The sequence below is a fragment of the Longimicrobium sp. genome (assembly GCF_036399255.1).
Lineage (GTDB): Bacteria > Gemmatimonadota > Gemmatimonadetes > Longimicrobiales > Longimicrobiaceae > Longimicrobium.
Map to the genome: position 1 here is coordinate 56929 of NZ_DASWNM010000161.1, position 55733 is coordinate 112661.

At 70.6% G+C, this 55733-nt stretch carries 58 protein-coding genes and 1 pseudogene (2 of these 59 only partly in view); 15 read left to right on the top strand and 44 right to left on the bottom strand.

The genetic code is table 11. The features are described from left to right. A protein-coding gene (gene dprA, locus VGC13_RS30375; RefSeq protein ID WP_331129100.1) for a DNA-processing protein DprA crosses the window boundary here: on the bottom strand, window positions 1-7 show its beginning. It extends 1139 nt beyond the left edge of the window; 7 of the gene's 1146 nt are visible here — the first part of the coding sequence; it begins with the start codon at window positions 5-7; the stop codon falls past the left edge of the window. Between the two features lie 307 nt (window positions 8-314). Here dprA and VGC13_RS30380 point away from each other — a divergent pair, with 307 nt between their 5' ends. Together VGC13_RS30380 and VGC13_RS30385 are read left to right on the top strand one after the other, a co-directional pair. Further along, window positions 315-764, top strand: coding sequence for a PIN domain-containing protein (locus VGC13_RS30380; RefSeq protein WP_331129101.1), 450 nt, complete (start codon window positions 315-317; stop codon window positions 762-764). Then, complete coding sequence (locus tag VGC13_RS30385; protein ID WP_331129102.1) at window positions 761-994, top strand: hypothetical protein; 234 nt, start codon at window positions 761-763, stop codon at window positions 992-994. Before VGC13_RS30380 ends, VGC13_RS30385 begins: the two co-directional genes overlap by 4 nt. A 61-nt stretch (window positions 995-1055) precedes the next feature. On the opposite strand, the gene obgE is transcribed toward VGC13_RS30385, so the two are convergent. The 10 genes from obgE to alr form a co-directional block, all read right to left on the bottom strand. After that, window positions 1056-2087, bottom strand: coding sequence for a GTPase ObgE (obgE, locus tag VGC13_RS30390; protein WP_331129103.1), 1032 nt, complete (start codon window positions 2085-2087; stop codon window positions 1056-1058). A gap of 260 nt (window positions 2088-2347) precedes the next feature. Then, window positions 2348-2959 (bottom strand): carboxymuconolactone decarboxylase family protein, encoded by a 612-nt coding sequence (locus tag VGC13_RS30395; RefSeq protein ID WP_331129104.1) that lies wholly within the window; start codon window positions 2957-2959, stop codon window positions 2348-2350. Window positions 2960-3024: 65 nt separating this feature from the next. Continuing rightward, window positions 3025-4044, bottom strand: coding sequence for an asparaginase (locus VGC13_RS30400; RefSeq protein WP_331129105.1), 1020 nt, complete (start codon window positions 4042-4044; stop codon window positions 3025-3027). Between the two features lie 517 nt (window positions 4045-4561). Continuing rightward, window positions 4562-5398, bottom strand: coding sequence for a sulfite exporter TauE/SafE family protein (locus VGC13_RS30405; RefSeq protein WP_331129106.1), 837 nt, complete (start codon window positions 5396-5398; stop codon window positions 4562-4564). After that, window positions 5398-7047: a S41 family peptidase gene (locus VGC13_RS30410; protein ID WP_331129107.1), complete on the bottom strand. Its 1650-nt coding sequence runs from the start codon at window positions 7045-7047 to the stop codon at window positions 5398-5400. The genes VGC13_RS30405 and VGC13_RS30410 overlap by 1 nt, the downstream gene beginning before the upstream one ends. 61 nt (window positions 7048-7108) lie before the next feature. Then, entirely contained in the window at window positions 7109-7789 is a 681-nt protein-coding gene (gene tmk, locus VGC13_RS30415) for a dTMP kinase (RefSeq protein ID WP_331129108.1), read from the bottom strand. Between the two features lie 691 nt (window positions 7790-8480). Continuing rightward, on the bottom strand, window positions 8481-9614 hold the full coding sequence (locus tag VGC13_RS30420; protein ID WP_331129109.1) for a hybrid sensor histidine kinase/response regulator: 1134 nt from the start codon (window positions 9612-9614) through the stop codon (window positions 8481-8483). Further along, window positions 9611-10771: a hypothetical protein gene (locus VGC13_RS30425; RefSeq protein ID WP_331129110.1), complete on the bottom strand. Its 1161-nt coding sequence runs from the start codon at window positions 10769-10771 to the stop codon at window positions 9611-9613. The genes VGC13_RS30420 and VGC13_RS30425 overlap by 4 nt, the downstream gene beginning before the upstream one ends. Next, complete coding sequence (locus tag VGC13_RS30430) at window positions 10768-12027, bottom strand: hypothetical protein (protein WP_331129111.1); 1260 nt, start codon at window positions 12025-12027, stop codon at window positions 10768-10770. Before VGC13_RS30430 ends, VGC13_RS30425 begins: the two co-directional genes overlap by 4 nt. A 107-nt stretch (window positions 12028-12134) precedes the next feature. Next, on the bottom strand, window positions 12135-13307 hold the full coding sequence (gene alr / locus VGC13_RS30435) for an alanine racemase (RefSeq protein WP_331129112.1): 1173 nt from the start codon (window positions 13305-13307) through the stop codon (window positions 12135-12137). Between the two features lie 23 nt (window positions 13308-13330). Here alr and mazG point away from each other — a divergent pair, with 23 nt between their 5' ends. The 3 genes from mazG (at window position 13331) to VGC13_RS30450 (ending at window position 16334) form a co-directional block, all read left to right on the top strand. Next, entirely contained in the window at window positions 13331-14149 is an 819-nt protein-coding gene (gene mazG / locus VGC13_RS30440; RefSeq protein ID WP_331129113.1) for a nucleoside triphosphate pyrophosphohydrolase, read from the top strand. A gap of 70 nt (window positions 14150-14219) precedes the next feature. Further along, entirely contained in the window at window positions 14220-15722 is a 1503-nt protein-coding gene (locus VGC13_RS30445) for a HAMP domain-containing sensor histidine kinase (protein ID WP_331129114.1), read from the top strand. A gap of 21 nt (window positions 15723-15743) precedes the next feature. Next, entirely contained in the window at window positions 15744-16334 is a 591-nt protein-coding gene (locus VGC13_RS30450; RefSeq protein WP_331129115.1) for a hypothetical protein, read from the top strand. A 463-nt stretch (window positions 16335-16797) separates the two neighbouring features. Here the strand turns inward: VGC13_RS30450 and recG are convergent, their stop codons facing one another. Then, window positions 16798-18870, bottom strand: a complete 2073-nt coding sequence (recG, locus tag VGC13_RS30455) for an ATP-dependent DNA helicase RecG (protein ID WP_331129116.1) — start codon at window positions 18868-18870, stop codon at window positions 16798-16800. A 151-nt stretch (window positions 18871-19021) separates the two neighbouring features. Then, window positions 19022-19276 carry a hypothetical protein gene (locus VGC13_RS30460; protein ID WP_331129117.1) on the bottom strand — a complete coding sequence of 85 codons (255 nt, stop codon included), beginning with the start codon at window positions 19274-19276 and terminating at the stop codon, window positions 19022-19024. 367 nt (window positions 19277-19643) lie between these two features. On the opposite strand from VGC13_RS30460, the gene VGC13_RS30465 reads away from it, so the two are divergent. Next, entirely contained in the window at window positions 19644-19952 is a 309-nt protein-coding gene (locus tag VGC13_RS30465) for a pinensin family lanthipeptide (RefSeq protein ID WP_331129118.1), read from the top strand. Between the two features lie 133 nt (window positions 19953-20085). Here the strand turns inward: VGC13_RS30465 and ftsY are convergent, their stop codons facing one another. From ftsY to VGC13_RS30490, 5 genes are all read right to left on the bottom strand, one after another. Further along, window positions 20086-21015, bottom strand: coding sequence for a signal recognition particle-docking protein FtsY (ftsY, locus tag VGC13_RS30470; protein WP_331129119.1), 930 nt, complete (start codon window positions 21013-21015; stop codon window positions 20086-20088). 269 nt (window positions 21016-21284) lie between these two features. Then, on the bottom strand, window positions 21285-21485 hold the full coding sequence (locus VGC13_RS30475) for a hypothetical protein (RefSeq protein WP_331129120.1): 201 nt from the start codon (window positions 21483-21485) through the stop codon (window positions 21285-21287). A 123-nt stretch (window positions 21486-21608) separates the two neighbouring features. Then, entirely contained in the window at window positions 21609-21818 is a 210-nt protein-coding gene (locus tag VGC13_RS30480) for a hypothetical protein (protein WP_331129121.1), read from the bottom strand. A gap of 569 nt (window positions 21819-22387) precedes the next feature. Beyond that, window positions 22388-23152 (bottom strand): hypothetical protein, encoded by a 765-nt coding sequence (locus tag VGC13_RS30485; RefSeq protein ID WP_331129122.1) that lies wholly within the window; start codon window positions 23150-23152, stop codon window positions 22388-22390. A gap of 53 nt (window positions 23153-23205) precedes the next feature. Beyond that, a complete protein-coding gene (locus VGC13_RS30490; protein WP_331129123.1) occupies window positions 23206-24579 on the bottom strand; it encodes a S41 family peptidase in 1374 nt (457 codons plus the stop codon). Window positions 24580-24964: 385 nt separating this feature from the next. On the opposite strand from VGC13_RS30490, the gene VGC13_RS30495 reads away from it, so the two are divergent. Together VGC13_RS30495 and VGC13_RS30500 are read left to right on the top strand one after the other, a co-directional pair. After that, window positions 24965-25147 (top strand): hypothetical protein, encoded by a 183-nt coding sequence (locus tag VGC13_RS30495; RefSeq protein ID WP_331129124.1) that lies wholly within the window; start codon window positions 24965-24967, stop codon window positions 25145-25147. Between the two features lie 324 nt (window positions 25148-25471). Further along, complete coding sequence (locus VGC13_RS30500) at window positions 25472-26788, top strand: cation:proton antiporter (protein WP_331129125.1); 1317 nt, start codon at window positions 25472-25474, stop codon at window positions 26786-26788. 843 nt (window positions 26789-27631) lie between these two features. Here the strand turns inward: VGC13_RS30500 and VGC13_RS30505 are convergent. Further along, entirely contained in the window at window positions 27632-30406 is a 2775-nt protein-coding gene (locus VGC13_RS30505) for a phosphoenolpyruvate carboxylase (protein WP_331129126.1), read from the bottom strand. Between the two features lie 543 nt (window positions 30407-30949). After that, the gene (locus VGC13_RS30510; RefSeq protein WP_331129127.1) at window positions 30950-31555 is read right to left on the bottom strand and encodes a hypothetical protein; all 606 of its coding nucleotides are present in this window, start codon (window positions 31553-31555) and stop codon (window positions 30950-30952) included. 398 nt (window positions 31556-31953) lie between these two features. Between VGC13_RS30510 and VGC13_RS30515 the strand changes: the two genes are divergently transcribed. Then, window positions 31954-32217 (top strand): hypothetical protein, encoded by a 264-nt coding sequence (locus VGC13_RS30515; protein ID WP_331129128.1) that lies wholly within the window; start codon window positions 31954-31956, stop codon window positions 32215-32217. Between the two features lie 93 nt (window positions 32218-32310). Here VGC13_RS30515 and VGC13_RS30520 read toward each other — a convergent pair whose 3' ends face one another. Continuing rightward, window positions 32311-32670: a sulfite exporter TauE/SafE family protein gene (locus VGC13_RS30520; RefSeq protein ID WP_414683024.1), complete on the bottom strand. Its 360-nt coding sequence runs from the start codon at window positions 32668-32670 to the stop codon at window positions 32311-32313. 418 nt (window positions 32671-33088) lie between these two features. On the opposite strand from VGC13_RS30520, the gene VGC13_RS30525 reads away from it, so the two are divergent. Together VGC13_RS30525 and VGC13_RS30530 are read left to right on the top strand one after the other, a co-directional pair. Next, window positions 33089-34027, top strand: coding sequence for a hypothetical protein (locus VGC13_RS30525; RefSeq protein WP_331129130.1), 939 nt, complete (start codon window positions 33089-33091; stop codon window positions 34025-34027). Between the two features lie 7 nt (window positions 34028-34034). Further along, a complete protein-coding gene (locus tag VGC13_RS30530) occupies window positions 34035-34577 on the top strand; it encodes an N-acetyltransferase family protein (protein ID WP_331129131.1) in 543 nt (180 codons plus the stop codon). A gap of 108 nt (window positions 34578-34685) precedes the next feature. Here the strand turns inward: VGC13_RS30530 and VGC13_RS30535 are convergent. Beyond that, a pseudogene (locus tag VGC13_RS30535) lies at window positions 34686-34943 on the bottom strand (NAD(P)(+) transhydrogenase (Re/Si-specific) subunit beta); the annotation flags it as partial. Between the two features lie 161 nt (window positions 34944-35104). Between VGC13_RS30535 and VGC13_RS30540 the strand changes: the two are divergent. Next, window positions 35105-35332 carry a hypothetical protein gene (locus VGC13_RS30540; RefSeq protein ID WP_331129132.1) on the top strand — a complete coding sequence of 76 codons (228 nt, stop codon included), beginning with the start codon at window positions 35105-35107 and terminating at the stop codon, window positions 35330-35332. Then, a complete protein-coding gene (gene yidD / locus VGC13_RS33755) occupies window positions 35329-35610 on the top strand; it encodes a membrane protein insertion efficiency factor YidD (protein WP_414683025.1) in 282 nt (93 codons plus the stop codon). The genes VGC13_RS30540 and yidD overlap by 4 nt, the downstream gene beginning before the upstream one ends. Before the next feature lie 61 nt (window positions 35611-35671). Here yidD and VGC13_RS30545 read toward each other — a convergent pair whose 3' ends face one another. From VGC13_RS30545 to VGC13_RS30580, 8 genes are all read right to left on the bottom strand, one after another. Next, on the bottom strand, window positions 35672-37114 hold the full coding sequence (locus tag VGC13_RS30545; protein WP_331129133.1) for an NAD(P)(+) transhydrogenase (Re/Si-specific) subunit beta: 1443 nt from the start codon (window positions 37112-37114) through the stop codon (window positions 35672-35674). After that, window positions 37111-37431: an NAD(P) transhydrogenase subunit alpha gene (locus VGC13_RS30550; protein ID WP_331129134.1), complete on the bottom strand. Its 321-nt coding sequence runs from the start codon at window positions 37429-37431 to the stop codon at window positions 37111-37113. The genes VGC13_RS30545 and VGC13_RS30550 overlap by 4 nt, the downstream gene beginning before the upstream one ends. Before the next feature lie 52 nt (window positions 37432-37483). After that, a complete protein-coding gene (locus VGC13_RS30555) occupies window positions 37484-38626 on the bottom strand; it encodes a Re/Si-specific NAD(P)(+) transhydrogenase subunit alpha (protein ID WP_331129135.1) in 1143 nt (380 codons plus the stop codon). Window positions 38627-38979: 353 nt separating this feature from the next. After that, on the bottom strand, window positions 38980-39318 hold the full coding sequence (locus VGC13_RS30560) for a hypothetical protein (protein WP_331129136.1): 339 nt from the start codon (window positions 39316-39318) through the stop codon (window positions 38980-38982). Between the two features lie 33 nt (window positions 39319-39351). Then, window positions 39352-40641, bottom strand: coding sequence for a hypothetical protein (locus tag VGC13_RS30565; protein ID WP_331129137.1), 1290 nt, complete (start codon window positions 40639-40641; stop codon window positions 39352-39354). A gap of 349 nt (window positions 40642-40990) precedes the next feature. Continuing rightward, window positions 40991-41614, bottom strand: a complete 624-nt coding sequence (locus tag VGC13_RS30570; protein WP_331129138.1) for a superoxide dismutase — start codon at window positions 41612-41614, stop codon at window positions 40991-40993. Window positions 41615-41709: 95 nt separating this feature from the next. Then, on the bottom strand, window positions 41710-42078 hold the full coding sequence (locus tag VGC13_RS30575) for a hypothetical protein (protein WP_331129139.1): 369 nt from the start codon (window positions 42076-42078) through the stop codon (window positions 41710-41712). Continuing rightward, entirely contained in the window at window positions 42062-42286 is a 225-nt protein-coding gene (locus VGC13_RS30580; RefSeq protein WP_331129140.1) for a DUF433 domain-containing protein, read from the bottom strand. The genes VGC13_RS30575 and VGC13_RS30580 overlap by 17 nt, the downstream gene beginning before the upstream one ends. Window positions 42287-42522: 236 nt before the next feature. On the opposite strand from VGC13_RS30580, the gene VGC13_RS30585 reads away from it, so the two are divergent. Beyond that, window positions 42523-43311, top strand: coding sequence for a carboxypeptidase-like regulatory domain-containing protein (locus VGC13_RS30585; protein ID WP_331129141.1), 789 nt, complete (start codon window positions 42523-42525; stop codon window positions 43309-43311). A 134-nt stretch (window positions 43312-43445) separates the two neighbouring features. On the opposite strand, the gene VGC13_RS30590 is transcribed toward VGC13_RS30585, so the two are convergent. From VGC13_RS30590 to VGC13_RS30620, 7 genes are all read right to left on the bottom strand, one after another. Next, window positions 43446-43856: a helix-turn-helix domain-containing protein gene (locus tag VGC13_RS30590; RefSeq protein ID WP_331129142.1), complete on the bottom strand. Its 411-nt coding sequence runs from the start codon at window positions 43854-43856 to the stop codon at window positions 43446-43448. A 12-nt stretch (window positions 43857-43868) separates the two neighbouring features. Then, a complete protein-coding gene (locus VGC13_RS30595) occupies window positions 43869-44270 on the bottom strand; it encodes a type II toxin-antitoxin system RelE/ParE family toxin (RefSeq protein ID WP_331129143.1) in 402 nt (133 codons plus the stop codon). A 230-nt stretch (window positions 44271-44500) separates the two neighbouring features. Continuing rightward, window positions 44501-45028: a metal-dependent hydrolase gene (locus VGC13_RS30600; RefSeq protein ID WP_331129144.1), complete on the bottom strand. Its 528-nt coding sequence runs from the start codon at window positions 45026-45028 to the stop codon at window positions 44501-44503. 25 nt (window positions 45029-45053) lie between these two features. Further along, entirely contained in the window at window positions 45054-45539 is a 486-nt protein-coding gene (locus VGC13_RS30605) for a DUF2243 domain-containing protein (protein WP_331129145.1), read from the bottom strand. Between the two features lie 83 nt (window positions 45540-45622). Next, the gene (locus tag VGC13_RS30610) at window positions 45623-47854 is read right to left on the bottom strand and encodes a S41 family peptidase (protein ID WP_331129146.1); all 2232 of its coding nucleotides are present in this window, start codon (window positions 47852-47854) and stop codon (window positions 45623-45625) included. 188 nt (window positions 47855-48042) lie between these two features. Then, a complete protein-coding gene (locus VGC13_RS30615; protein ID WP_331129147.1) occupies window positions 48043-48417 on the bottom strand; it encodes a hypothetical protein in 375 nt (124 codons plus the stop codon). A 282-nt stretch (window positions 48418-48699) separates the two neighbouring features. Beyond that, entirely contained in the window at window positions 48700-49269 is a 570-nt protein-coding gene (locus VGC13_RS30620; protein ID WP_331129148.1) for a hypothetical protein, read from the bottom strand. Between the two features lie 356 nt (window positions 49270-49625). Here VGC13_RS30620 and VGC13_RS30625 point away from each other — a divergent pair, with 356 nt between their 5' ends. Then, window positions 49626-49835 (top strand): cold shock domain-containing protein, encoded by a 210-nt coding sequence (locus VGC13_RS30625; RefSeq protein WP_331129149.1) that lies wholly within the window; start codon window positions 49626-49628, stop codon window positions 49833-49835. A gap of 513 nt (window positions 49836-50348) precedes the next feature. On the opposite strand, the gene VGC13_RS30630 is transcribed toward VGC13_RS30625, so the two are convergent. The 7 genes from VGC13_RS30630 to VGC13_RS30660 all read right to left on the bottom strand — a co-directional run. Then, on the bottom strand, window positions 50349-50654 hold the full coding sequence (locus VGC13_RS30630; protein WP_331129150.1) for a CcmD family protein: 306 nt from the start codon (window positions 50652-50654) through the stop codon (window positions 50349-50351). Beyond that, window positions 50654-51412 carry a cytochrome c biogenesis protein CcsA gene (gene ccsA / locus VGC13_RS30635; RefSeq protein WP_331129151.1) on the bottom strand — a complete coding sequence of 253 codons (759 nt, stop codon included), beginning with the start codon at window positions 51410-51412 and terminating at the stop codon, window positions 50654-50656. The genes VGC13_RS30630 and ccsA overlap by 1 nt, the downstream gene beginning before the upstream one ends. 383 nt (window positions 51413-51795) lie before the next feature. Continuing rightward, entirely contained in the window at window positions 51796-52473 is a 678-nt protein-coding gene (locus tag VGC13_RS30640) for a heme exporter protein CcmB (RefSeq protein WP_331129152.1), read from the bottom strand. Window positions 52474-52475: 2 nt separating this feature from the next. Beyond that, entirely contained in the window at window positions 52476-53216 is a 741-nt protein-coding gene (gene ccmA, locus VGC13_RS30645; RefSeq protein ID WP_331129153.1) for a heme ABC exporter ATP-binding protein CcmA, read from the bottom strand. Continuing rightward, window positions 53213-53590 carry a hypothetical protein gene (locus VGC13_RS30650; protein ID WP_331129154.1) on the bottom strand — a complete coding sequence of 126 codons (378 nt, stop codon included), beginning with the start codon at window positions 53588-53590 and terminating at the stop codon, window positions 53213-53215. Before VGC13_RS30650 ends, ccmA begins: the two co-directional genes overlap by 4 nt. Then, window positions 53587-54036 (bottom strand): cytochrome c-type biogenesis protein CcmH, encoded by a 450-nt coding sequence (locus VGC13_RS30655; protein WP_331129161.1) that lies wholly within the window; start codon window positions 54034-54036, stop codon window positions 53587-53589. The genes VGC13_RS30650 and VGC13_RS30655 overlap by 4 nt, the downstream gene beginning before the upstream one ends. Window positions 54037-54164: 128 nt before the next feature. Next, window positions 54165-55733: the 3' portion of a heme lyase CcmF/NrfE family subunit gene (locus tag VGC13_RS30660; RefSeq protein ID WP_331129155.1), read on the bottom strand. Its footprint extends 498 nt past the window's final position; only the last 1569 of its 2067 coding nucleotides appear in the window; the start codon falls outside the window, past its right edge; it ends in the stop codon at window positions 54165-54167.

Sequence of the window (55733 nt, forward strand, 5' to 3'; positions counted from 1 at the left end):
TCGGCATCGGCGCGGGGCGTGGATTTCGGCAATCTGCTCGCGCCGAACGATACCGCCGCGACCGCGCGCCCCGGAAGGGCTGGCGGGAAGTAGGTCCGTGCGCTGGCGAAATGGGGACGGCGACTTGGCTTCTCATCCCCAACGGCGCGCCATCGGTGGACAAAAGTGTGTGACCGAGGTGGCGCATCTGGACTGCGGGTGGTTACCTGGAGATACGCACGAACGGAATACAAGCTATTTAATCACAAATCTTTAGCTTGACGACCACGCTCGGCGCCATCAGAATTGCCCCCTCACCTGATGCTGCCGGAGCCATGATGATACGCCTGTATCTGGACACCTGCTGCTATAGCCGACCGTCAGATGACCAGATTCAGCTTCGAGTAAGGCTGGAATCCGAAGCCATTCTTGGTATCGTGGAACACGCCGCGCGCGGAGAATGGACGATCATCGGCAGTGAGGCGGTGCAGGCGGAACTCGCCGCGATCCGCGATCCCAAGCGTCGACTCGAAGCAGAGGCACTGGCGGGTTTCGCCGGGGAGAGCGTCACAGCGGATGAAGATCGGCGCCGCCGAGCCAGGACGCTGGAACGAATGGGCCTCGCAGGTTATGATTCGGTTCACGTGGCGTGTGCCGAAGCCGCGGGCGCAGACGTGCTGCTAACCACCGATGACGCGCTGATCCGGCGCGCACGCCGCCTGCAGCATGCGTTGGGAGTCCGCGTCTCCAATCCGCTGACCTGGTTGAAGGAGCGGCCTGAATGACCACCACCGAAACCACGCGGTCGTTAGAGGAGATTCGCCGGGCCGGGCTGGAAGCGCTTCGTCGCGAGCTCGGACCACAGGAACTGGTTCTCTTTTTCCGGCAGTTCATCAAGCCGTCCGGCGATTACACCGCCGAGCGCGCCGCCCTCCACGCGGGCATTACGGTAGATGATGTATTTGCCGCCATCGAAAAGCTCCGCGCCGAGCGCGATCAGGCCCACGATTCCTGAATCGAAAGCGCCGCTCGCGGGACTGCGGGCGGCGCGTTCGGTGGTGCTCGTCAGTCGCTGATCACGGACGCCAAGGCTCTTCTTCCTCGCCGTCCACGGCGGCTTCTTCGGCGACCACCTGGGCGGCGTGGGACCAGAGGGCTTCCAGCAGCGGATCGAGCCCGCGCTGGGCCACGGACGAGATCACGAACTGCCCCCACGCCTCCGGCGCCTCCACCCGGGGCGCGGCCCAGTCCGGCGGCAGCAGGTCGGCCTTGGTGAACACGACGCAGTGCGGCTTGGCGGCCAGCTCTTCGGAGTAGCGGCGAAGCTCCTCGATTAGCTTGTCGTACTCGGCCTGCGGCTCCAGCGCGTCGGAGGGGATCATGAGCGCCAGCGTGCGGGTGCGCTCGATGTGGCGCAGGAACTGGTGGCCCAGCCCCTTGCCCTCGTGCGCGCCCTCGATGATCCCCGGGATGTCGGCCATCACGAAGGTGCGGCTGCCGGTCAGCTGCACCACGCCCAGGTTGGGCGTCAGCGTGGTGAACGGGTAGTCCGCCACCCGCGGCGTCGCCGCCGAGACGGCGGAAAGCAGCGTGCTCTTTCCCGCGTTGGGCTCGCCCACCAGCCCCACGTCGGCGATCAGCTTCAGCTCCAGCGCAATCCGCCGCTCCTCGCCCGGCTCGCCGCCGTCGGCGCGGCGGGGCGCCTGGTTGGTGGCCGTGGCGAAGCGCGCGTTCCCCCATCCGCCCTTGCCGCCCCGCGCCACCACCAGCTCGTCTCCGTCGCGCAGCAGCTCGCCCAGCGTTTCCTGCGTCTCTACCTCGCGCACCAGCGTGCCGGGCGGCACGCGCAGCACCAGGTCTTCGCCGCTGCGGCCGGTGGAGTTGGAGCCCGTTCCCTTGGCGCCCGCTTCGGCCTTGTAGTGCTGGCGATAGCGGTAGTCCATCAGGGTGGTGAGCTGCGCGTCGGCGCGCAGGATCACGTCCGCGCCCCGCCCGCCGTCGCCGCCGTCGGGGCCGCCTCGCGGCGTCATGGACTCGCGCCGCATGGACGACGCCCCCGCGCCGCCGTCGCCCGCCTTTACGTTGATCTCCGCGTAATCCAGGAACACCGCGTCTCCCCGTCCGTCTTCGATAGATGATGGATGTGCTTCAACCTTCTACTACTGCAACCGCGGGTTTGGGCGTGCCCCTCCGCTGCGCTCCGGGTCGGGCTGCGCGCGCCGTAGGCAACGATACAACTGTTGCCAACGGCGCCGAGCCCCCGCCGCTCAACGCCCTCGGCGCGTCGCAGCTACGCTCGTGCATGCGCGGCGGGGTCTCGGCCCTGCGGGCGCGCATCCCTCACGCGAAACGCGGGCTTCGCCCGCCTTTATCCGTTCCCCGCCGCCTTCGCGCGGATGTCGCGCCACAGCGCCCGGACCTCCTCCGCCCGCTCCGGCTCCAGGAATCCGCAGGCGATCTCCACCGCCGCATCCACCTGGTCCACCGGGGCGCCGGCGTTCAGCGAGCCGCGCAGGTGCGAGTGCAGCTGGCGCGGCACGTTCCACACCGCCAGCAGCGCCGCGATGCACAGCTCGCGCGTCGCCAGGTCCAGCCCCGGCCGGCCGATCACCCGGCCGTACCCGCCGGTGACCATCCACCCGTCCACGTCCGGGTGCAGGCTGCGCACGTTCTGCCGCAGCTTGCCGTAGTTGGCCCCGTACACCGCCGCGCACACCCGCTCGCCCCTCGCCTCCCACCCCGCCGGGTCCTCGCCGATCGCGTCCGGCGCGGGAAGGCCGCTGACCTCGCGCCACAGCCCCAGCGCGTTCAGCGCATCCGGAAAGCCGATGAAGAGGTGCGACTGCAGGATCACCTCCTCCACCGCCCCCGCGTCCGCCTCCTGGCGCGCCACCTCCATCTCCGTGCGGACCGCCGCCTCGTGCCGCGTCCCCAGCGCCGCGGACAGCCGCAGCAGCGCCGCACGCCGCGCGTCAGGCACGCTCAGCGCCTCCAACTGCGGGCATCATCCTCGGCACTCGGCACTCGACCCTGGGCACGATCCCCTCACGCATCCGCCGCGCGCAGCCGGATCGCCGGCCGCACCTGGCCCGTGACCTCGCCGCGGGTGTTGGCGACCTCCTGGAACACGTAGGGATGCAGCGCCCCGAAGTCGTCTTCCGAGATCAGGTCCAGCTCGCGCAGCACGCCGGCCACCGCGGGCGCCACCGCGCGCGGAGAGCCGTCCTCCACCTTGATGGCGATCCCCAGCTCCGCGCCGGGCACGCCCACGCAGTACACCCCCTCCGCGCCCGTCTTGGCGAACACGCGCCCCTCCGTCAGCCGCGCCAGGTCCGTGCAGATGCGCCCCTCGCCCGCCACCATCTCCGGGTGCGCGCCCATCGCCTGCACCACCGCGGAAGGACCGGGCTCCCCGCGCCGCGCCGCCGCCGCCAGCCCCGCGTACGCCAGCGCCATCTGCCGCAGGGGGAGCGCGTAGCAGACGACGCCACATCCATCCACGCCCAGGCCGATTGCCTCGGCCGGCATCTGCGCCCAGCGCGCCACCTCCGTCAGCAGGCGGGCCTGCACCGGGTGCTCCACGCGCTGATAGCCTTCCGGGTCCCACCCGCGGGCGCGGGCCACGGCCATCATCCCCGCGTGCTTGCCGCTGCAGTTGTTGTGCAGCCGCACCGGCTCCAGCCCCTGCTCCTGAAGCTCGCGGCGCGTCGCCTCGTCGAACGGCGCGTGGGGGCCGCAGGCAAGCGATTCCGCGGTGACGCCGATCTTTTCCAGCATCGACTCCGCCGCCTTTACGTGCGCCGCCGTGCCGCTGTGCGATCCGCAGCACAGCGCCAGCTCCGCCGGCGTGATGCCGAAGCGCTCCATGGCGCCGTCGTCCACCACCGGGAGCGCCTGGATGGGCTTGGCCGCCGAGCGCCAGAAGGTCACCCAGTCCGGGTCGCCCGAGAACGCGCGCAGCGCCCCGTCCGCGTCCACCACCGCCACGTGCACGCGGTGCCGCGACTCCACCGCGGGCCCGCGCATCACCTCCACCACGCTTTCCAGGTCGGCCATCGTCTTCATGAGGAAAGATGGATGAACTGCTTGAACTTCAGGGTTTGGGCGTGTCCCTCCGCTGCGCTCCGGGCCGGGCTGCGCGCGCACTAGGGCACGATACAACTGTGCCCAAGTGCGCCGAGCCCCCGGCGCGCACCGGCATCCCGCCGCTCCGTCGGGTCTCCTGCATGCGCGCCGGGTTCTCGGCCCTGCGGGCGCGCATCCCTCACGCGGAACCCGGCGGCGCTTCGAACGGATTCGAACTGCGTCCGCCGGGGGCCCCTCCCCGCTCGTTCCTCGCGGAGAGGGGAGAATTCGATCACGCTCCGGACGTTGTGGTGCGCATCACCCTCCCCGCGCTGTTGGCGGGGCGCCGGCGAACGCAGTGCAGCCTGATCGAACCGCCTCCATCCCCAGCCCCACCCCAACCTCCCCCAGCGGTTTTGGGGGAGGTGGGCGAGTCATGCGAGCCCGGAGGGGGCGCCCGCCCCACGCCAAAGCAGCGGACGTACCCGAGAGGCCGGTGCGACCCTTATCCCCCCCCTCACACATTCGCGATCAGCAGCTGCAGGCCCAGGGCGGCAAAGATCACGGCGAACACCACCGACAGCGTGCGCGGGTTCATCCGCCGGTTCAGCGCCGCGCCCACTCCCACCGAAAGCACCGTGCCGGCCGCGAGCGCCGCCGCTACGCCCAGGTCCACGTACCCCACGCTCCACCCGGGCCGCACCGCCGCGTCCGGCGCCGCCAGCATGTACGCCAGCGCCCCGCCCAGGCTGGTGAGCATGATGATGGCCAGCGACGTGGCCGCCACGGACCGCAGCCGGATCCCCACCCCGTGCATCAGCAGGGGGATGGCGACCAGCCCGCCGCCCACCCCCAGCAGCGCCGAGAACACCCCCACCGCCGCGCCCGTCCCCAGCGTCACCGGCGGCGACAGCCGCGGCGGCCGGGGCGCCGCGTCGTCCTTCGCCGTTTCCCGCGGCGCGCGCAGGACGTGCACCGCGTTCCACAGCAGGAACAGTGCGAACACCAGCCGCAGCCAGCGCGGCTCCACCTGCACCGCGAAGCGCGAGGCCAGCGCCGCCGCCCCCGCCGCCGCCAGGCCGATGGGCCACACCGCGCGCCAGACCACCAGCCCCCGCCGGTGGTACGCCCACGCCCCGCGCAGCGAGGTGGGGATGATGACGAACAGGCTGGTCGCGTGCGCCGCCACCGTGGCCACGTCGGGCGCGGGGGCAATGCCGGACCAGCCCGGGCGGGCATAAAAGAAGTAGAGGAAGGGCACCATCAGCACCCCTCCTCCAACCCCCACCAGCCCCGACAGCAGGCCGGCGAGCAGACCGACGGCGAAGACCGCCAGGACCGCGCCGGCGGGCATCAGCGCCGGCCGGCCGTCCCCTGCGCCACCGCCGGGCGCTGCTGCTGCACCGCGCGGAGCAGCGCCTGCGTGTCGGGCGCCTGCTGCAGCAGCCGCACGGCCTCCTGCAGCACGCGGTCCGTGGTGTCGTCGCGGCGCACCGCCACCGACGGGCCGAACTTGCTGCGCGCGATCTGGTCGATGAGCTGCGCGTCGATGAAGCGCTGGGCGCCCTGGTACTGCTCGGGCGTCACCTCCACCCCGTTGGCGCGCAGCCGCTCGTAGAACTCGCGGCGCATCTGCGGCGTCACCGCGAAGTCGGGGCGCAGGTCCGGGTGGGCGCGCTCGAAGGCCACCGCGTAGCCGAACAGCGCGTCCTGGAACTTGGCCGCGTTGCGCGACGCCGCGCGGAAGAACTCCTTCTCCGCGTCCGACGCCGTGTCCTGGCGCACCACCAGGTCGGGCACGATGCCGCCGCCGCCGTACACGGTGCGCCCGCTGTCGGTGCGGTAGGGCACCTTGGTGGTCGTGTCCTGCGTCACCGGCGTGCCGTCGGCGCCCATCGCCGCCGGATCCTCCTCGGCCCCCGTCTCCTCGCCCTCCTTGACGTCCTTCTGGATGGAGCGGCCCACCGGCGTGTACCACTTGGCCGTGGTCATCTTGAGAAAGTTGCCGCCGGAAAGCGGGAACAGCGACTGCACCGAGCCCTTGCCGTAGGTGGTGGAGCCCAGCACCACCGCGCGGTCGTGATCCTGCAGCGCGCCGGCCACGATCTCGGCCGCGCTGGCGCTGTAGCCGTCCACCAGCACCGCCACCGTCAGCCCCTCGTACGTCTCGGGGGTGCTGGCGCGGAAGGTCTCGCTCTCGCGCGGATCGCGGGCCCGCGTCTCGACCACCGCGTCGCCGCGGGGAAGGAACAGGTCCGAGATGCTGACGCCCTGGTCCAGCAGGCCGCCCGGGTTGCCGCGCAGGTCCAGCACCAGCGAGCGGGCGCCCTGCGCGCGCAGGCTGTCGATGGAGGCCCGCAGCTCCTGCGTGCTGGTCGCGCTGAAGTTGATCAGGTTGGTGTAGCCCACCCCCGGCGCCACCATGTACGCGTACGGCACCGAGCGGACGTGGATCTCTTCACGGGTGATGGTGAACGAGATGGGCTGGTCCGCCCCCACCCGCGCCACCTTCAGCTGCACCGGCGTCCCCTTGGGCCCGCGCAGCTCCTTGACCGCGTCGTCGTCGCTCCACCCCTCGGCGCTCTTGCCGTTGATCTCCAGGAACCGGTCGCCCACCCGCATCCCCTGGCGCTCGGCCGGGGTGCCGGGAAGGATGGCCACCGCGGTGACCCAGCCGTCGCGCGACGAGATCTGGATCCCCAGGCCGCCGTACTCGCCGGTGGTCATGCGGTGCAGGTCCTGGTACTGCTCGGCCGTCATGAAGGTGGTGTGGGGGTCGCCCAGCTCGGTGAGCATCCCCTCGATGGCCTTCTGGTACAGGTCCGACTCGGAGTGCGGCTCCACGTAGCGGCCCCGCACGTACTCGATCACCTCGTCGAACAGCCGGGCGCGCTGAAACACGCTCTGCTGGCTGCCCACGTCCTGCTGCAGCAGCCAGCCCCCCGACACCACGGCGACGGCCGCCACCATGGCGGGCGCGACGACGGTACGCTTGAGCTTCATGGAACCTCCGGACGAACCTGCTGGGGAAAGGGACCCGCGCACCCGCGCCAAGGCGTCCCGCTTACTGGCTGATAAACCCCGCTCCCGCAAAAGTTTCGGGAAAACGGGAGGCGAGCGCCGCCCGCACCCGCGCCTGCACCTGGTCGCGGGGCGCATCCGCGTCCACCCGCACGATCCCGGCCACCCGCGCCGCGTGTTCCCGGTACGCCGCGGCCACCCGGCGGTGGAACGCCTCGTCCTCGCGCTCCATGCGGTCGGCGGACTTTCCCGCGGCGCGCTGCCGCCCCGCGCCCACCCCCGGGTCCACGTCCAGCAGCACCGTGGCGTCGGGCGTCACCCCGCCGGTGGCGACGGCGTTGCACTCCGCCACCTCGTCCAGCGGCAGCCCGCGCCCGGCGCCCTGGTAGGCCAGGGTCGAAAGCTCGAACCGGTCGGCGATGACGATGCGCCCCGCCTGCACCCCCGGCCGCACCACCTGCTCCACGAAGGCGGCGCGGGCGGCCAGCATCAGGAACAGCTCGCTGCGCGCGGGCACCTCCAGCGCCACCTCGTCCAGCACCGTGCGCCGCACCCGCTCGCCCAGGGGCGTGGAGCCCGGCTCGCGCGCCACCACCACCTCGTGCCCCTGCTCGCGCAGCCACGCCGCCAGCAGCGCCACCTGCGTGGTCTTCCCGGAGCCTTCGACTCCTTCGAAGGCAAGGAACAGGCCGGACTTACGCTCGCTCGGCGGCGCGTCTTCCATCGGTGCGGCGGTGTGTTGATTCAGGATTGGGATAGGCGGATGGACGGCCTTCACGGCGCTCCATCCACCTCGTCCGGAACGATCGACATCGATTGCCACGGCCACCGTGAAGCACCGAGGTCAGAGCCCCGCGTCAGGTAAAGTCCGGGGTCGGCAAACGGGTGAGGTGCGGCAGGGGGCCATGAGAATTTTTTTGAGGAGGGATGCATCCCTCCGCTCATCTCCTCCAGCCCCCGGCAACCACCACGCCTGACGTCTGGATTGCGGGTTTACCGGATTCTCATCCCGCACCCGGATCCGCCGTCCTCGCCGTGCACCCCGCCGACGCCCATACCTGATGCGCGTCTTTTGCCGGACCTGCCCACCGCGCGACAGCCGGTGCAGCGCTCCGCGCGGGGACGATACCCGGCGCGTCGGACGGTCTTCAAGATCGCGCATCAGGGGGTGCCGTCAGCGGGCGCGGCGACACTCCGGAGGCCACGGTGCCTTCTGAAAAAATTTCTCATGGCCCCCTGCCGCACCTCACCTGTGCACCGACCCGATGCCTGACCCGCCGTGGGAGCCGGCGTCCTGCCGATGCAGCCCTGCGCGGGAGATAGTGCGCGGGAGATGCGGGCGATCGATCTCGAAGCGCGGCGGACGGAGTTCGATACCGCGCTTTTTTGTCGAATCGAAAGATACGCCCGCGGCTTCAGGCGGGCGAGGCGGCGGGCTCGGGCGGGCGCGGGGGGAGGACGAAGTGGAAGATGGCGCCCTCGCCCGGGCGGCTCTGCACCCAGATGCGGCCGCCGTGCGCCTCCACCGCCAGCTTGCAGAAGGTGAGGCCGAGCCCCGACGACGCCCCGTCCGCCTGCACGCGGCCGTACTTGCGGAAGATGGCCTCGTGCTCCGCCTCGGGCACGCCGCGCCCGTTGTCGGCCACGCTCACCTTGACCCCGTCGTCCGCGCGAACGGCGGAGACGCGCACGGCCACCCCCGGCCCCCCGTGCCGCAGCGCGTTGCCGATGAGGTTGGCCAGCACGCGGCGCAGCATCCCCTCGTCCGCGCGCACGCCCACGCCGGCGGGACCTTCCACCGCCAGCCGCGCACCCTCGCGCTCGGCCCGCACGTTCCAGTCGCCGGCCACCTCGCGCAGCAGCCGCCCCACGTCCAGCTCGCGCGGCTGCAGGCGCACGGCGGACTCTTCCAGACGCGACAGGTCCAGCAGGTTGTCCACCATGCGCAGCACGTCGCCGCCGCGCTCCTGCGCGTCCCGCAGCAGGCGCACCTGCGCCGGCGCCAGCGGGCCCGCGTCGCCGTCCAGCACCATCTCCAGGCTGCCCAGGATCCCCGAGAGCGGCGACTTGAGGTCGTGCACCACCATCCGCGTCAGGTCGTCCTTGAGCTCCTCCAGCTCGCGGAGCCGGCGGTAGCTGTCCGCCAGGCGGTCCTGCGCCTCCTTGAGCCGCAGCAGCGAGCGGATGCGGGCAACGAGAACCGGGCGGCTGAACGGCTTCGTCAGGAAGTCGTCGCCGCCCGCCTCGATCCCCTTTACCCGGTCGTCCGGCCCGGAGAGCGCCGTCACGAAGACCACGGGGATCCCCGCCGTGTCCGGGTCGGCCCGGAGCCGGCGGCACACCTCGTAGCCGTCCAGCCCCGGCATCATCACGTCCAGCAGCACCAGGTCCGGCCGCCGCTCGCGGGCGATGGCCAGCGCCGCCTCGCCGCCGGCCGCGCCCACCGTGCGGTAGTCCAGCGCCTGCAGCAGGTCGCAGAGAACGTCGACGTTGGCGGGCTCGTCGTCGACCACCAGCAGCAGGGGAGCCCCGGCCGCCGGCTGGGTCACCGGCCCAGCAGCGACAGGGAAAGCGACACCCGCCAGAACGACTCCTCGATCCCGGCCGCGTCGCCGCCGCGCCAGCCGCGCTCGCCGGACAGGTCCAGCGACGCCGCCCCGCCCCCGAAGATCACGCCCAGACCGGCGGTGGCCGCCCGCTCGTCCACGAACTCGGCGCCATCCTCCCAGCGAAAGGGGAGCTGCGACAGCCGTCCGCCGGCACGCAGCGGCACCGGCCGGCCCAGGAAGCGCAGCCCCTCGAACTCCACCCCGGCCGTGACCTGCGCGGCGTCGCGCGCCTGGTCGCCCGGCCCCACCGCCAGGTCCTCGCCCACGGAGCCCCACCCCGCCCAGCGGGCCGAGACGGCCACCATCGCCTGCTGCGCGATGCGCGCGCTGGCCCCGGCGTCCACCTGCAGGGGAAGCGAGTAGTCCCGCGCCACCACCCCCGAGTCCTGCGGCTCGGCCGTCAGGTTGCCGCCGCCGCTGACCACGGCCGAGACGCTGAACGCGTCGCCGCGCCAGCGGGCGCCGGCGCTGAAGCCCAGCCCCTGCCACTCGTAGGTGGTGCCCACCACGCTGGAGCCCAGCGTCGAGCTCTGGAAGATGCGGAACACCGAGTCGCGCACGGCGCCGCTGTAGATGTCGACGGCGGCGCCCACGTCCAGCCGCGGCAGCAGGCGGTACCCCGCCCCGGCGCGCAGCCGCGCCACGCCGCCGTTGGAGCGGAAGCGGTCCACCACCGCCACCCGCGTGCCGGTGATCTCGATGCTGTCGTTGCGGGTGGCCGACCAGTTCTGGTCCAGCACCGAGGCGTACCCCAGCGTTCCCACCACCCGCTGGCCCAGGGGAAAGGCGGCCTGCACCACGGGAAAGCGCGCCGTGGTGAAGTCGTCGGCCTGGTCGCCCGCCTGGCTGGAGATCTCGTCCGCCTGGAAGGTGACGGTAAGGCCGGCGGCGGGAAGCCCCACGGCGGCCGCGGGGTTCACCAGCGACATCTGCGCGTCGGGAAGGCCCACCGTAAGCCCGCCCAGGCCGCGGGCGCGGGCGTCCACCGGCTCCAGCGGCAGCCCCAGGCCGCGCGCGGAAAGCAGCGACTGCGCCTGCGCCGGACCGGCGATCAGGGAGAGCGCCGCGGCGGCGCCCAGGATGCGAGCGATGTTCATGGCAGCGGGCGGCGCGTGGTGAGCGTGTAGACGATGCGCAGCCGCGCGTCGGGTCCAAAGAACAGCGCGCCGAAGGTGGGCGGCGACTCGATCCCCGTCAGCTCGCTGACCAGCGCGAAGGTGCGGGGCAGCGAGTCGTTGGCGGCCAGCGTGGTGGTGAGCGCCGTCACCGGCAGCACCAGCACCGTGTCGCCCCGCGCAAAGGTGGCGTCCTGGTCCAGCAGCGTCTGCCCGATGGGCGCGGCCCCGCCCAGCTCCGGCTCGTCCACCAGCCGCAGCGCCAGCGGCACCCGGTTCAGCGCCCCGAACCCGCGTGGCACGTCGACCGGCCGCAGCAGGACGGCCACCTGGTTCAGCCGCACCGCGCTCAGCGGCACGTTGGCGCAGGTCTGGCCCGCGGCGCACCCGGGCACCGTCTGCTCCAGGTTCAGCCGCAGCAGCGTCCGCGCCGAGCGAATGCCGCCCACGCCCACGATGCCCTCGGGCGCGTTGGGCTGCTCGGGCGTGTACACGGTGACGCGGTCGCCGCCGCTGCCGGCCGTAAAGGCGATGGTGGTGTCGGGGTTGGCGCTGTCGGGGCGCACCGAGCCGCGCAGCAGCACGTCCGAGAACTCCACCCGCGCCCCCGTCTCGGCCACGGTGAACACCACCCCGTTGCTGAGCGTGTCGGACAGGCGCTCCACCACGGCGGCGGTCAGGGGGATGACCAGCGAGTCGCCCGCGGCGTACGTCCCCTGCGCCAGCAGCGCGCCCCGGGTGCCGCCCGGCTCCGTCCACGGGGTGCGGACGCCGGCGGTGTCCACCGCGTGGGTCCAGGTGGCCGTCCGCGCGTGCCACGACTGCGCCGCCTCCCACACCTGCACGGTGAAGGGGCGGCCGGCGGTGGCCAGCGTGTCCACGCCCAGCACCAGCCGGGTGTTCACGAAGGTGAACAGCGTGTCGGTGCGGCTCAGGTTGTCGCGCACGTAGGTCACGTTGCGCGGAAAGCCGCGAAAACGCGCCAGCGCGTGGGCGTTCAGCTCGCCCCCGTACTGGTTGGCGACCACCAGGTACGACGCGCTGGCGGCGCTCGTGTACCCGCTGAAGCTGCCCAGCGTCTCGAAGAACGCCGACGCGGGCAGGATCACCTCGCGGGTGACGGAGATGCTCCCGGGGGGGAACTGGTCGTCGCCCGAAAGCACGGGCGTCTGGTCCGAGCACGCGGCCGCCGTCAGCGCCAGCGCGGCGAGCAGGCCAAAGAGAAAGCGGGATTGCATCCGATGGAAAGAACGGGTCATGCTCAGTTGCGCGGGGCGCCGGGGGCGCCCGCAAAATCGCGGCGGCCGGGCCGTGCCAGCCGGCCAGTGCCGCCGCGGGTAGTCTGTTACGCGGCTGGAGCCGCTTGCGTTCCGTCCGCGTACGTCCGGGGAAGCCGCGGGCCCAGCCCGGTAAGGACCTCGTACGAGATGGTGCCCACCTTCGCGGCCACCTCGTCCAGCGTGATCTCGTCCCCGCCGTCGCGGCCGATCAGCGTGGCCGCGTCCCCCGCCCGCGCCCCGGGGACCTCCGTCAGGTCCACCACGGTCATGTCCATGGAGATGCGGCCGATGATGGGGACGCGGCGCCCGTGCACCAGCGCCTGCCCCCCCGCGGGAGAGAGCGCCCGGGGGAGCCCGTCGCCGTAGCCGATGGACAGCGTGCCCCAGCGCTCCGGCCGCCGCGCGGTGTAGGTGGCGCCGTATCCGCAGGTCCACCCCGTCGGCACGTCCCTGACCAGGGCGATGCGGGCGCGGAGCGAGACCACGGCCTCCGGCTGCGCCCCCGGCCCCGCCGATCCCCCGTACAGGTAGATGCCGGGGCGAACCAGGTCGCCGCCGTAGCCGCCGCGGCGCACGGAGGCGGCGCTGTTGCTGCTGTGGACGACGCGCCGCGCCGAAGCCGCCACCGTCGCGGGGAGCGCGTCGAGCGCCGCCGCCAGCCGCCGGTGCTGCTCGTCCGTGGGCGCCAGGTCGGGCTCGTCCGCGGAATGGAAGTGCGTGAAACACCCCTCCCACTCCAAAAGGTCCGCCGCTTCCGCGGCGACGGCGGCGCCCCACCCGGCCGCTTCCGCGTACGGAAATCCGGCGCGCCCCATCCCCGTGTCGACCTCGGCGTGGAAGGCGAGCCGCGTTCCCGCCCCGCGCGCCTCGTGCGCCCAGCGGCGGACGGAATCGAGGTCCGAGAGGGCCAGGGTGAGGCCGGCGGCCGCGGCGCGGGCGAACTCCTGCGGCGGCGCGGGGGCGAACACGACGACGCGCCCGGTCCATCCCAGGGCGCGCAGCTCCTCCCCTTCGGCCACGGCCGCCACGCCGACGGCGAACAGCTCGTCGGCCGAAAGCTCCGCGCGCACCATCCGCAGCACCGCGGCCACCCCCAGCCCGTAGGCGTTGGCCTTGAGCATGGGGACCACGGCCGCGCCCGGGCCGGCGGCGTTCTTCACGCGCCGCAGGTTGCGCCGGAGCGCCGCCCCGTCCACCTCGACCCAGGCCCGCGAAACCACCGTTGACGGATCAGACACAAACCGAGTATTCTAGGCCGACCGTGAGTGAATCGCAAGCCGAAACCCGCCCCGCCGGCCATGACGGCGGCACGCTGGACCGCGCCCTGGCGCTGGTCGAGTTCCTGCGCGCCCATTGCCCCTGGGACGCCGCCCAGACCCCCGCGTCGCTGACCCGCTACCTGCTGGAAGAGGCCCACGAGGTGGCCGGCGCCATCGCCGAGGGCGACCCCGCGGCGCTGCGCGGCGAGTTGGGCGACCTGCTGCTGAACGTGGCCTTCCAGGTGGTGATCGGCGAGGAGACGGGCGCCTTCAGCCGCGAAGAAGTGGTCGCCGGGCTGGAGCAAAAGATGCGCCGCCGCCACCCCCACCTGTACGGCCTGGGCGAGCCGGAGGCGTGGGAAAGCATCAAGGCGCGCGAGCGGGCGGGCCGGCCGGCGGGGGGCATCCTGGACGAGGTGCCGTCGGGGCTGGACCCCCTGCTGCGCGCCTTTCGCATCCAGGACCGGGTGGCGAAGGTGGGCTTCGACTGGCCCGATCCCCGGGGCGCGTGGGAGAAGGTGCGCGAGGAAACGGACGAGATCGGGCGCGAGCTGGAGCACGCGGACCCGGACCGGCTGGAGGACGAGGTGGGCGACCTGCTCTTTGCCGCCGTGAACCTGGCCCGGCTGGCGAACGTGCATCCCACGGCGGCGCTGGCCCGCGCCAACGCCAAGTTCTCGCGCCGCTTCGGGGCGCTGGAGCGGCTGGCGGCGGAGCGCGGCGTGGTCTTCGGAGAGGCCGGGCTGGAGGCGCTGGACGTGCTGTGGGACGAGGTGAAGCGCAGGGAGCGCGCGGCGGATGCGCCCGGGGAGGCGCGGTGACGCGATTCCTGCATCTCCCGTCCGGACCGCGCATCACCGCGCGCACTTCCCTTTCCCCAGGCGGCGGCGGATGAGCCTCAGGCAACGAATCGTCCTGACGCTGGTGGGGATCGCCGTTCTGCTCGCCATTCCCGCCGCATACGGGCTGATGGCGCTGAGTGACGTGCACGGCATCACCCGTCGGCTGGACGAGCAGGGGGTGGGCGCCACCGATGCGCTGGGCGACCTGCGCAACAGCGTGGAGACGGCCAGCGACGCCCAGCGGCGCTACGTGGCGCTTTACCCCGTCGGGGGCGTTGGCGTTGCGGCGAACCCTGCAGACACCATCGGGCCTCGTTTGCAGGCGGACAGCGCATCCGACGGCGTGCGACGGGCCTTGGGCCAGCTGAAGCGCGAGCGGGACTACGCCGCCGCCAGCGCACCCGCAGAGCAGTTGTGGGCGGAGATCGTCGCCAGCATCGTGCGCGAACGGACGACCCTGGCTTCGGGCAACCGGGATGCGGCCGACTCGGTGCGGCGTACGGTGGAGGAGCAGTTCGGGCAGATGGAACCGCGCCTGGACCGCATCGAGCAGGCGATCAACGCCCAGACGGGGCGCGAGGTACAGCGGGCGGAGACGGTGGCGCGGAGCGCGGTGACCACCACGCTGGTGGCGCTAGCGCTGGCGCTGGCGGCCACGCTGGTGATCGGCGGCCTGCTGACGCGGACGCTGCTGCGGCCCATCGGCGAGCTGCGGCGGGGGATGGCGACGGTGGCGCAGGGGGACTTCGAGCCGGACGTCCACATCCCCCACGAACGCCCGGACGAGCTGGGCGACCTGGCGCGCTCGTTCGACACCATGACCGAGCAGCTGCGCGAGCTGGACCGGCTGAAGGCGGAGTTCGTGAGCGTGGCCAGCCACGAGATCAAGACGCCGCTGAGCGTGATCCGGGGCTACGTGACGCTGCTGGCGGACGGCATCTACGGCGACGTCAACGACCAGCAGAAGAAGACGCTGGAGGCGGTGAGCGCGCAGACGGACCGGCTTGCCCGCTTGGTGCACCGGCTGCTGGACGTGAGCCGCTTCGAGGCGGGGGGCGCGCGGCTGGAGCTGCGCGACATCGACCTGCGCGCCTTTTTCGACGACCTGACCAGCGACTTTCGCGTGCTGGCGGTGCAGAACGGCATCGACTTTCCCGTGCAGCTGGCCGACGACCTGCCGCCCACCATCGTGGGCGACGAGGACCGGCTGAGCGAGGTGCTGGGCAACCTGCTTTCCAACGCCTTCAAGTTCACGGAGCGGGGCGGCAGCATCCGGGTGGACGCGTCGCGCTACGACGGGGGCGTGCAGGTGGAGGTGGAGGACTCGGGGGTGGGGATCCCCGAGGACAAGCTGCCGCGCATCTTCGAGAAGTTCTACCAGGTGGAGAACGACGCGCAGCCGCGCTCGGTGGGGTCGGGGCTGGGGCTGGCGATCGCGCGGGAGATCGTGGAGGCGCACGGGGGCACGATCGGTGCAGAAAGCCAGGAGGGACGGGGGACGCGCTTTCGCGTGTTCCTTCCCGAGCGGCCGCCCGCACCCAGGCCGTCCTGAGCTCCGCCTTTCGCCCGCAGAATGAAGACCGCCACCGCGATTCTACTGGCCGCGCTGCTTTCCGCCTGCTCGGTTCTGGCGCCCGAGAACCTGGGCCCCGACGCCGCCCGGCGCGACGACCTGTGGCGCCAGGGGCACGCCGCCATGCAGCGCGATTCGTTTCGCGTGGCCATGGCGGCGTTTCAGCGCCTGGCGGCGGAGCACCCGCGGGTGCAGGAGGGGCGCGAGGCGCGATTCTACCTGGGAACGCTGTACCTGGAGCCCACCAACCCGGCGTACGACGCGGGGCTGGCGACGCAGAACCTGGAGATGTACCTGGCCTCCGACACGGCGCGCGGGCGGGTGACGCGGCGTCCCGAGGCGGAGACGCTGCTGGGGCTCTCGCGGCAGCTGGCGCTTCCGTGCGAGCAGCGCGCGGGCCCGCTGCGCTGCGACCCGGTGGTGGTGGCGCGCAGCGACACCACGGTGGTGGTGCGCCCCGGCGGCGGTGGAGACCAGAGCGCGGAGGTGGCGCGCCTGCGCCGGGAGGTCGCCGCGCGCGACGAGACCATCCGCGAGCTTCGCGAAGAGCTGCAGCGCATCCGCAACACCCTGGCGCCGCGGCCGGAGTAGAGACATCGGCGGACGCCCGCGGGTACACCCCACGCGTCCGGGAAACCACGGAGACACGGCCCCGCGCGCCGACGAACCGCGGGCACACGACCACACGACCCACCACGGGCTAAAGCCCGCGGCTGGAAATGCCATAAGCCCCGCCACAGCCGCTACGCGGCCGTGCGGGGCTTCACCTTCTCGGGTCGGCAGGGTCCGAGGTGCGTCGCGACGCCCATCGTGATGCAGGCAAGGTCCTTCCGTCGCGCGCCGGGTTTGTCGGTGCAGCGGAGGGCGGCGCGGCGCTCCCTCAGGAAGTCATCGCGATGTGTTGCAGGTGAAGCCCGTTCGGCGAGCGCAAGCGAGCCGAGACGGGGCTTCTGGCATTTCCAGCCCCGGGTTTCAACCCGGGAATGGCGATGCGCGATGCAACCCGGAGGGCACGCCCCCGTTCACCCGTTCACCCGTTCACCCCTTCACCCCTTCACCCGACCCGGAACAGCCGCGCGCGCTCCTCGTACCGCGTGGCGATGGCCTCGCGCAGGTCTGGATGGTTCGCCAGCTCGGGGTCGCGCTCCACGATGGCGCGCGCCTCGCCGCGGGCGATGGAAAGCAGGTTCAGGTCGCTCTCCAGGTTGGCGAAGCGAAAGGCGGGGAGGCCGGACTGCCGCGCGCCGAACAGGTCGCCGGCGCCGCGCAGGCGCAGGTCGGCCTCGGCGATGGCGAAGCCGTCCTCGGTGGCGGCGAACACCTTGAGCCGCTCCAGCGAGCCCTGGCCGCCAAAGATGAGGATGCAGAAGCTGTCCTCCGATCCCCGCCCCACCCGCCCCCGCAGCTGGTGCAGCTGCGACAGGCCAAAGCGCTCGGCGTGCTCGATCACCATCACCGTGGCGTTGGGAACGTCGATCCCCACCTCGATCACCGTGGTCGACACCAGCACGTCCACCTCGCCGGCGGCAAAGGCCCGCATCACCCGGTCCTTTTCCTCGCCCGGCATCTGGCCGTGGATGATCGCCATCCGCAGGTCGGGAAAGAGGGCGCTCAGCTGCTCGAACTCGGCGGTGGCGGCCTTGAGCTCCACCTTCTCGGACTCTTCGACCAGCGGATAGACGATGTACGCCTGCCGCCCCTTGCGCACCTCTTCCCGGACGAACTTCAGCACCTTCGGCTGCGACGACTCCGAGCGCAGCGCGGTCTTGATGGGCCGGCGGCCGGGCGGGCGCTCGTCGAGCACGGAGATGTCGAGGTCGCCGTACAGGGTCAGCGCCAGCGAGCGGGGGATGGGGGTGGCGCTCATCACCAGCGTGTCGGCGTTCTGTCCCATCTCCTGGATGGCCAGCCGCTGCTTTACGCCGAAGCGGTGCTGCTCGTCCACCACCACCAGCCCCAGCCTGTGGAACTGCACGCCCTCCTGGATGAGCGCGTGCGTGCCCACGACGATGTCCGCGTCCCCGGAGGCGATGCGGTAGTTGACCTCCTTCCACTGCTTCGTGGAGAGGCGCCCGGTGAGAAGGGTGACGCCGACGGGAAGGCCGTCCAGCAGCTTCTGCAGCGTCCGCGCGTGCTGCTCGGCCAGGATCTCGGTGGGGACCATGAGCGCGGCCTGGTGGCCGTTCTCCACGGCGCGCAGCATGGCGAACAGGGCCACGATGGTCTTGCCCGATCCCACGTCGCCCTGCAGCAGCCGGTTCATGCGGCGGGGGCTGGACATGTCCTCGCCGATCTCCTTGAGCACGCGCTTCTGCGCCGTGGTCAGGGTGAACGGGAGCGACTTGTGGAACGGCTTGACCAGGGTGTCGCGCCGCGCAAAGGCGATCCCCGGGCGCTCGGTGGAGGCGCGGTGGTGCGCCTGGGCGTAGAGAAGCTGCAGAAAGAACAATTCCTCGAACGCCAGCCGCCGCCTTCCCTGCTCCGCCTCGGCCAGCGACGCGGGGCGGTGCAGCCACTCCAGCGCCTGGGCCAGCGGGGCCACCCCGGCGCGCTCGCGGATCTCCCTGGGCAGCCGGTCCTCGTCCTTTGCCTGGCGCAGCAGGTCGTCCAGGTTCTCGGCGATGAGGGTGCGGACCTGGCGGTGCGTAAGGCCTTCGGTGGCGGGGTAGACGGGAAAGATGGTGCCGCTTTCCTCCGCGGCCTCCTCCTTTTCGCGCGCCAGGACGGTGTACTCGCGCGGCTGGAACTGGCGGCCGTGATAGAAGCGGACGGTGCCGCGCAGCAGCAGCAGGTCGCCGCGGGCGATGGTGCGGTCCAGGAAGGGCTGGCCGGGCCAGGAGCACTCGATGAGGCCGGTGGAGTCGCGGACCACGGCCTGGAAGATCCGCAGGCCCCGGCGGGTGGGGAGCACGCCCTTGCTGACCACGCGCCCCACGATGGTGCAGTCCATCCCCGGCTCCAGCGCGCCGATCTTCGACACGGTGGAGGCGTCCTCGTACCGGTGGGGGACGTGGAAGAGCACGTCCCGCGCGGTCATCAGACCCAGCTTTGCCAGCAGGTCCGCCCGCTTGGGACCGACGCCCTTGAGAAACTGCGCGGGCCGGTCGAGGTCGGTGTAGGTGGGCACGAACGTCATATGGGATACGAACGGCGCGAGCGGCGCCGGTGACGTTCGGAATGTATTCGGCGGGCCCGGTGCGCGCGAGTGGGGACGCGCCGGAACGCGCACGCCCCCGCCAGGCGTGCCGGCGGGGGCGCGTGGAGCATCGAGCGGCCGATCAGCAGCCCTGGTAGCCCGCGGCGGTGGGGCAGTTGAAGTGGGACGGACAGGTGTTGTAGCAGGTGTACTCCACCGCGTTGCACGTGCCGCAGCTCACGTCCCAGTCCGTGTCGCCGCTGCACTCGCAGATCCGCTGCATACAGGTGGAGTCGCTCGCGTTGCCGTGCACGGTGCCGCGCGGGAATGCCTCTTCGTCGTCGGTGCGAAAGGACTCCACGTGCAGCTCGTCCACCGTCAGCTTCAGCTTCTTCATCGCTCGTCTCCCGTGTGTGCGTGTGTGTGAAGGAAAGCCCACCGGTATGCGACCCCGAAGAGCCCTCAATTGTTGCATTGTAAATGATTGATGTCCGTAAAGGCAAACACAAGTTACGGAACGAGCAGGGATGCCCTGGCGGGACAAGGTGCCTCTCAGCGCATCATCCGGCCACGTCTCGACCAGGCGTCAAGCATCCGCAGACGGGTCTCCGCACCTGTCAAATTGCGTAAAATGCACTTGAGCTTTACTATTTGTCCTATCCCGGCCGGCCATGGATGAACGTTCATCCACCCCACCTGACGGCGCGGCTCACGCGCGAGATCCGCACGCAGGACGCCCACCGTCCACGCCTGGAGGCCCTCCCATGAAGAAGCTCAACATCAGCGACCTGGAAGTAGAATCCTTTGCCACGGCGGAGAACGGTGCCCGGCTGGGCACCGTGATGGGGATGCAGGAGAGCCTGCACAGCTGTCCGCAGGTAGGCTGCGAGACCATCGACGCCGGCTGCGAGACGGGTGGTTGCGACCCTACGTTCACGGCGGTCCACACCTGTGAGCCCACCTGCGCGGACGGATGCCATCTGAGCCTTGGCGGCGATCCCGCGGAGTTCACGTGCAACCCCCAGTGCCTGAGCTACTACACGAACTGCCATCGCTGCACCTTCTGGACGTGAGGCGACAGTTCAAGCGCGCGACGCGGCCCCTTCCACGGTGCGTCCCGTGGGTTGATCGCCACAAACATGAACGGACGGAAGCGCGCGCTTCCGTCCGTTCATGCGTCCGGGTGTGTCTTCCGTACCCGCCGCTTCAGGCCTCCAGCACTTCCTTCGCGAAGGCGTCGATCTCGAAGGGGAGCAGGTCGTCCATCTTTTCGCCGACGCCGAGGAACTTGACGGGGAGGTTGAACTCCTCCTTGAGCGCCACCACGACGCCCCCGCGGGCGGTGCCGTCCATCTTGGTGAGCACGATGCCGGTGAGCGGCAGCGTCTGGCCAAAGGTGCGGATCTGCGCCATGGCGTTCTGCCCCACGGTGCCGTCCAGCACGATCAGCGTCTCGTGCGGCGCGCCGTCCAGCTTTTTAGCCACCACGCGCTGCACCTTTTCCAGCTCCTTCATCAGGTCGGTCTGCGTGTGCAGGCGGCCGGCGGTGTCGATGATGAGCACGTCGACCCCCTTTTCCTGCGCCTGCTCCATCGCGTCGAAGGCGACGGCGGCGGGGTCGCGGCCGGCTTCGCTGCCGACGAAGTCGCACCCCACGCGCTCCGCCCACCGCTTGAGCTGCTCGATGGCGCCGGCGCGGAAGGTGTCGCCCGCGGCGATCATCACCTTGCGCCCCTGGCGGGTAAGGCGGTGCGCCAGCTTGGCGATGGTGGTGGTCTTCCCCACCCCGTTGACGCCCACGACCAGGAACACCGTGGGGCCGCCCTCGTAGTTGAAGCGCAGGGCGGTGTCGGAGCGGCCGGCGCGCAGGATGGCCTCGATCTCCTCGCGGACGGCGCGCAGGAAGTCGCGCTGCGACTTCGCCACGCCGCGCTCCGCCAGCGTCTCGACCACGCCCACCAGCCGCAGCGTGGCGGTCACGCCGAAGTCGGCCGCGATCAGCGTTTCCTCCAGCCCCTCCAGCGAGCCCTCGTCGAGCCCCTTGACCAGCACCGTGACGTCCGTGAGCGCCACGTCGACGATGCGGTCCCAGAGCGACTTCTTGCCTTCTTCCTTGGTCCGGAACAGACGCGCCATCAGCCCTATCCGAGAAAAGCCGGCGCACGGCCGGCGTTCATCAATCCACAGAGAATCCGCTGCCGCGTACACCCGCCGCGCCAGCCGGTGCCCGAATATACGGCGAAGCAGCCGTACGGCCAACCGGACGCGGGATCAGGCGCCAGGACCCGTGAGCGGAGCCCCCAACGCGAAGGACGCGGAGGGCGTTGCGCGCCCTCCGCGTCCACGTTGCACATCCGCCCCTGCCGCCCGGTCTGGAGCCGGCGGGCAGGGGCGGCTCCCCGTGTTCAGCAGTAGATGCACATGGTCTGCTGGCTGTCCCAGTTGCACCGGTGGCAGTCCGTCTGGTAGCTGAGCCGGCACCCCATGTCGTAGCAGGTCTCCATCCCCGTCTCGTGCCCCTTCACCGTCCCGTGACCATCCCCCGGCACCGCCGTGTCGAACGACTCCACGGCCAGATCCTCCACCGCGAGCAGCAGCTTCTTCATGGGATTCCCCTCGATGCGGGTCCCGCCTCATGCGCCGGACGAACTCCGACGAAATCGGCGTATACTACTCTATATGAAGTCTTTTTTGGACACAACCATCTGCACCGATGCCGGCGGCGAGCGTCAGCGGTTCTCGGCCGCGTCGTTGTCTCCGGCCGCCCGGCAGGTCTTGAGCGACACGCAGGTGGTAATGAGGCAGGTCTGCTCGAAGGTGCAGTTCTCCGTCTCGACGGTGTCGTCGTGGGCGCGCACGGTGCCGCGCGCGGCTTCCACGTCCTGCGTGGCGAAGCTCTCCACCCGCAGTGTATCCAGATCCAGCGACAGCTTCTTCATCGGGTTCTCCTGATTCTCGTGGTTGATGTTCGACGGGGGCAGCAACCCGCAAATCTCATGCATCCCGACATTTCCTGTCTCGCAGACGGCCGGGAAAATCCACGGCTCGGCAAAAGATCGTTCTCACCAGAGGACGCAGAGGCCTCATACCAGATTCTCGGCCCGATCGTGCATGCCCCACAGGCCGTCTCATCCTCAGACCAGATCCTGAAAAAGAATAATCGTACAGAGGAACAGAGTCAGACAGAGAAAGCGAGCCAGGGTATCATCTTCGCTCCTCTGTCTGACTCTGTTCCTCTGTACGCATGAAGGTGTTGTTTTCCCGGATTCTGCGTCACACCGAGGACACGGAGAAGACAAGAGGACAGGTTTCTCCTCCGTGCTCTCCGTGCCTTCCGTGTGAGACGGCAGTAGAAGTTTGGGTTCACAATGAACTGCGGGATTCGGTATCAGAGGGGTTTCCTCTGCGGCCTCTGCGTGAGTCCAATTCCTTTTCCTTCAACGAAGACCGCCCCGGACGCGGGCGTGCGTCCGGGGCGGCGATGGTTCGATCGAAAGAACGCCGCGGATCAGTTGCCGGGCTTGAGCGCCTGGATCTCGGCGGGCGGGGCGAAGGCGGCGTCATCCACCACGTCGAACTCCACCGAGGTGACGGTGATCACCTGCTGGTTGCCCGCCATCTCCTGCGTGAGCTTCGTGGGCAGGCGAATGCCGCCGAACTGGCGATAGTCGCTGAGCAGCGAAACCACCTCCACGCTTCCCATCGGCGACTCCTGCGTGTTGACGCTGGCCACCATCAGCCCGCCGTCCACCGCGTAGCAGTCGAACGACTCGCGGCCGGACTTCCACACCAGCCTGACCTTGTAGCACGCCTGGCCGCCCATGGTGGTCTGCTCGACCGTCTCCATGGAGGTAAAGGCCGACGGGTCGCGCACGTTGGCCAGGGGGTCGGCCTGCTCGCGCGCGGTCTCGAGCTCGGCGCCGCTCAGCAGGCGCGCGCCCATCATGGGGTCCAGCGACCAGCCGGTGGTGCCGTCGTAGCCGTTGCGGATGTCGCCCAGCCCGGGGATGGTCACCTTGGTGGCCACGCGGTTGGGCTTGCCCGAGATCACCTCCAGCTCGCCGGTCAGGCCGGCGGCGGGCATGGAGAAGGTGCCGCGGGTGCGGGTGTTGTGGGCCGCCAGCATGGCCTCGCGGCCGCCGACGGCGTCCAGGTAGCGCTGCACCAGCTGCTGCGCGGGGGGAAGCTGCTGCGCGGCCGCGGGGGCCGGGGCCAAGGCGCATACGGCCAGCGCCAGCGCCCACACGCGCCGTCCGACGGGTCTTGCGGTCATCGGTCCTGCTCCTTTGAAGTTGCCAGTGCGCTCCCCCGACGCGGGGAAGCGGTTCAGCGCGGCGCGGATGCGCCGCGAATCCAGTCCAGCGCCGCCTGCAGCGGGCGGTCGCGCCCGGCCAGCAGGTCGGCCCGGGTAAGGGGCACGCGCTCGTCGGGCACGGCGCCGTGCCCCTCGATGCGCACGCCGTTGGGGTCCACGAAGTCGGCGACGGCGTGGTACAGCACGTCCTGGTTGGGGAGCCGCACCATCAGCGCGGGAAGCGCCATCCCCGGCGTGCGCTCGCCGAACACGCGCGCCCGGCCGACGCCCTGCATGCCGGCGGCAAAGATCTCGGAGGTGCTCATGCTCATCTCGTCAACCAGGATGGCCACGGGCCCGGCGAACGGTTGCGCGGGCCGCGCGTCGCGCGTGACGCGGCGGGGGATGGAGACGAAGCGAAGGTCGTTCTGCCGCGTCTTCATCACCCCCAGCGCCACGCTGCGGTCCAGGAAGGCGCCCGAGACGCCCATCACCAGCCCGCCCAGGCCGCCGGGGTTGCCGCGCAGGTCCACCACCATGCCGCGGCAGCCGGCGTACTCGTCCATGGCGCGCTCCCACGCGTCGCGCATGGCGGCCATCCACAGCGTCACGCGCACCACGCCCACGCAGCCGCCGTCCTGATCCACCCGCTGGCTGTGCACCTGCAGGTACATGGTGGGCAGGTTGCCAAAGCGCACCGGCTCGCCCGCCACGCGCCGCAGGGCCAGCTCGCGCTCCACGGCCGCGCCGTCGCCGCCGCGAAAGCGGGCGCGGACGGTTTCGCCCTCGCCGCCCTGCAGCAGCGCGCCCGCCCGGCCAATGACGCCCAGCCGGCCGGCGGCCTGCGCGGCCTCGCCCTGCAGCGCGCCCAGGGCGTCCAGCCAGGGCTGCACCTCGCGCCCGTCCACGGCCTCCAGCACCCAGCCGGTGCGCACGCCGGCCGCCTCGGCGGCGCCGCCCGCCTCCACGCGGGTGACGGTGACGGCGCCCTCCACCAGCCGCAGCTCCACCCCGGCGTCTGCGGGGACGGCACCCTCGCCGCCGTCCGACGCGGGGTCGACGGCGTCGGCGGCCTCGCGCGGGATGAGCGCGAAGTGGCTGTCGCCGATGCGGCCCAGCATCTCGCCGATGACGGCGCGCACCTCACCTTCCGTGCGGGCGGCCTGCACGCGCGGGCGCAGCTCGTCGCGCACGGCGGTCCAGCTGGTGCCCTTGAAGGTGGTGTCGTAGTAGCTGTTGTGGATGCGGCTCCACGCCGAGTCGAAGGTCGCCAGCGCCAGCGCCGGGTCCATCGCCGGCGCGGCGGGGGTGCCGGGCTGCGCGACGGAGCCCGCCGCGGAGCACGCGGACGCGACGGCGGCGAGCAGCAGGGACGCGAGCGGGCGGAACAGGGTGCGCGTGGGCATGCGAGCTGGGCTGGAGATGTCGGTCATCGGTGCGCCGAATACGGGCGAACGCCGGTCCGAAGTTTCAGCGGCCCACGAAGATACCAGCCCGGGCGGACGGGCGGTAGCGGGAGGAACGTAACAGCGGCGGGAGGATGACGGGCACAACGAGAAGGTGGCAGGCAGCGAACCGCGTCGGCGGGGGCCCCCTCCCCCCGGACCCCTCTCCGCCCGTTCCGCGCGGAGAGGGGGAGAACTGCGAGGGCTCGGCAAACGGGGGGGTGGGCTGCGTCGGCCGGGAATGGAGAGTGCACTAGGTGTTCCCACGATGGCGGGAAAGTGGTGCGAGTCGTGCATCGGTGGTGACGTGAATCGCACGTGAACACTTCAGCGAAGGACACCGACGATGAAGAAGCTGCGCCTGGATGCCGAGGACCTGCGGGTCGAATCGTTTCCCACCGCGCCCGCGGCCGAGGACGCGGGGACGGTGCACGCCAACGTCGCCACGCTCGCGCCGCCGTCGTGCCCCGCCCAGCTGTGCCGCACCTACGACGATACGCTCTGCGGACTGACGCGCGGCTGCGAGTAGGATTCCGCGGGTCCGGAGCGCCGTCGGATTGCGGTCCGGAGCGACCGCGCGCCTCCGGATTCGTTGCACCACGCAGACACGCGAACGCCCTCCCCGACACGGTGGAGGGCGTTCCGCTATCCGGGGCCGGCGGCGGATGCACTTCCCGTACATCGGCGATGGGCATCCGTCGGCTTGCGAGGGGTCGGGCTGCCCGTTTATGTATCCTCCGCAACCCGCAAAGGCCCGGCGCTGACCGCGGTGCTTCTCACCGTCTCGCCTGCCCTGCCACATCGCGCCCCTCTCCGCGCGCGGAACGGCACACCCTCCCTCCCGACTCGATCGATGTCCGTCGGCAACCTGCTGGCACAGGTGGTCGTGGTGCTGCTGGCGGCGCGGCTGCTGGGCGCCCTGTTCCGCCGCATCCACCAGCCGCAGGTGGTGGGCGAGATGGTCGCCGGCATCCTGCTGGGGCCGTCGCTGCTGGGGTGGGCGGCCCCGGAGGTGTCGCGCGCCCTGTTTCCCCCCGACGGCCTGGGCGCGCTGAACGCGCTGAGCCAGGTGGGGCTGCTGATCTTCATGTTCCTGCTGGGGCTGGGGATGGACCACACGCAGCTGGGCAGCCGCGCCGGCGCGGCGCTGTCCATCAGCCTGGCCAGCATGGCCGTTCCGTTTGCGCTGGGCTCAGGGCTCGCGGTGTACCTGCATCCGCTGCTGGCGCCGCCGGGCGTGCCGCTTACCGGGTTCGCCCTCTTCATGGGCGCGGCGATGAGCGTGACGGCGTTTCCCGTACTGGCGCGCATCATCACCGAGCGCGGGCTGCTGCACACGCGGTTGGGCACCCTTGCCCTGGCCTGCGCGGCGCTGGACGACGTGATCGCGTGGTGCGTGCTGGCGGCGGTGGTCGCCCTGATCCGCGCCGGGGCCGGGCCCCTGCCGCCGTGGGCCATGGTGGCGGGGGCGGCCGCGTTCGTCGCCGTGATGGTGCTGGGGGTGCGGCCGCTGCTGGCGCGCCTGGCGGCCGGCTTTTCCGGCGACGGGCACCGCCAGCGCGAGGCGCTGGGGCTGGTGCTGCTGGTGGTGCTGGCGGCGGCGTGGACCACGGAGGCGCTGGGGCTGCACGCGCTGTTCGGCGCGTTCCTGGCCGGCGTGGTGATGCCTCGCGGCAGGAGGGTCGCCGACGCGGTGGCGGGAAGGCTGGAGGATGCGACGGTCGTCCTGCTGCTTCCGCTGTTCTTTGCGTTCACCGGGCTGCGCACGCACGTGGAGATGGTGCAGGGGGGCGGGATGTGGGGGATCGCCGCGCTGGTGATCGTGGTGGCGGTGGCGGGCAAGTTCGGCGCGTCGGCGCTGGCGGCGCGGATGGCGGGGATGGACTGGCGCGAATCCGCCGCGATCGGGGTGCTGATGAACACCCGTGGCCTGATGGAGCTGGTGATCCTGAACGTGGGGCTGGAGATCGGGGTGATCTCGCCCGCGCTGTTCGCCATCATGGTGGTGATGGCCGTGGCCAGCACGGTGATGACGACACCGCTGCTGGAGTGGATCTATCCCGCCCCCCTCGTTCCGGCCGAGGCGCCCGTCGCCGGCGCGCCCGTCCATATCGTCAGCGCAGAGGCAACGGTACGAGACCCTGCTTACTCTGCTGACTCTGCGCTTTGACTTCCTGAGAGGGTGTTGCTAAACCAGCCCTTCCGCCACAGCACGGATTTTCGCAGCGCGCGCTCCGCCGCGTTGTTGGTCAAGCTCGATGGGCTCGTCCAGGAAGGTCCACAGCGACGGCCAGAGCGAAACCTTCAGCTCGCAACGAAGCGATGACTTCCTGAGGGAGCGCACCACGGGTAACCCGATTCCACACAACCACCTGCGCGCGACCGAAGGACCTCGTCCGCCTTCGCGAAGGACTGTCCTCCGGCCTCGGCAGCCGACCCCTCGGTTCTGCTGGCGAGATCCTTCGGTCGGCGCCAAAGTCCATCGTACCCGCAGGTTGCGGAGCAGCGCCTCCCTCAGGAAGTCAATCGCAGGGCGAGGTTTGGCAACACCCTCTGAGGGAGCGCACCACGTGTAATCAGAAGCTACACGACGGATTGCGCGCGACCGAAGGATCTATATCTCCGTTTCCTCCCGGCCTGCCGCGACGGCCCGGACTGGCCCTGTCTGGCTGTTTCGCCACCGAGGCTATGGCGAGGGCTGCCGCGTCCACCCTCGCGCGGGCTGACGGTAGATTCCTCGGCCCTGCAACCCGCGGCGCGATCGTCCGACGGCGGTGTGGCCGGGCCTCGGAATGACAGCCCCTACGTTCGTCAGGAGGTGGCAACTGGCCCTGTCTGGCTGTTTCGTCGCCGCAGTGCCCGTGCGGGCTGCCGCGTCCACCCTCGCGCGAGCCGACGGCAGATTCCTCGGCCCTGCAACCCGCGGTGCATTCGGCCAATGGCGGTGTGGCCGGGCCTCGGAATGACAGCCCCTGCTTTCGTCAGAAAGGTGCCGAGAGGCTGGGCGAACCCCTCACCCCGTATTCCGCAGGCCGGCGGAGATGCCGTTGATGGTGGCGGCGAGGGCGTAGTCCAGCTCGTCGCCCTCTTCGCCGGCGCGGCGCCGACGGAGGAGGCTCACCTGGATGAGGCTGAGCGGGTCCACGTACGGGTTGCGCAGGCGGATGGAGCGCGCCAGCACGGGGTTGGTCTCCAGCAGCCGCGACTGGCCGCTCACGCGCAGCACCATGCGCCGCGTGCGCTCGAACTCGTCCACGATCATCCCGAACACGCGGTCGCGCAGATCCGGGTCGGGCACCAGCTCGGCGTAGCGGCGGGCGATGGGAAGGTCGGCCTTGGCCATCCCCATCTCCACGTTGCGCACCAGGTCCTCGAAGAGCGCGAAGTCCGCCATCATCTCCCCCAGCAGCGCCTCGTGCTCCGCCCCGCGCGCGGCGAACCGCTCCAGCGCGTACCCCACGCCGAACCAGGCGGGGAGCACGTGGCGGCTCTGCATCCACCCGAACACCCAGGGAATGGCGCGCAGGTCGTCAAGCCCGCGCGTTTCGCCCCGCCGCGCCGGGCGCGAGCCGATGCGCGCGTGCTCCAATTCGCCCACCGGCGTCCCCTGCTGAAAGTACACCAGGATGTCGGGGTTCTCCGCCACGTGCTCGCGGTAGAAGCCGAACGCCTCCGCCGACATCTCCTCCATCGCCCGCTCCCACCGCTCTTCCTGCTCGCGCGAGGGGGACGAGGTGCGGGCCAGGGCGTCCAGCGAGGCGGCCACCATCAGCTCCAGGCTGCGCTCGGCCAGGACGGGATCGGCGTACTTCCAGTTGAGCACCTCGCCCTGCTCGGTGATCTTGATCTCGCCGCTGAAGGCGCCCGGCGGCTGCGAGGTGATGGCGCGGTGCGTGGGTCCCCCGCCCCGCCCCACGGTTCCGCCGCGGCCGTGGAACAGGCGCAGCGTCACGCCGCAGTCGCGCGCCACGCGGTGCAGCTCGCGGTGCGCCTTGAAGATCTCCCAGGTGCTGGTGAGCATCCCCCCGTCCTTGTTGCTGTCGGAGTAGCCCAGCATCACCTCCTGCCGGCGGCCCCACGAATCCAGCAGCCGCGCGTAGTCGTCGCGCGTCCACAGCGCGCGGCAGATCTCCGGTGCGTTGCGCAGGTCCTCGATGCTCTCGAAGAGCGGCACCGGCATCAATCCAGGATCGTCCTCCGTTCCCGCCACGCGCACGCCGCTGGTCTCGGCCAGGCGCACGACCGCCAGGATGTCATCCACCGAACGCGCGCCGCTGATGACGTACGTCTGCACGGCTTCGGGCGGATACGTGCGCTTGACCTCGGCGATGGTGCGCATGGCATCCAGCAGCTTCATCGTATCCTCCGACGGCGGCGCCGGGAGGGGCGACTCGGCGTCCGCGCCGCCGCCGAACAGCTCGGCCATGGCGCGCTCGTGGATGCGCGCGTGCTGGCGCACGTCCAGGGCGTGCAGGTGAAAGCCGAACGTCTCTACCTTGCGCAGCAGCGGGCCCAGCAGCAGCCGCGCCGGACGGTCGCCGCGGTTCTGCACCAGGCTCTCGCGCACCAGGCGCAGGTCCGCGGCGAAGGCGGCCGCATCGGGATAGGCGTGCGGATTCGCCGAGTCGTCGCGGGCGGCGCGCAGGCGCCATCCCACGTAGCCCAGAAAGCGGCGGTACGTCTCGGTGGGCGAGCGGGTCTCGGGATGCGGGTCCAGCGAAGGGATGGTGTCGGCGTACCGCTCCAGCGTCGCGCTCAGTTCGGGGGAGACGGGCACCTGCAGGGTGGAGGGGCTCAGCCGCTCGGACAGCTCCTCCAGGTTTTTGACGTAGTAGTCCAGGATGGTCTCGCGGGCCAGCCGCAGCGCGCCGCGGGTGACCTCGGGGGTGACGAACGGGTTGCCGTCGCGGTCGCCGCCGATCCACGAGCCGAAGCGGACGATCTGCGGAAGCTCGCGCGCGGGCGGCGACTGGCCGTAGACGCGGCGGAATGCGTCCGCCATCTCGAAGTACAGCGCCGGGAGCGTGGGGATGAGGACGCCGGGATAGTAGTCCAGCCCCATCTTGACCTCGTCCGTCACCGACGGCTGGCGGCGGCGCACCTCGTCGCTCTGCCAGATGGCGGTGATCTCGGCGGCGATGGCGGACTCCTCGACGGAGGCCTCGGTGTCGGTCAGGGGCAGGCGGTCCAGCCGCTCCAGCGCGTCGGCGATGCGGCGGCGCTTGAAGAGCACGGTGCGCCGCGACACCTCGGTGGGGTGCGCGGTAAAGACGGGGACCACGGAGATGCGGGCCAGGTGCCGGAGCACGGCGTCCAGGCTCAGCCCGGCGTCGCGCAGGCGGACGAGGGTGCCGCGAAAGGTGCCGGGCTGCGGCGCCTGGTCGGCGTCCAGGGCGGTGGCGCGGCGGCGGCGCTTGCGGTGGTTGGTCTCGGCGAGGTTGGTGAGTTCGAAGTAGATGGCGAACGCGCGCGTCAGCCGGTACGCGTCGGCCACGGCCATGCCGTCCACCCGCTGCTCGGCGCGGCGCATGGGCTCGTCGTCCGATTCAGCCGGTGGCGCGGGGTCGCCGCCCTCGATCTCGCGGTGGCGAATGGCCAGGTGGCGCAGTTCCTCGACGGCGCCAAAGATGGCGTCGCCCTCCTGCTCGCGGATCACGTCGCCCAGCAGCCGGCCCAGCGAGCGCACGTCCTGCCGCAGCGGCGCTTCCTTGAGCGACGCCTCGTCGGCCGTAAGCTCGGCCAGCCGCCGCGCCTGGTCGTGCACCTTCCAGAGTGGTTCGTCCGCCATGCAGATCCGTCGTGGGTGTGGATGAGCTTCGATCGTGTCAGCGGGAGTCGGGCCCGGCGGGGGGCCCCTCCCCCGGCCCCTCCCCGCTCGTTCCTCGCGGAGAGGGGAGAATTCGATCGCGCTTCGGACGGGGCATGCGCGAGGGGCTCGCCCCCTCCGCTCGCCTAGGCTCGCACCTCCCCCAAAACTGCTGGGGGAGGTTGGCGGTGCCGCCGGCATCGGGAATCGACGAACGGAATCGAACTGCGCCCGGCAGGGCCCCTCCCCTGATCCTCCCCCCTCGCTCTGCGGCGAGAGGGGAAAATACGATCGCGCTGCGGTGGCTGTGTGCCATTCCGCGGGCGCCCCCTCCGGCTCGCTTAGGCTCGCCACCTCCCCCAAAACTGCTGGGGGAGGTTGGTGGTGCCGCCGGCATCGGGAATCGACGAACGGAATCGAACTGCGCCCGGCAGGGCCTCTCCCCAGCCCTCTGCCAGCGAGCCCGGTTTCGCCCCACTCGCGCCTGAAGCCGGTGAATCCCGCCCGCGAAGCCGCCTTCCAACGCTACCGGACCACCCACAGCCCCACGCCGGGATTGAACCGCGCGGCGATCTCCGCGACGCGGACGGGGTCGCCTTCGTAGTCTCCGGCCACGTGCCCCGCCTCCACGGGCAGCGCGCCCTCACGCACCCAGTGGTACAGCGTGTCGAACATCGCCTCCATGCTCACGAAGGCCGTTCGAACGTCGGCGTACTCGGATACGGTGAGGATGGCACACGAGCCCCCGTCCGCGTGGGCGGTGTTCAGCATGTAGAAGTTGGCGTCCTCCTGCAGCAGCGGAAACCAGCCCGTGCCGCCGGCGGCCACCTTCTCCGGCGACTGGTACAGCCCATCCCGCTTCTGGGCGCCGTACTGCTCGACGGCATCCTCCAGGCTGAGCAGCCAGTAGATGCCGTACAGGGTCGGCTGGTCCTCGGAGTACTGATAGCCGCGCGGCAGGCTGAACCGGCCGTAGAAGTCGACGGCCTCCCGCGGAAGCTCCACGCCCGTGGGCGCCATGATCTCGCGGATGCGGTCTTCCGCCAGCCCCGGACGGAGGTACCGGGTGAAGGTGTCGTCCTTTGCCGCCAGCAGATCGAAAAGCCGGGTGGCCGATTCCACGACGCTCACGTCCGCGCTCCTTGCCTGGGTGGATCCGCCATTCGGCACGAGAAAGCGTGTGTGTGCAAGAGAACGCCCGCGCCGGCATCCGTCTACAGCGCCTTCACCTCCGCCACCCGCGTCTCGACCGACTTCTTCGCGTCGCTGAAGAGCATCTCCGTCTCCCGCGGTAGAACAGCCCGTTGTCCACACCGCTCCACCCGGGGCCAGGCTGCGCTTGAAACCGACACCGGCCCGATAGCGGCCAATGCACAATCTTGCGCGAAACGTATGAGGTCCTGGATATTGAATCGGCGGCGGCCAGGCAGCATCTCGAGTGCGCGGGCGAGCATATCCCGCGCCCGCGCCAGCCGCAGACGCGGGAGGGCCGGGTCCTCCCCTACCCACCACCTGATCCAGGAGCAAGCATGGTTACGCTGCACGCAATCTCGAGGACGGTCTTCGTGGTTGGAACGGGCCTGGCGCTGACGTTCGGATTCACGACCGCCGCGGCCGGCGCGCGCATCCCCAATACGCCCCCGGCCGAGCCCACGCTGGAATGCCAGGAATCGGGAGGGTGGGCCAGCTGCGGCACGCAGGCGGCATGCGCGTACGCGTGCAGGTACTACGGATTCCCGTCGGGCATCTCGGCGTGCAACGTCTCCACGCGTTGCTGCTACTGCGGCTCGTAACGAAACTCGCGGCAACGGGCGAGGGGCGGCCTCAACCAGGGGCCGCCCCTTTCGCGTGGTCCGCCCCGCGCGGCGCATCCCCGGGACGTGAGATCAGCCCCACCACATCTTTACCGCGACCAGCCCGAGGAACACGGCAAACGCGCGTCGCAGCGCCAGCGGCGACATTCCCTGGGCGTAGCGTGCGCCGAAGTACGCGCCCACCGCCAGGCCCAGCGCAATGCACAGCGAGGCAGTCATGTTGACGTTTCCATTCTTGTAGTACTGCCACGCCCCCAGCGCGCCGACGGGGAGCAGGAGCGCCGCCAGCGAGGTGCCCGTGGCAAGCACGGGCGGCATGCGGGCCAGCAGCAGCAGCGCCGGTACGATGAGCACGCCCCCGCCGATGCCGAAGAGCCCGGAGAGCACGCCCGCCGAAAGCCCGATCACCAGAAAGAGTAGGATGCTCACCATGCCGATTCCGGTGGAAGGAAGCCTGTTCAGTCACCCGCCGCCGGGCCACCCGGCGTGCATGTCCATAATGTCGCGGCCGGCATCCCCGCGCCAGCGGCGTGTCGATCCCGCACCGGACGGCCGCCAGCCGTCCTCCGGACCGCAACCGAAGTGAATTCGCCGCACTGCGTCCGTCACGAGAAGGACGATTCGTGTGGCGGGCACATCTACAGATGTTCCCTTGATACGTAAAAAGTAGCAGCTTACAATGCGTACGCGGGATCTATTCCCGACCTTTTGAGCCGCGGCCGCAAGCCCCGGTGCCTCGCCGCTACGCCAGGGCTCCGTCGCCGCTTCGTCCCTTCCGCTGCGCGGACAAAAGGGCGCGTCGCCAGCGCAGCCGGACCTGCCTTTCATCTTCCTGCTTCTTCGCACGCCCATGACCGACGAACCGAACCGGCTTCCGATCCGCAAACTGTACCTCATTGGCGCGAGCGTAGCCACCGTCGTGGCGGTGATCGCGGGAATCAGCGCGGACCTGTTCGAGCTGAGCTCCAACATCGGCTGGTGGCGGGTGGGGCTGGCGTTCGCGATCGTGAGCCTGCTGGCGGCCGCCATCGCGGGAATGCGGGAGATGCTGCGGCTGCACCACGAGGTGGAGGCGCTCAAGGAAAAGCGAGACGTGGAGTACCTGCGTACCCCCGCGGACGTGCTGAGCAGGGCGGCCGCGCTGTTGGACGCGAGCGAGAGCTCGCTGGAGTACTACGGAGGGCTCAACCTCATCAACGCCGACGCGGCGCAGAAGCCGACGGAGAAAGACAAGCTGGCGCGCTGGTGGAACTCATTGAGCGAACGGCTCAAGCAGGACCACTTCTACGTCACGCGGTACATCGATTTCCTGATGCCGTCGGAGCTCGCCGGGCTGTACGACGACCAGCACGTGCCGCTCAGCCAGATCCGCGATCAGGTGGCCGAGTACACCCGGTGGATCGAGAGGCAGGCCCAGGCGATGGCGGCCGGGGCGGACGGCAACGCGTTCTACAACCTGCGCGGAGCGCCCATCTGGCAATGGGGCATGCACGTGTTGGTCTTCGATCGTCGCCACGTCATGCTGGTGTTCACCAACACGCGGCGGAACTACCGCGCGCTGGTGCTGACCAACGAGCCCGACGCGGCCAACGACATCCACGAGGCCTTCGAAACCTGGCACCGCAACCTCCGGCGCCAGCCCATCTCCATCGAGCAGCTGCGTGCGGCGGTAGAGAACGGCAACGCCTGGATTCTCGCACACTCCGAGTCCGACCCTCAGGCACCTGCACCTGGCCGCGTGAGCGGAGCCGCCACCGATCCCACCCATATCCGTGCGTTCCACGCGTGAACAACCCATGAGGATTCGATCCGCAGTCCCGTCCGACCTGCCGGACGTCGTCAGCATCTACAACCAGGCCGTCGAGGCCGGCTTTCAGACTGGTGACCTCACGCCGGTTTCCGTCGAGTCACGTCAGGCGTGGTTCGACAGCCACGGCGCCGACAGCTATCCGATCTACGTCGCCGAGCTCGACGGCCGTGTCTCGGGGTGGTGCTCCCTCAGCCCGTATCGTCCGGGCCGGGCCGCCTTCCGCCACACGGCGGAGATCAGCTACTACGTCGACGGTGCATACCGGCGGCGCGGCATTGCAGCCGCGCTCATCGGCCATGCGGTCACGGATTGCGTACGGCTGGACTTTCGCGTGCTGTTCGCGCTCGTGCTCCAGGGAAACGAACCGAGCCAGTCCCTGATGAACAGCCAGGGCTTCGAGCGGTGGGGATACCTGCCCGGTGTCGCCTGGTTCGGAGATACCGAGATCGGCCACCTGATCTACGGCCGGCTGGTTCAAGCCATGCGGCCGGAAGGCGCGTCGGGCGAACCGGACGGGGGCCCGTCCTGATCCCCGGACCAAGGATCCAACCTCATGCGGATGGATCGAAGCCCGCCGGAGTTTCCGGCGGGCTTCGTTCGTTCGCCATTCCACCACCCATCCGGACTCACGCACGCTTCACAGCGCCTTCACCTCCGCCACCAGCGTCTCGATGCTCTTCTTCGCGTCGCCAAAGAGCATCTCCGTCTTGGGGTTGTAGAACAGCTCGTTCTCCACGCCCGAATATCCCGCCGCCATGCTGCGCTTGAGCACGATCACGCTCCGTGCGCTGTCCACGTTCAGGATCGGCATCCCGTAGATGGGGCTGGCCGGGTCCGTGCGCGCCGCCGGGTTCACCACGTCGTTGGCGCCGATTACCAGCACCGCGTCCGTATCGTCTGGTGCAGGCAGAACCCGATCAGCGGCCGCCGCTTCTTGTCGTGGACCCGGAGATCGAAGTTCGAAGTGAGAAAAGACGCTGTCCCGTCCGACCTAGTGGGCGTGCGGCAGATTACTCCGTCCGCACCCTTGTCTCTTCCCCTTATTCCGAGGTCACCATGGAATACCGCGTCATCCCGTTCACCGCGAACATCGCGAACAATGAGGGGGCTCCTGCCGCCGCGTCTCAGCTCCAGGCGCTCATCGCCACCAATGCGGGCCAGGGGTGGGAGTACGTGCGCCTGGAACAGGTCGAAACGCACGTCGCGGGAACCGACGGCTGCTTTGGCATTGGCGCCGTGCCCCCCTCGAGCCGCTCGGTTTCCATGGCCGTGTTTCGGCGGTGAAATCGCTCCTGCTGCTCGTAATCCGCGTGTACTGGATCACATGGCCGGCGGCGTGGAGACGCAGATGCCTGTATCGGGAAAGCTGCTCCCGGTACGTACACCGGATTACGGCAGCGGAGGGGCTTGGGGCTGGATTGCGTGCGCTGCGCTCACGTGTTCGCACCTGCCGCCCGGGCTACGCAGTCGTCAGGTGCGAAGGGCACACCTGGCTGGCTCTGGGGGACGGCTCGTTGCTGGAAGCCGAGGAAGTTGCTCCACGTTTGCTGGCGACGGATTAGCGTGATCCAGTGCAGGGGCAGCACGCGGCACCCATATTCTTTTTGTGCCCGGAGCGCTTCGCTACAGCGCCTTCACCTCCGCCACCAGCGTCTCGATGCTCTTCTTCGCGTCCCCGAAGAGCATCTCCGTCTTGGGGTTGTAGAACAGCTCGTTCTCCACGCCGCTGTATCCCGCCGCCATGCTGCGCTTGAGCACGATCACACTCCGGGCGCTGTCCACGTTCAGGATCGGCATCCCGTAGATGGGGCTCGCCGGGTCCGTGCGCGCCGCCGGGTTCACCACGTCGTTGGCGCCGATCACCAGCACCGCGTCCACGTGGTCGAACTGGTCGTTGATCTCGTCCAGGTCGAACAGCCGGTCGTAGGGCACGTTGGCCTCGGCCAGCAGCACGTTCATGTGCCCCGGCATTCGCCCGGCCACGGGGTGAATGGCGTACTTCACCTCGGCGCCGCGCTTTTCCAGCAGGCCCGCCAGCTCGCGCACCTGGTGCTGGCACTGCGCCACCGCCATCCCGTACCCGGGCACCACCACCACCAGCCGGCTGAACGCCAGCTGTACCGCCGCGTCCTCGGCCGTGGTGGCGCGCACGGGCCGGTCCGCCGCCCCGGCCGCCGCGGCGCCCCCCTCCGGCGCGGCGCCGAACGCGCCGAACAGCACGTTGCGAAAGCTGCGGTTCATGGCCTTGCTCATCAGCACGCTCAGCAGCAGGCCGCTGGCGCCGTCCAGCGCGCCGCAGACGATGAGCACCGTGTTGCCGATGGCGAACCCCGTGGCCGCCGCGGCCAGCCCCGCGTACGAGTTCAGCAGCGAGACCACCACCGGCATGTCGGCCCCGCCGATGGGCAGCACCATCAGCACCCCGATCGCCAGCGCGCACGCCACCATCGCGTAGAACAGCGCCGGCGTGCCGGGGCGAAAGACCAGGAAGGCGAACAGGCCGACCGTGGCCGCGAACAGGACCAGGTTGGTGGCGTTCTGCCCGCGGTAGGTGATGGGGGTGCCGGTGATGAAGCCCTGCAGCTTGCCGAACGCCATGAAGCTGCCGGTGATGGTGATGGCCCCGAACAGCACCTCGAACCCCAGCGCCGCCATGATGGGCCGCGGCACGTCGCCGCGCAGCAGCCAGTACTCCGCCACGCCCACCAGCGTCGCCGCCAGCGCGCCGAACATGTGGCTGACGGCGATGCGCTGCGGCATGGCGGTCATCGGCACGAACATCCCCAGCGGGTAGCCGATGGCCGTGCCCAGCAGCAGCCCGCCGATGATCCAGTCGTAGCGTACGATGTCGTGGTGCAGCAGCGTGCCGATAATGGCCAGCAGCATTCCCAGCGCCGCCTGCTGCATTCCCCGCTGCGCCCGGTCCGGCCGGGTCAGCGACCGCAGGCCCAGGATGAACAGCACCCCCGCGGCCAGGTAGGTAAGCTGGATGGCGATCCCGCGCGCGTCCGTCGCGATCCCGGTCCCGTGCGCCCCGGCGGGATCCACCTGCAGGAGGACGATCATCGGGGCGCCCCTTCCTCCGGCCCCTTTCCGTCCCCGCCGCCGGGAAGGCGGCGGCGGAACATCTTCAGCATGCGGTCGGTGATCAGGAACCCGCCGACGACGTTGACCGTGGCCGCGGTGACGGCGATGAAGCCCATGATGGTGGCCGGCGTTCCGCGGTCCGCCCCCGCCAGCACCAGCGATCCGACGAGGGAGATGCCGGAGATGGCGTTCGTGGCGCTCATCAGCGGTGTGTGCAGCAGCGGCGGCACGCGGGTGATGACCTCGTAGCCCACGAACGCGGCCAGCACGAACACGAACAGCAGGGTGATGATCATCGGCTCCGGAGGGGTGGGAGGGGATGGGGCGGGATGGATGGGCTCGGTTGGATCAGGCGGGCGCGGGGTGCAGCATGGCGCGGACGCGGTCGTTCACCACCTCGCCGCCGCGGGCCACGCACGCCGCGCGAAAGATGTCGTCGTCCGGCGGCGGGGCGAACGCGCCGTCGCGGATCCACTCCAGGATCATGGCGGACAGCGTGCGGGCGTACATCTGGCTGGCGTTCAGCGGCATCTCGGCCGGCAGGTTCAGCGGGCCAAAGACGCGCACGCCGCCGGCGTCGAACACCTCGCCCGGCCGCGTCAGCGCGCAGTTGCCCCCGTTGGGCGCGGCCAGGTCCACGACCACGGAGCCCGGCGCCATCCGCCGCACGCCCTCCTCCGACACCAGCAGCGGCGCGGGACGGCCGGGGATCAGCGCGGTGGTGATGACCACGTCCGACGCCGCCACGTGCTCGGCCAGCAGCTCCACCTGCCGGCGCTGCCGCTGCTCGTCCAGCGCGGCGGCGTATCCCCCGCCCCCCTCCGCGCCGACGGTATCCAGCTCCAGCTGCACGAAGGTGGCGCCCAGCGAGCGCGCCTCCTCCGCCGCCGCCGCGCGCACGTCGTAGGCGCTCACCACCGCGCCCAGCCGCCGCGCCGTGGCGATCGCCTGCAGCCCCGCGACGCCCGCGCCAAGGACGAGAACCTTCGCCGGGCGGACGGTACCCGCGGCGGTGGTGAGCAGCGGAAAGAACTTGGGCAGCGCCTCCGCCGCCAGCAGCACGGCGCGGTAGCCGGCGACGGTGGCCATGGCGCTCAGCGCGTCCATCTTCTGCGCGCGGGTGGTGCGCGGCACCAGTTCCATCGCCAGCGCGGTGGCGCCGGTGGCCGCCAGCGCCGCCATCCCGCGCGGGTCGTCCAGCGGGCGCAAAAAGCCGATCAGGGTGCGGCCGGCACCCAGCAGCGGCAGGTCCTCGGCCGCGGGGCCCTGCACCCGCGCCACCACCTCCGCCCCCCACGCATCCCCCCGCGCGCCGATGCGGGCGCCGGCGGCCTCGTACGCGGCATCCGGCACGTACGCCTGCTGGCCCGCGCCGGACTGGACGACCACCTCCGCACCGGCCTTTACCAGCCGGGCGACGGCGTCGGGGACCAGGGCGGCACGGCGCTCTCCCGGCGCGGTTTCGGTGGGTACGCCGATGGTGAGGGGCATGGAGATGACGGTGGGGGACGGGGAGGGGTGGAGCGGGCTTGCCGTACAGGCTACACGCCAGCGGGCGCGGGCGCCATACAATCGTTGACACGGGCGGCGGAGACTGCCCGGCGCCCGGTCGGATCTCTTCCCGTCTCCGCACAAAGAACAGGTTTCACACAGAGTCAGCAGAGTCAACGGAGTTCGCTCGTGCCGTTCCCTCCATCCGCCAGCTCCGGCACAAGGGTAGACGCGTCGCACTCTCCTGGGCTCCAGCATCGTTTCGCGGAGGGGATCTCCCACGACGAGGAGGGGCCCGGCCGCATTGCGGCTGGGCCCCTCCCGCTGTCGCCGACGCCCGGCGGCCCCGGGGATCAGGGACCGGCGAGCACCCGGATGCGGGTGGCGTGGTACTGCGGCGGAAGCGAGCGGAGCTCCGCGCCCGCGTGCCGTGCCTCGATGCGCGCCCCGGAAGCCAGGTCGCGCACCTCTCCCGGCCGGCTCGTCCCGTCCGACCGCTGGACGGCGATCTCCGTCCCCGGCGAAAGCAGCAGGATTACCCGCTCGCCGGGTGCACTCGGCCGGTACACCTCCACCGTTACCCGCGCGGTGCCGCCGCCCGGCTCCACGCCGGCGATCACGCCGGACAGCGCCCGGTCCGGCCGCGGAGACCCGCCACCGCGCGCGGGCTCCGCCTCACCGGGGCTGCCCATGCCCTGCACGGAGTCAGCCGACGCCTGGCGGGATCAGCAGCCGTAGCCCGGGCGGCACAGGCTGTTGAGCGCGCCCAGGTCGGCCTCGATGCCCACCAGGCGGCTGGAGTACGTGGTGGTGTAGTCGGTCCCCGGGCCGCCCCACATCACGCCGTGAAGCTGCACGTCGTTCTCCGCCGCGCCGCTGCCGCCGATGTACACGAACACCGGCGAGCCGCTGTCGCCGCCCTCGGACCACACCTTGGAGATGTCCTGGCAGCGCAGGTTGCCGATGGTCACGCACGAGTTGGTGACCTGCCCGTACGTGGAGCCGCTGGTGCGGCCGGTCTTGTCCAGGTAGGTGCCCACCGGCAGCGTGCCCGTGTAGCGGCCGATGATGTCGTACTCGCCGGTCACCGTCAGGCTGGCCGGTCCGCCCGTGGCCCACGCCGTCCGCGCGATGCCGCCCTGGCCGATGGTGCGCGTGCCGTTGTGGCTGATGTAGGCCGCGTCGGCGCGCCGGCAGCTGGCGACGCCGGTCACGCAGGCGTACATGCCGCGGTCCGCGACCTCGGCGCCCACGGCGTTGCCGGCCGCGACGGTGTTCTGGTAGATGGTGACGCCGTCCGTGGCGTACTGGGTGGTGGTGCAGTGCGCGTTGGTCACGAAGATGGACGCGCCGTTGGAAACCCGCTTGGCGTTGAAGCCCTGCGTGCACACGTAGCCGCCGAACGCGATCTGGATTCCGCCCACCACGGTCGTGAACCGGTCGCGCACCGTGGCGCGCGTCTGCGGGCGCGGCTGTGTCTGCACGTGCAGGGCGGCCGCCGGCATCCCCAGGCTGGCGGCCTGCGCGCGCACCGCGGCGATGGCCGTGGCGTCGGCGACGCCCACCAGCACGCGGTTCTGCGCCTCGTCCACGTCGATCAGGAACACGTCGCCCCGGCCCAGCAGGGGGTGCAGCGCCTCGGACCAGTCGCGCAGCTGCGCAAAGTCGTACGCCGCCTGTACGAACACCGGCTGCTGCGGCGCGCCCGCGTGCCGTCCGCCGCGTGCGCGGACGAAGTGCTGCGCAAGGTACCGCTGCGCCGCCCCGCGCTGCGACGGGTCCACCAGCCGCACCACGGGGGTGCCGTCGTTCTGCAGGTAGAACCCGGCAAACCCGGGAACTTCCGCCCGCGCCACGCGCGCGAATTCGTCGTCGGGCGTGTGCAGGGCCCCCTGCGGCGCGGCCCGGTTCAGCGATGCATCGCGCGCGTCGGGGCCCACGGGCGGGGTGGAGTCGCAGGCGGCCGCCGCCAGCAGGGTGAGAATGGCGGCGGGAACGGATGTGGTGTACCTCATGTGCCCTCTTGGAAAGGATGGGGGTGCAGCCGGGAGAGATGTTGCGTGGATCAATTATGTGCGGGATATGGTAGCTTGCGCAAGGGCACGTGGAGACATCCATCGGCTGATACGGTGCGGTGTCACGCTCGCCGTTCCGTCCGATCTTGTCGATGGGACCGTAATCCCACCCGATAAGTGCTCGTGTTTTCCATCCGCCGGGTCATCCTTGGGGCGTGTGGAACGCGTGGATTTTCTTCGAATTACAAGGCGGATAATGATCTGCAGGACCAGAGACACACCGGACGCACGAAGCCCCCGCCGGAGGAACCGGCGGGGGCTTCGTTCTCGAGGGATCGTCAGCGGGCGGTCAGGAGTGGCCGCGGGCCGTCTCGTAGCGCTGGTTGACGAAGTCCCAGTTGACGGTGTTGAACCAGGCGGTCAGGTAGTCCGGGCGCCGGTTCTGGTAGTTCAGGTAGTACGCGTGCTCCCACACGTCGATGCCCAGCAGCGGCGTCTGCCCCTGCATGAGCGGCGTGTCCTGGTTGGGCGAGTCGGTCACCTGCAGCTTGCCGCCCTCGTCCACCACCAGCCAGCTCCACCCGCTGCCAAAGCGGCCCTTGCCGGCGTTGATCAGCTGTTCCTTGCACGCGTCCCAGCTGCCGAACGTGTTCTTGATGTCCTCGGCGATGGCGCCCGTGGGCTCGCCGCCGCCGCCGGGGCCCATCACCTGCCAGAACAGGCTGTGGTTGGCGTGCCCGCCGCCGTTGTTGCGCACCGCGGTGCGAATGGTCTCGGGCACTTCGTCGAAGCGGCGCATCAGCGCCTCGATGTCGTCGCCGGCGTTGAACTCGGGGTGCTTCTCCAGCGCCGCGTTCAGGTTGTCGACGTAGGTCTTGTGGTGCTTTCCGTGGTGGATCTCCATCGTGCGGGCATCGATGTGCGGCTCCAGCGCATCGTGCGCGTACGGCAGATCCGGCAGTGTGAACGGCATCCTCCACCTCCCTCAGGGTTTACGACCTCCGCGGGGCGCCCTGTCCCGTCGCCCCCGCCAAGACACGCGCAATCTACGCGGCAACGTCTGTTCCGCTACCCGCGCCGCTGCATCGGCTCGTCTACCGTGGGGGCTTGCGGGTGAATGATCTCGCCAAGCTGGATCACGTCCAGCGCAGCCGCGACGTCCGGCGCCAGCGGAGCAAGTTCGGCGATGCGCGCGCGAAACGAGTGAAGCACGACCAGCGCAATGCCCGAACGAGGGATGTTCTGCTGATATTCGATTCTGCGGTCGATGGTCACGAGCGCACCGAAGCCGGCCGCGCGCATCTCTCGGAGGAGCGCCCCATTCTTGAGGCCCTTCCAATCCATGTCCGCGACCGTATGAACGTCATGCCTCCAATTGGCCTGGCGCATGAGCGCACCGAGTTCAACCGGCACCTGCTCGTCAAGCAGCGCTCGCAAGCTGCTCCAGGGCGTCGGCGGCTTCGGCGAGGGCGGCGGTCGCCTGCTCCCGGGTCACGGTGGGAAACAACCGGAGAAAATCCTCCAGGCTGTCACCGGCGGAGAGATAGTCGATCAGGTTCTGCAGCGGCACACGCGTCCCGACAAAGACGGGGATGCCGCCCAGGATGTCTGGATCGCTGTGGATCACCGAGTTCGTCGTAATCATTCCGATCTCGCCGAGCGAGCTCCTGGCATGCTGCCAACGTCAGAGAAATCTGGATGGCAACGTCTGTTCCGCCACCCCTGACACCGTATCCGTGGGTGTGACGCCCGGCATCATCATACCCTTGCCTCCGCGATGGAACTTTGCGTCACCTGTCGATAGTATGTACGCCCATCTGAACGCCGCAGGCCCGGGCTGGACCCCCTCACTCGGTGCGGAAGGAGGAACCGGTGTATCCCATGCGCATGGAAGCGGGAGCCGTTCGTTTCTGGATCAAGGCTGCCACGGCCGTTCTGCTGCTCCTGGCGTGTGACGTACGCGCACTGCACGCGCAGCGGGTAGAAGGCCAGCTGCGCGACGCGGAAAGCCGCGCGCCCATCGCCGGCGCCACGCTGCAGCTGCTGAACGAGCAGGGCCAGCCGGTGCACCGCGCGGTGAGCGACGGCCGCGGCGTGTTCGTGCTGCAGGCGCCCGCCCCCGGCCTGTACCGCATTCATGCCTCGCGCCTGGGCTACCGCGACGCCACCAGCCGCTCCATCGACCTGGTGAGCACCGGCCTGCTGGAGGTGGAGCTGCGGCTGAGCGCCAGCACGGTGCAGCTGGAGCCGCTCACCGTCACCGGCATTCCCCGCTACGAGCGGCTGGAGCAGTCGGGCTTCTACGAGCGGCGGGACCACTATGGCCCCGAGGGGCTGCGCGAAGCCGTGTTCCTGGAGCAGCACGACATCGAGCGGATGAACCCCTTCAGCGTGCAGGACATCTTTCACCACGTGCGGGGCGTGCGCACCGACCGAGGCGGCATTCGCATGCGGGGCGGGTGCTTTCCCGCCATCGTCATCGACGGCGCGCTGGCGCAGACGGGAAGCAGCCGCATGGGGTTTCAGTCCATGATGTTCCGCGGCGGCGGCCGCGTGGTCTCGTCGCCGCGGTCGCTGGTGGGGGTAGAGGTGTACTACGGCAGCGCCATCCCCGCCCGCTACATGCTGGACGCCGCCGGCTGCGGCGTGATCATGTACTGGACCAAGTAGCGCATCCGGCGGATCAAAACGACGAAGAGCCGCCCCGGCGCACCGGGCGGCTCGTTTTGCGTTCGCATCCGCCGTCGCTCCGACCACGGCCACCGTCCAGGCCCGTGGATGGGCCGCGGTCCCGTCCGCCGCGGCTACCGCTCCGCGGCGGCCTTGCGCCGCGGGCGCGCGGCCGCGCGGGTGCCCACGCGCGACAGCAGCGCCTCGGGGTGGGTCTCGGCGATCTCCAGCAGGGTGAGCGCCATGCCGTCGGGCTGCCGCTTGCCCTGCTCCCACGCCTTTACGGTCTCGGCGCTGGCGTTGAGCACCCGCGCGAACACCGCCTGCGAAAGCCCCAGCTTTTCGCGGATCTGCTGCACGCACTGCGCCTGGCACGGGCGCGGCGGCTGCACCGCGGCCTCGCGCGCGCTCACCAGCCGCCGCACGCGGCGGGCGGGCTCGCGCTCGCCGCGGCTGACGGCCAGGGCCTCGTTGAGGCCCTCGATGAGCAGGTCGCCGAAGTTCTGGTCGGTGACCCGCACCGCGTCGTCGTTGTTGCTGGCCATTGCTTGCTCCCCCTAGTGGACCTGCACCCGGTTTACCAGCCGCCTGCGCGGCCAGTCCTCGCCCTTGATCTGCGCCACCACGGCGCGCACCTGCTTTTTCTGCGCGGCGGTAAGGTTGCCCTGCACGTTCTTGGGAAAGGCGAGGATGAAGTAGACCGTCGCCTGCTCCGGGACGTACAGGTACGCCACCCGCGCGCTGCCGCTTTTGCCCCGCTGCTCCTGCGCCGCCCGCACCTTGCGCACGCCGCCCGTGTTGACCATGACCACCCCCGCCCGCGGGTTGGCCAGCAGCGCATCTTCGACGGCCTTGAGCTCGAGGTCGTTGAGCACGCCCTTTCGGGTGCGCTCGAACAGCGCCAGCTGCACGAACTCCAGGAACTCGCCCCCGCCCTGCCCGCACGATATATAGTACACAGTACCCCACCTTGTCAAGACCCGGTGAATCCCTCCCGCCGCGCCGGAGTGCGCGGCGGTTCATCCGCTGCGGATGTGCGTGGAAACCGTGTGACGCGAAGGCCGCTTCTGGCCTGCGCAGGAGGTGAACAGAGTGTACATGCGAGGCACGCCGTCTGTCAAGATTGGCGGAACGGGAAAGCGGCAGGCCGGATGCTCGGCCTGCCGCTTCGTACGGACGGGGGAATCGGTCAGCGCGGTACTCGCGCGGCGCCGGGCGGATGCCGTCGCGCGCTCCACCCCACCGCGAGCGCCGCGGCAAGGATCACCAGCTCCAGCCCGAAGCTCCAGTGCAGGACAAAGTTCAGCACCCAGGCGTCGTGCCGCGCCGGCACGTGCGCCAGGACGAGCTCCGCGCGGGAGAACGGCCACAGCCAGCGAATTCCGCCCGCGACGGTATCGAGCACCTGGTGCAGCATCACGTTCACGGCCAGCACCATCATCGCCAGCCACGCGGTGCGTCCGGCGCCGCGCAGCCGCAGCACCAGTGCAGCCACGCCGAACACCGCCAGGCAGAACAGCGGCAGGTGCGGCAGATAGGCGTGGTGCACCTGCCGACGCTCGTCCACGAAGTAGAACCAGAGCAGGTCCAGGTCCGGCAGCACGCTGGCCGCCATCCCCAGCGCCATCAGCCCGCGGCGCAGCGGCTCCGGCGCGGGATGGCGGCGCAGGACGAACCGCGTCGCCAGGTAGCCAGCGGGAAGGTGGGCGATGAACAAGAGAAGCGGGACGGAAGGGTTTGCGTCAGCGGGAAGGAGCGCCGCGGGGCCGGCTCATCATCCACCCCACCGCCCCCAGCAGCACGCCGCCCACCAGCAGGAACGCCCAGTCGTACAGCGGAACGTGCACCGGCAGGTCGCGGACGTGGTGAAGCTGCAGCAGGTGATGGTCGATGATGCCTTCCACCAGGTTGAACGCCGCCCACCCCAGCAGCATCTGCCCCGCGAACACGCGCGCGGGCGGCGCCGTCCCCTCGCGCGCGTCCCGCCAGAGCAGCCACACGCCGGCCAGGGTGATGAGCCACGTGCCCAGGTGAAAGAGCCCGTCCCACCGCATGTTCTGCCGCATGGCCTCCATCGTGTGCGGCGGCAGCACGGCGGAGCCCATGTTGTGCCAGTGGGCGATCTGGTGCAGGGCGATGCCGTCCATGAAGCCGCCCAGCCCGACGCCCAGCACCAGCCCGGCGGAGACGCGGCGTCTTCTTGGCGAAACGGATGCGGCTGCAGGCACGGTGGCTGGGCGGTTGAGGGGAGCGATCGATCTACCGTCGTCCCCCGACCGCCCGCAAGCGCCGCACCGGGTGGCGTTTCAGCCTACCGCGCGCCGGACCGGGCGACCACCTCCAGCGCGCGCTCCAGCAGCTCGTCACGGCCCGCAGCCACGCCGGCGCGCGTGCGCTGCACCGGCACCGTGGGGTGGATGCCCACGCCGTGGTGCGTGGAGCCGTCGTGCTTCAGCACCCGCATCCCCGTCCAGCCCACGCTGTAACCGCCGGGGAGCATCAGCGGGTTCACGTTGCCGTTGGTGCCCGCGGTGGGCTGCCCCACGATCTCGCCCAGCCGGTACGCCTCCACGATTCCCATCATCGACTCGGCGAAGCTGATGGCGCGGCCGTCGGTGATGAACACGCGCGGCGCGGCCAGGTACGGCGCCGCCGGCTGCAGGTTCCACCCGTCGCGCCCCACGATGCGCTGGCCGGGGTCGTCCGGCTGCGTGACCACCGGCACCTGCCACTGCGCGCTGGTCCCCGGCTCGCGGATCAGGTGCGAAAAGAAGGCGAAGGGGTTCAGCCCGTCGGGATAGCCGCGCAGGTCGAAGACGAGCCCCGCCGCGCGCTCCAGGTCGGGAAGCGCGGCCTGGAGCTGCTCGTTGGTCACCCGGTCCAGGTCCACGTACCAGATCCCCGGCCGCACCTGCGCCACCGGCTCCGGCTTCCCCTCCGGCACCTCGGCCGGGGGAAGGCGCCGCAGCGTCACGGAGGCGGTGTCGCCGCCGGTGTGCCGCACCGTCACCCGCACCACCGAGTCGCGCCCCAGCAGCAGGCGGCTGTGGACCACGTAGTCACGCCACTGCGGCGTCGCCGCCGAAACCAGCTCGCCCTCCGCCCGGATGATGGAATCCGCCGGCAGCCCGTTGACGCGCAGCACCACGTCGCCGCGGCGGACGCCCTCCACGCCGGGTCCCACGGCCGTCACCGTGGGCCGGCCCTCCACCGCCTCCACGCGCACCTGCGGCGCGCGCTGGCCGCCCTCGCATGCGTGGCGCACGGAGCCGTGGCCGTCGTCCAGCGCGGCCACCATCCGCCGCAGCGTTCCCAGGAACTCGCACTCCCCGGCCGCCTCCGCGGCGCCCCGCAGCGCCTTCGGCAGTTCGGCGGCCCAGTCCGCGTCCACCACGTCGAAGTACGGATAGAAGTGCTGGAACACGTTCCACCCGATGGCCACCGCCGCCAGCCGCGTCGCGCGGTCGTCACCGGTCCCCGGCACGAACGGCTCCGGGTCCGGCACTGCGGCCACGCGGGGGAGCGTGGCGCCGTCCTGCGTGTAGAGGGAGACGGGGACGATGGCGCTCACCCCGCCGCCCAGCCGCACCCGCAGCGGGCGGCGCGGATCGGGGACGGTGTCCGGCAGCGCGCCCGTGGCGGCGTGGGAGGCGCGCACGCTGCGGTAGATGGACGGCTGGCTGAGCCCCACGCCCTGGTGGTGCCACCAGCGGATGGAGTCGCCGCCCGCCGTCGCGGCCTCGGCGAGCGGCGGATCGCCCGCGCGGACGACCACGGTGGGCGCGATGGGGCGAAAGAGCGAGTCGAGCGTCGCCGCCAGCCGCGCGGCGTCGGGCGCGCCCTCCACCGCCCGGATACCGGCGGCGGCAAAGGCGTTCCAGTCCGTGGCCGCGGCCTGGTCGCTGGGGTGAAAGAAGCGCACGTACCCCAGCAGCCGGGTGAACGCGGCCAGGTTCTCCGCCCCGCGCTCCGTCAGCGGGCGGGCCGGCTCCGCCCGCGCCGCGTCGCCGATCACTTCGAACGAGGCCTCGTCCAGCCACGCCTGCCCCGCGCCCACCAGCAGCATCCCGAACTGCACCGTCTGCGCGTCGGGCGCCACGTCGCCCACGATCTCGTACGCGCGCCACCCGGTGGTGCCCAGGATCGGGCGCGCCTCCATGTTGTCGAAGAAGCCCCTGCGCCCCTCGGCCCGGTCCACGCGCAGCCAGATGCCGGCGCGGTTCATCCCCGGCGCCAGCTGTGTGCGCACCCACGCGCGGTAGCGCACGCGCTTGCCGCGGTACGGCGCCGCATCCGCCGCCTGCAGCAGGTTGCCGAACTCGGCGGGGGTGCCGCCCGGCTGGCCGGTGACGCGCGCGGCCCGGCGCCCCTCGCGGGCATCCACCGAATCCAGCGCCACGGCGTAGTGCGGCGCCGGCAGCAGCCGCCACGCCGTCAACTCCGCGCCCTCCTCGAAGCCGGGGTTCGCGGGAATGGACTGCGCGAAGGCCGGGGCGGCCGCCAGCGACAGCACTGCAAGCAGGGCGGTGGATGAAGTACGCATGATCGGGACGGATCGCGGCGGTAAGATGGGCAGCGCGCGGGGCATTGCGCGGATGCCGGCGAAAAGCGGTGGTGTGACACCGGAAGGTGCGGTTCTGATCCACCCTGGCGCGCGCGCATCTCAAAACAGGAAAGCCCCCGCCGCACATCATGCGGCGAGGGCTCATCCCGCTGGATTCCGGATCGTGCTCAGTCGGGGAGCTCGATGGTGACGCGGGCCTGCTCGCACGCCGCGCCGCACCGGCGGCCGTTGGGATACAGCTTTTCGTAGCGCGGCTCGAACTGCTGGGTGTGTGTTCCCTGCGGCAGGATGACGCGCACGGTAACCTGCTCCGCCACCAGGTTGGGAAACAGCAGCTCGCAGGTGGCCGCGTCGGCGCAGTCGATGGCGTACTGCGTGGGATCGTTGGGCACGCTCGCCTCGATGCGGAACGCGCCCGTGGGCGGCCGGTCGAAGAGCACCGCCAGTCCGTTGTGGCAGCCGATGAGCGTGCAGGCGCCGGTCGGAATGCAGCCGGCCACGAGGGCGGTGGAGGCGCTGAGCAGGAAGGAGCGGAGACGCATGGCGGATCGGACGTTTGGTAGATGGTCAACAGTCACTACGCCCCGGAGAACGCGCGGACCCGCCGGGGGGTGACACGCGGACCGCCCTGCCTCGCGCTTCCGCCCGCATCCCGCCCCGCCACGTCCACCGCACCCGCGGCCACGCATCCGCCCGCCTGTCCGCGAAGGCGGACATCGTGTGGTTGTTGCAGCGAATTCATTCGCCCTTGCAGGCGACGGCACACAAGCCATCGACAGCACGATCGTCAGCCCCTTCAACCTCCGCCGATCCCCTGCGGAGGCTCACCCGCTGGCGGGCACGTCGTCGGTGACCAGGTCAAGCAGGTTCAGCAGATTGGCGGCGTCCAGCGGGTTCTGCACCACCGCCAGCGCCTCCAGCGCGAATCTCGCCATGTCCTTGACCACGGTGGCGTTCTTCTGCAGCCCGCCGCCCGCCTGCGACGCCGCAAGCTCCGCCGCCTGCATCGCGGTGATCTGCCCCGCCTGGGTCTGAATGGTGGAGATGAACGCCGGCACGCCCCACACCACGAACTCGAACGTCTGCAGCCGCGTCGCCACCTCCAGCTTCTTGGCGATCCAGCGCGAGCGGTCGTGCAGCGCGGTGATGGTAGGCAGATAGATGCTGAACGCGCCCGTGAGCCGGTTGACGCGGTGCGACTTGAAGAGCAGGCGGTAGTTGGTAAGGTGCAGCTTCCCGCCGATCCCCTCCTTGCCCGCGTATCCCATCACCCGCATCAGCTGGTCGGCGGGAAAGCGGCTCAGGCCGTGCTCGTCCAGCCGGATGATGGCGTTGGCCGGCTTGGAGATGACCACGCGCTCGCCGGCCAGCAGGTCCGAATCGTCGACGTTCATCGGTGGATGGGCGGGGAGAAGAGGTCGAGGAGGGGGCATCCGCATCCGGATTCGATACGCTATCGTCCGGTCGCCGGGCCGGGCAAGTGCATCCTCCCCCTGCCTTCCGCCCCGCCGGATCGCGTGACGCGAGCATGCCGGATTGAGGCACGGCTTGACTTCCGGAGCGCGCACTGTTAAGTTGGGAGCAGCGGAAAAACGTTCAGTCAAAAGACCTGGGCAGCGAAGCTGTCCGGGTCTTTGTGTTTTTCTCCGTAGCGCCGAACGCGGGGGCGCCAAATCCCGCAGAACACCCTCGGTCATGCGTACGGATACCCCGCACCCCTGACAGTCGGTAACAGTACAAGGAGCGCGGTATGCGTAGCAACGGAACGGTAAAGTGGTTCAACGACAGCAAGGGCTTCGGCTTCATCACGCCGGCCGACGGCCAGAAGGATTGCTTCGTTCACCACAGCGCCATCCAGGGGAGCGGCTTCAAGTCGCTCGCCGAGGGTGACTCGGTGGAGTTCGACATGGTGGATGGCCAGAAGGGCCCCGCCGCCGAGAACGTGACCCGCGTCGGCTGAGCCAGCGCAGGTTTCCCTCGGGCACTGCCTGAGTAAAAAGAGCCACCCCGAAGCGATTCGGGGTGGCTTTTTCTCGTTGCTGGCAGCCCATTGGCCTATGACGGAGCAGACCGGCGCACGCCAGAGCGCACTGCCGCGCACCTCGATCGTGGAGCGAGAAGATGGTTCACAAGATCGCGCATCAGGTCGTGCTGACCGCTCGCTCCCGTGCGCCTGCGGAAGCATCCGGCGATCCGCATCCCTCCAAAAAAATTCTCATGGCCCCCTGCCGCATTCCATCTATTTCCCGTTCCCGACACCCCACGCCGGCTCGTGCCTCGTCGACAGGCGCGCCATGCCTCCGCTCACCACGGCACGGGTTTCCGGACGGTGCAGAGGAAACGGCACGAGAAAACTCCCTTAACGCCGTTGACTCCGTGTGAGGCCCATTCCTTTGCGCGCTCTCCCATACACAAAAGCAAAAGAGCCACCCCGATGCTGCGGAGTGGCTCTTTTCACTGCGATCGTCGGCGTTCAGGAGCGCGCCAGCGCGTCTACCTGCTCCTCGACCCGGCGGAACTTGCGGGAGAGAAAGACCACGTATCCGAACAACAGCACCCACGCGACCGCGAACGCCACGAACACGTGCGTGTACGCCCGCAGCGTGCGCGGTGGCGTGTAGCGCGGCAGGCTGAACGCGCCCGTCTGCGCGGCGGCGGGGGCCGCGGACGGCGCGGCGGCTTCGGTGGCGGCGGGCTCCTGCGCCATCAGCGAGGGCGCCACGGACGGCGCGGCGAGCAGGGCGAAGAGCGCGAGCAGGACGATCCGGATGTGGCGCATCAGACGGAAACTCCGCGAGAAACGGGCGTGCCAGGGCGCAGGGTGGCGGCGACGCGCAGGGCGTCGATCCGCCCCTGCAGCCGCTCCACCAGGTAGCGGGCCAGCAGCAGCGAAAAGAAGAGAAGCGTAAAGGCCAGCAGCGACACCAGCAGCGTCTGCACGATCTCGGGCGCGGCGCTGGGGCCCTCGGGCTTCATGATCACCGGCTTGGGGTGCTGGCTGCGGAACCACTGCACGCTCATGTGGATGAGGGGGATGTCCACCGCCCCCACCACGCCCAGGATGGCGCCGAAGCGCTTGCCGCGCTCGGGGCTGTCCGTGGCGCCGCGCAGGATGAAGTATCCCACGTAGATGAACCACAGCAGCAGCGTCAGCGTAAGCCGCGGCTCCCACACCCACCACGCGCCCCACGCGATCTTGCCCCACAGCGGCCCGGTGATGAGCACGATGGTGGTAAAGATCACCCCCAGCTCCGCCGCCGCCACGGCGATGGCGTCCAGCCGCTCGTCCTTGAGCCACAGGTAGCCCAGCGAGCACAGCGCCACGATCCCGAACGCCAGGAACGCCACCCAGGCCGACGGCACGTGCACGTAGAAGATGCGCTGCACGATCCCCATCTCGCGCTCGGTGGGCGCGTAGAAGAAGATCATCCAGAAGCTGGCGACCAGCGTGGCCGCGGCCGCAAAGCCCAGCCCCACCGACCAGCGGCGCACCCCCTGCAGCGACCCGGCGTCCGCCGGCGCGTTGATGCCGTTCATCTCCATCCCGTTACCGGCGGGGGCCCTCACCCGCTCGCGTAGGCTCGCACCCTCTCCCGCAAGCGGGAGAGGGGATAGACGTCACAACTTCCATTCGCGCGTTTCCGCGGCTGCCGCATCGCGCGTCGAAGCGCCCCGCCCCGTCGGCTACAGTCCGCGCAGGCGGACTTTGCGCCCTTCCAGCGGCGAATTCATTCGCTCCTGGAGGCGGACATCACGCCTGCCGTCGTTCCACTCCTGGCGGCGGACGCCGCCCTTACCCTGCGCGATTCCCTCTGGAGGCAGACGCCGCATCCGCCTGTGGATCCGGCTCCGCGCACGCCGATCCTCCTCCGCCGCGGGGCGATCGACCCCGCACATCGATCCTTCCGCCGGACCTCGTCCTACTCCTCCACCGCAGAGCCGAAGGCGGCGGTGCAGACGAAGAGAAAGACCAGGTCGAACGCCAGCAGCATCCGCAGGTTGCCGCCCACCTCCGCCAGGGGGCGGCCGGCGAGCAGGCGCTGCGTGGCGCTGGCGGCAAAGATCACCACCGGGATCAGCAGCGGCAGCAGCAGGATGGGAAGCAGCGTCTCGCCCATGCGCGTGTGCGCCGCCATGGCGCTGAACAGCGTGCCCAGCGCCATGAACCCCACGGTCGCCAGCACCACCACCAGCACCAGCCCCCCCAGCGCCCCCGCGAACCGCAGCCCGAAGAACAGCGCGTAGACGGGAAAGATCACCGCCTCCACCGCCAGGACCACCACCAGGTTCGCCAGGAACTTGCCCAGGAACACCGCGCCGCGCGGCACCGGCGACACCAGCACCCCCGTCAGCGCGTCCGCCTCGCGCTCCATGGCAAAGCTGCGCCCCAGCCCCAGCGTTCCCGCGAACAGCACCGTCACCCACAGCATGGCGCCGGCGATGTCGCGCGAGCGCACCGTGGGGTCCAGCGCAAAGCTGAAGACCACGGCCACCAGCGCCGCGAAGGTGGCCATGGAGACGAAGCGCTCGCGCGAGCGCGCCTCCAGCAGCAGGTCCTTGCGGGCGATGGCCCACGCCTGCGCAACGTAGGCGGCCATCGTCAGACCGCCGCCGCCACCCGCTCGGTGTAGACCCGCTCCCACCCCGCCGCGTCGATCTGCCCGCGGCGCTCGTCGCTCACCCAGCGGCCGCCCACCTGCACCGCCACGCGGTCCGCCTGCTCCAGCCCCTGCGACAGGTTGTGCGTCACCAGCACTACCGTCCGCCGCCCGTCCTTCAGCCGGTCCAGCACCGACCGCAGCATCGCCGACGCGTGCGGATCCAGCCCCGTGTACGGCTCGTCCAGAAACACCACCTCGGGATCGTGCAGCAGCGTTCTGGCCAGCGCCAGCCGCTGCTGCATCCCGCGCGAGAACGTCCGCACCCGGTCGCGCGCGCGGTCCGTCAGCTCCACGCCGCGCAGCGCCTCGTCGATGCGCGCCCGGCGGTCCGGCAGCGCGTAGAGACGCGCGTAGAAGTCCAGGTTCTCCGCCGCGGTCAGCCCGGGATACAGAAAGGTCTGGTGCGAAAGCAGGCCGATCCGCCGCCGCCATCCCTCGTCATCCCCCCACACCTCGTCGCCGCGGATGCGGACGGTACCGCGGGTGGGGCGGACGACGCCGCACAGCATGCGCAGCAGCGTGCTCTTTCCCGCCCCGTTGGGCCCAAAGATGGTCAGGAACTCGCCGCGGGCCAGCGCCAGGTCGATCCCCCGCACCGCCGGGAGCGGGCCGTACCACTTCTCCACCCCGCGCGCCTCGACGGCGGGTGCGCTGGCGGGCACCGCGGGCGCGCCGCTCAACGCAGCCGCGCCCCGCACCCCGCGCAAAAGCGGCTCAGCGGCGGGTTCATGAAGCCGCACGCGTGCCGGTCCGGCCCCGCCGCGACGCGGCCGGACTCGATGCCCACCGCCTCCGCCGCGCGCATGGCCGCCAGCGCCTCCATCGACAGCCGCTCCTTCTGCGTGCGGTAGTCGGCGGCGTCCAGCTTGCCGCCCAGGTAGTCGTACTCCAGCTCCTTGAGCGCCACCAGCGCCACGCGGCGCCGCGCCTCGGCGTCGAGCACCGCGCCGGGCGCCACGTCCACCAGCAGCGCGTCGCGGCGCGCCACCAGCGGGCGCACCACGAAGGCGGCGGCCAGCAGCGCCAGCAGCATCGAGAAGAGCAGCAGCGTCACGCCACCTCCTCCGCGCGCTCGAACTCGCGAAGCGCCGCGTTCAGCCGCATCCGCTCCTCGTCCGACATCGGCGCGTCGGCGGCGGCGAGCGCGGGGCCCTGCCGGCGCATCACCGCCACCCGCTTCCACAGCACCAGGCCGCCGACGACCAGCGCCAGCGGCATGATGAGCCACGCCAGCAGCCCCGCCCCGCTGCGCCGGGGCACCGCGCGCCACTCCTCGCCGTGGCGCGCCAGCACGTCTTCGACGATGGCGCTGGCGCTCTGCCCCTGCGCCGCCGCCGCGCGGATGGAATCGCGCAGCATCTCCGCCGGCCCGCTGGGGCACACCTCCAGCATGAGCCCCGGGCAGTACGGCGAGCGCAGCCGCGCGATCGCCGCGTCCGCCGTCTTCTGCGCCTCCGCCGCCGGCACCTGCGCGCGCACCGGCGCGGCCACGACGATCATCAGCGCCACGATCAACAACCCGAGCCCACGCAATCCCCATCCGCGCAGGCGGATTTCGCGTCGTCCCAGCCGCGAATTCATTCGCCCCCGAGCCGCCTCGGCGCCGAATTCGACGATGCGCATCCTCATCACGCCTCCACCAGCTCGGATTCGGCGTCCGCGTCGGCCATCCGCCCCACGCGTACCACCTTGGGCCGCGCGACGACGGGGCGCGCGGGCTCCGCGCCGGGCCACAGCGCCACCAGCGTGCCGATCGCCATGATCAGCCCGCCGATCCAGATCCACGGCACCAGCGGCTGCACCAGCACGCGGAAGGTGGCGATGGGGCGCGGGTTGGTGCCGTTGATCACCCCGTTGGCGTCGTCGATGCCGGCGAGGATCAGGTACAGGTCCTCGTTCCACGCGCGGCGGATGCCCACCTCCGACGCGACCTCTTCACGCTGGCGGTACGAGCGCTTCTCCGCCGTCAGCACGCCGGCGGGACGGCCGTCCTTCGCCACGTCCACCGACGCGATCACCTTGGTCATGTTGGTCGCCGGGTAGGCGGACATGGCCTGGTAGGTGAGGAGGTAGGTGTGGCCGAACGGCGAGGCGATGGACAGCGACTCGCCCGGACGCAGCGCCACCTGCTTCTCGACGTCGTACGCGCTGCCGGCGAAGCCCATGAACATCACCACGAAGCCCGCGTGCACCACGTATCCGCCGTAGCGCCGCCGGTTGCGCTGCATCAGGTGGACGAAGGCCTTCACCGCGCCCTCGCCCTCGATGCGGGCCCGGGCGCGCGTCCCCTTCCAGAACTCCACCACGATGGTCGTCATGGTAAAGCTGCCCAGGACGAACGTCAGCAGCGCGTAGGTGTTGCGTACGCCCGTCACCCACAGCACCGCCCCGACCACCAGCGCCGCGCCCACGGGCGTGGAGAAGTTGCGGACCAGGTTGCGCCCCGTCGCCTTGCGCCAGGCGATCACCGGGCCCACGCCCAGCAGCCCCAGCAGGAACAGCCCCAGCGGGATGTTGACGCGGTTGAAGAACGGCGGGCCCACGCTGATCTTCTGCCCGGTGAAGCCCTCGGAGATCAGGGGGAACATGGTTCCCCACATCACCGTGAACATCGCCGCGACGAAGACCAGGTTGTTCAGCAGGAACGCCGCCTCGCGCGAAAGCACGCTCTCGAGCCGGTTTTCCGGGGCGAACGCGTCACGCCGCCACCACACCAGCGCGGCCGAGGTGACGATCAGGAACGACAGGAAGCCCAGGAAGATCCAGGAGATGGTGAGGTTCTGCGCGAACGAGTGCACCGACTCGATGAGCCCCGAGCGCGTCAGGAAGGTGGCGAACACGCTGAGCAGAAAGGTGCTGACGATCAGCAGCACGTTCCACATCTTCAGCATGCCGCGCTTTTCCTGGATCATCACCGAGTGCAGGAACGCCGTCCCGGTAAGCCAGGGAAGCAGCGACGCGTTCTCGACCGGGTCCCAGAACCAGTACCCGCCCCAGCCCAGCTCCACGTACGCCCACATCATCCCGAAGATGATGCCGTTGGTGAGGAAGAACCACGCGAGCAGCGTCCACCGCCGCGTCGTGGTGATCCACCGCGTGTCCAGCCGCCCCGAGAGGAGGGCCGACACGGCGAAGGCGAAGGGGACGGTGAAGGCGGTAAAGCCCAGGTACAGCGTGGGCGGGTGGATGGTCATCCA

Coding starts and splice junctions, on each gene's coding strand:
- VGC13_RS30380 (WP_331129101.1), top strand. CDS start 315: ATGATGATACGCCTGTATCTGGACACCTGCTGCTATAGCCGACCGTCA.
- VGC13_RS30385 (WP_331129102.1), top strand. CDS start 761: ATGACCACCACCGAAACCACGCGGTCGTTAGAGGAGATTCGCCGGGCC.
- VGC13_RS30400 (WP_331129105.1), bottom strand. CDS start 4,044: ATGAAGACGATGGCCGACCTGGAAAGCGTGGTGGAGGTGATGCGCGGG.
- VGC13_RS30405 (WP_331129106.1), bottom strand. CDS start 5,398: ATGCCCGCCGGCGCGGTCCTGGCGGTCTTCGCCGTCGGTCTGCTCGCC.
- VGC13_RS30410 (WP_331129107.1), bottom strand. CDS start 7,047: ATGAAGCTCAAGCGTACCGTCGTCGCGCCCGCCATGGTGGCGGCCGTC.
- tmk (WP_331129108.1), bottom strand. CDS start 7,789: ATGGAAGACGCGCCGCCGAGCGAGCGTAAGTCCGGCCTGTTCCTTGCC.
- VGC13_RS30425 (WP_331129110.1), bottom strand. CDS start 10,771: ATGAACATCGCTCGCATCCTGGGCGCCGCCGCGGCGCTCTCCCTGATC.
- VGC13_RS30430 (WP_331129111.1), bottom strand. CDS start 12,027: ATGCAATCCCGCTTTCTCTTTGGCCTGCTCGCCGCGCTGGCGCTGACG.
- VGC13_RS30445 (WP_331129114.1), top strand. CDS start 14,220: ATGAGCCTCAGGCAACGAATCGTCCTGACGCTGGTGGGGATCGCCGTT.
- VGC13_RS30450 (WP_331129115.1), top strand. CDS start 15,744: ATGAAGACCGCCACCGCGATTCTACTGGCCGCGCTGCTTTCCGCCTGC.
- VGC13_RS30460 (WP_331129117.1), bottom strand. CDS start 19,276: ATGAAGAAGCTGAAGCTGACGGTGGACGAGCTGCACGTGGAGTCCTTT.
- VGC13_RS30465 (WP_331129118.1), top strand. CDS start 19,644: ATGAAGAAGCTCAACATCAGCGACCTGGAAGTAGAATCCTTTGCCACG.
- ftsY (WP_331129119.1), bottom strand. CDS start 21,015: ATGGCGCGTCTGTTCCGGACCAAGGAAGAAGGCAAGAAGTCGCTCTGG.
- VGC13_RS30475 (WP_331129120.1), bottom strand. CDS start 21,485: ATGAAGAAGCTGCTGCTCGCGGTGGAGGATCTGGCCGTGGAGTCGTTC.
- VGC13_RS30480 (WP_331129121.1), bottom strand. CDS start 21,818: ATGAAGAAGCTGTCGCTGGATCTGGATACACTGCGGGTGGAGAGCTTC.
- VGC13_RS30485 (WP_331129122.1), bottom strand. CDS start 23,152: ATGACCGCAAGACCCGTCGGACGGCGCGTGTGGGCGCTGGCGCTGGCC.
- VGC13_RS30490 (WP_331129123.1), bottom strand. CDS start 24,579: ATGCCCACGCGCACCCTGTTCCGCCCGCTCGCGTCCCTGCTGCTCGCC.
- VGC13_RS30495 (WP_331129124.1), top strand. CDS start 24,965: ATGAAGAAGCTGCGCCTGGATGCCGAGGACCTGCGGGTCGAATCGTTT.
- VGC13_RS30500 (WP_331129125.1), top strand. CDS start 25,472: ATGTCCGTCGGCAACCTGCTGGCACAGGTGGTCGTGGTGCTGCTGGCG.
- VGC13_RS30505 (WP_331129126.1), bottom strand. CDS start 30,406: ATGGCGGACGAACCACTCTGGAAGGTGCACGACCAGGCGCGGCGGCTG.
- VGC13_RS30515 (WP_331129128.1), top strand. CDS start 31,954: ATGGTTACGCTGCACGCAATCTCGAGGACGGTCTTCGTGGTTGGAACG.
- VGC13_RS30520 (WP_414683024.1), bottom strand. CDS start 32,670: ATGGTGAGCATCCTACTCTTTCTGGTGATCGGGCTTTCGGCGGGCGTG.
- VGC13_RS30525 (WP_331129130.1), top strand. CDS start 33,089: ATGACCGACGAACCGAACCGGCTTCCGATCCGCAAACTGTACCTCATT.
- VGC13_RS30530 (WP_331129131.1), top strand. CDS start 34,035: ATGAGGATTCGATCCGCAGTCCCGTCCGACCTGCCGGACGTCGTCAGC.
- VGC13_RS30540 (WP_331129132.1), top strand. CDS start 35,105: ATGGAATACCGCGTCATCCCGTTCACCGCGAACATCGCGAACAATGAG.
- VGC13_RS30545 (WP_331129133.1), bottom strand. CDS start 37,114: ATGATCGTCCTCCTGCAGGTGGATCCCGCCGGGGCGCACGGGACCGGG.
- VGC13_RS30550 (WP_331129134.1), bottom strand. CDS start 37,431: ATGATCATCACCCTGCTGTTCGTGTTCGTGCTGGCCGCGTTCGTGGGC.
- VGC13_RS30555 (WP_331129135.1), bottom strand. CDS start 38,626: ATGCCCCTCACCATCGGCGTACCCACCGAAACCGCGCCGGGAGAGCGC.
- VGC13_RS30560 (WP_331129136.1), bottom strand. CDS start 39,318: ATGGGCAGCCCCGGTGAGGCGGAGCCCGCGCGCGGTGGCGGGTCTCCG.
- VGC13_RS30565 (WP_331129137.1), bottom strand. CDS start 40,641: ATGAGGTACACCACATCCGTTCCCGCCGCCATTCTCACCCTGCTGGCG.
- VGC13_RS30570 (WP_331129138.1), bottom strand. CDS start 41,614: ATGCCGTTCACACTGCCGGATCTGCCGTACGCGCACGATGCGCTGGAG.
- VGC13_RS30580 (WP_331129140.1), bottom strand. CDS start 42,286: ATGATTACGACGAACTCGGTGATCCACAGCGATCCAGACATCCTGGGC.
- VGC13_RS30585 (WP_331129141.1), top strand. CDS start 42,523: ATGCGCATGGAAGCGGGAGCCGTTCGTTTCTGGATCAAGGCTGCCACG.
- VGC13_RS30590 (WP_331129142.1), bottom strand. CDS start 43,856: ATGGCCAGCAACAACGACGACGCGGTGCGGGTCACCGACCAGAACTTC.
- VGC13_RS30610 (WP_331129146.1), bottom strand. CDS start 47,854: ATGCGTACTTCATCCACCGCCCTGCTTGCAGTGCTGTCGCTGGCGGCC.
- VGC13_RS30615 (WP_331129147.1), bottom strand. CDS start 48,417: ATGCGTCTCCGCTCCTTCCTGCTCAGCGCCTCCACCGCCCTCGTGGCC.
- VGC13_RS30620 (WP_331129148.1), bottom strand. CDS start 49,269: ATGAACGTCGACGATTCGGACCTGCTGGCCGGCGAGCGCGTGGTCATC.
- VGC13_RS30625 (WP_331129149.1), top strand. CDS start 49,626: ATGCGTAGCAACGGAACGGTAAAGTGGTTCAACGACAGCAAGGGCTTC.
- VGC13_RS30630 (WP_331129150.1), bottom strand. CDS start 50,654: ATGCGCCACATCCGGATCGTCCTGCTCGCGCTCTTCGCCCTGCTCGCC.
- ccsA (WP_331129151.1), bottom strand. CDS start 51,412: ATGAACGGCATCAACGCGCCGGCGGACGCCGGGTCGCTGCAGGGGGTG.
- VGC13_RS30640 (WP_331129152.1), bottom strand. CDS start 52,473: ATGGCCGCCTACGTTGCGCAGGCGTGGGCCATCGCCCGCAAGGACCTG.
- VGC13_RS30655 (WP_331129161.1), bottom strand. CDS start 54,036: ATGATCGTCGTGGCCGCGCCGGTGCGCGCGCAGGTGCCGGCGGCGGAG.